This is a genomic window from Methylobacterium isbiliense (assembly GCF_022179325.1).
Taxonomy (GTDB): Bacteria; Pseudomonadota; Alphaproteobacteria; order Rhizobiales; family Beijerinckiaceae; genus Methylobacterium; species Methylobacterium isbiliense.
The window spans coordinates 109,791-164,086 of sequence record NZ_BPQQ01000022.1; the positions used below are offsets into that span (position 1 = coordinate 109,791).

Annotated in this window: 55 protein-coding genes (1 of these 55 only partly in view); 21 read left to right on the forward strand and 34 right to left on the reverse strand. The window is 72.9% G+C overall.

What is annotated here, in order from left to right; all coding sequences use genetic code 11:
- Positions 1–115: 115 nt before the first annotated feature.
- Complete coding sequence (locus tag MFF61_RS10060; protein ID WP_238234967.1) at positions 116–1,408, forward strand: pilus assembly protein TadG-related protein; 1,293 nt, start codon at positions 116–118, stop codon at positions 1,406–1,408.
- Positions 1,409–1,429: 21 nt separating this feature from the next.
- On the opposite strand, the gene MFF61_RS10065 is transcribed toward MFF61_RS10060, so the two are convergent.
- From MFF61_RS10065 to MFF61_RS10085, 5 genes are all read right to left on the reverse strand, one after another.
- Positions 1,430–2,194, reverse strand: coding sequence for an SDR family NAD(P)-dependent oxidoreductase (locus MFF61_RS10065; RefSeq protein WP_238234968.1), 765 nt, complete (start codon positions 2,192–2,194; stop codon positions 1,430–1,432).
- 167 nt (positions 2,195–2,361) lie between these two features.
- Entirely contained in the window at positions 2,362–2,811 is a 450-nt protein-coding gene (locus MFF61_RS10070) for a Crp/Fnr family transcriptional regulator (protein WP_238234969.1), read from the reverse strand.
- A gap of 83 nt (positions 2,812–2,894) precedes the next feature.
- Positions 2,895–3,920: a DUF6662 family protein gene (locus tag MFF61_RS10075; RefSeq protein ID WP_238234970.1), complete on the reverse strand. Its 1,026-nt coding sequence runs from the start codon at positions 3,918–3,920 to the stop codon at positions 2,895–2,897.
- 80 nt (positions 3,921–4,000) lie between these two features.
- Complete coding sequence (locus tag MFF61_RS10080) at positions 4,001–6,865, reverse strand: ABC transporter transmembrane domain-containing protein (protein WP_238234971.1); 2,865 nt, start codon at positions 6,863–6,865, stop codon at positions 4,001–4,003.
- A 76-nt stretch (positions 6,866–6,941) separates the two neighbouring features.
- Positions 6,942–7,145, reverse strand: a complete 204-nt coding sequence (locus MFF61_RS10085) for a hypothetical protein (RefSeq protein WP_238234972.1) — start codon at positions 7,143–7,145, stop codon at positions 6,942–6,944.
- 195 nt (positions 7,146–7,340) lie between these two features.
- Between MFF61_RS10085 and MFF61_RS10090 the strand changes: the two genes are divergently transcribed.
- Positions 7,341–7,535, forward strand: coding sequence for a con-10 family general stress protein (locus MFF61_RS10090; protein ID WP_238234973.1), 195 nt, complete (start codon positions 7,341–7,343; stop codon positions 7,533–7,535).
- Positions 7,536–7,781: 246 nt separating this feature from the next.
- Here MFF61_RS10090 and MFF61_RS10095 read toward each other — a convergent pair whose 3' ends face one another.
- The 3 genes from MFF61_RS10095 to MFF61_RS10105 all read right to left on the reverse strand — a co-directional run bounded on the left by MFF61_RS10095 (position 7,782) and on the right by MFF61_RS10105 (position 9,704).
- Positions 7,782–7,982, reverse strand: coding sequence for a hypothetical protein (locus MFF61_RS10095; RefSeq protein ID WP_238234974.1), 201 nt, complete (start codon positions 7,980–7,982; stop codon positions 7,782–7,784).
- A 28-nt stretch (positions 7,983–8,010) separates the two neighbouring features.
- Positions 8,011–8,532, reverse strand: coding sequence for a hypothetical protein (locus tag MFF61_RS10100; protein WP_238234975.1), 522 nt, complete (start codon positions 8,530–8,532; stop codon positions 8,011–8,013).
- 368 nt (positions 8,533–8,900) lie between these two features.
- Positions 8,901–9,704, reverse strand: coding sequence for a response regulator (locus tag MFF61_RS10105; protein WP_238234976.1), 804 nt, complete (start codon positions 9,702–9,704; stop codon positions 8,901–8,903).
- Positions 9,705–9,908: 204 nt separating this feature from the next.
- Between MFF61_RS10105 and MFF61_RS10110 the strand changes: the two genes are divergently transcribed.
- Positions 9,909–10,130 carry a NepR family anti-sigma factor gene (locus MFF61_RS10110; RefSeq protein ID WP_238234977.1) on the forward strand — a complete coding sequence of 74 codons (222 nt, stop codon included), beginning with the start codon at positions 9,909–9,911 and terminating at the stop codon, positions 10,128–10,130.
- 135 nt (positions 10,131–10,265) lie between these two features.
- Here MFF61_RS10110 and MFF61_RS10115 read toward each other — a convergent pair whose 3' ends face one another.
- Positions 10,266–10,442 carry a DUF1328 domain-containing protein gene (locus tag MFF61_RS10115; RefSeq protein WP_238234978.1) on the reverse strand — a complete coding sequence of 59 codons (177 nt, stop codon included), beginning with the start codon at positions 10,440–10,442 and terminating at the stop codon, positions 10,266–10,268.
- A 199-nt stretch (positions 10,443–10,641) separates the two neighbouring features.
- On the opposite strand from MFF61_RS10115, the gene MFF61_RS10120 reads away from it, so the two are divergent.
- Together MFF61_RS10120 and MFF61_RS10125 are read left to right on the forward strand one after the other, a co-directional pair.
- Positions 10,642–10,836: a hypothetical protein gene (locus MFF61_RS10120; RefSeq protein ID WP_238234979.1), complete on the forward strand. Its 195-nt coding sequence runs from the start codon at positions 10,642–10,644 to the stop codon at positions 10,834–10,836.
- Between the two features lie 187 nt (positions 10,837–11,023).
- Positions 11,024–11,992 carry a DUF2865 domain-containing protein gene (locus MFF61_RS10125; RefSeq protein ID WP_238234980.1) on the forward strand — a complete coding sequence of 323 codons (969 nt, stop codon included), beginning with the start codon at positions 11,024–11,026 and terminating at the stop codon, positions 11,990–11,992.
- A gap of 26 nt (positions 11,993–12,018) precedes the next feature.
- On the opposite strand, the gene MFF61_RS10130 is transcribed toward MFF61_RS10125, so the two are convergent.
- Positions 12,019–12,444: a DUF4332 domain-containing protein gene (locus tag MFF61_RS10130; protein ID WP_238234981.1), complete on the reverse strand. Its 426-nt coding sequence runs from the start codon at positions 12,442–12,444 to the stop codon at positions 12,019–12,021.
- Between the two features lie 172 nt (positions 12,445–12,616).
- Here MFF61_RS10130 and MFF61_RS10135 point away from each other — a divergent pair, with 172 nt between their 5' ends.
- Positions 12,617–13,540: an MBL fold metallo-hydrolase gene (locus MFF61_RS10135; RefSeq protein ID WP_238234982.1), complete on the forward strand. Its 924-nt coding sequence runs from the start codon at positions 12,617–12,619 to the stop codon at positions 13,538–13,540.
- Positions 13,541–13,587: 47 nt separating this feature from the next.
- Here the strand turns inward: MFF61_RS10135 and MFF61_RS10140 are convergent, their stop codons facing one another.
- The 5 genes from MFF61_RS10140 to MFF61_RS10160 form a co-directional block, all read right to left on the reverse strand.
- Positions 13,588–14,841, reverse strand: a complete 1,254-nt coding sequence (locus MFF61_RS10140) for a molybdopterin molybdotransferase MoeA (protein WP_238234983.1) — start codon at positions 14,839–14,841, stop codon at positions 13,588–13,590.
- Positions 14,825–15,364: a molybdopterin-guanine dinucleotide biosynthesis protein B gene (gene mobB / locus MFF61_RS10145; protein ID WP_238234984.1), complete on the reverse strand. Its 540-nt coding sequence runs from the start codon at positions 15,362–15,364 to the stop codon at positions 14,825–14,827. Before mobB ends, MFF61_RS10140 begins: the two co-directional genes overlap by 17 nt.
- Position 15,365: 1 nt before the next feature.
- Entirely contained in the window at positions 15,366–17,345 is a 1,980-nt protein-coding gene (locus tag MFF61_RS10150; RefSeq protein WP_238234985.1) for a molybdopterin biosynthesis protein, read from the reverse strand.
- A complete protein-coding gene (locus MFF61_RS10155) occupies positions 17,342–18,436 on the reverse strand; it encodes a molybdopterin-binding protein (RefSeq protein ID WP_238235173.1) in 1,095 nt (364 codons plus the stop codon). Before MFF61_RS10155 ends, MFF61_RS10150 begins: the two co-directional genes overlap by 4 nt.
- 111 nt (positions 18,437–18,547) lie before the next feature.
- Positions 18,548–19,462 carry a manganese catalase family protein gene (locus MFF61_RS10160; RefSeq protein WP_238234986.1) on the reverse strand — a complete coding sequence of 305 codons (915 nt, stop codon included), beginning with the start codon at positions 19,460–19,462 and terminating at the stop codon, positions 18,548–18,550.
- Positions 19,463–19,729: 267 nt separating this feature from the next.
- Between MFF61_RS10160 and MFF61_RS10165 the strand changes: the two genes are divergently transcribed.
- The gene (locus MFF61_RS10165; RefSeq protein WP_238234987.1) at positions 19,730–21,022 is read left to right on the forward strand and encodes a c-type cytochrome; all 1,293 of its coding nucleotides are present in this window, start codon (positions 19,730–19,732) and stop codon (positions 21,020–21,022) included.
- The gene (locus tag MFF61_RS10170) at positions 21,019–21,639 is read left to right on the forward strand and encodes an alpha/beta hydrolase (protein ID WP_238234988.1); all 621 of its coding nucleotides are present in this window, start codon (positions 21,019–21,021) and stop codon (positions 21,637–21,639) included. Before MFF61_RS10165 ends, MFF61_RS10170 begins: the two co-directional genes overlap by 4 nt.
- On the opposite strand, the gene MFF61_RS10175 is transcribed toward MFF61_RS10170, so the two are convergent.
- Positions 21,627–22,505, reverse strand: coding sequence for a glycine betaine ABC transporter substrate-binding protein (locus MFF61_RS10175; RefSeq protein ID WP_238235174.1), 879 nt, complete (start codon positions 22,503–22,505; stop codon positions 21,627–21,629). The genes MFF61_RS10170 and MFF61_RS10175 overlap by 13 nt on opposite strands.
- A gap of 423 nt (positions 22,506–22,928) precedes the next feature.
- Between MFF61_RS10175 and MFF61_RS10180 the strand changes: the two genes are divergently transcribed.
- Complete coding sequence (locus MFF61_RS10180; protein ID WP_373324669.1) at positions 22,929–23,246, forward strand: response regulator; 318 nt, start codon at positions 22,929–22,931, stop codon at positions 23,244–23,246.
- A gap of 47 nt (positions 23,247–23,293) precedes the next feature.
- Here the strand turns inward: MFF61_RS10180 and MFF61_RS10185 are convergent, their stop codons facing one another.
- From MFF61_RS10185 to MFF61_RS10200, 4 genes are all read right to left on the reverse strand, one after another.
- The gene (locus MFF61_RS10185; RefSeq protein ID WP_238234992.1) at positions 23,294–23,521 is read right to left on the reverse strand and encodes a hypothetical protein; all 228 of its coding nucleotides are present in this window, start codon (positions 23,519–23,521) and stop codon (positions 23,294–23,296) included.
- A 103-nt stretch (positions 23,522–23,624) separates the two neighbouring features.
- On the reverse strand, positions 23,625–24,014 hold the full coding sequence (locus tag MFF61_RS10190; protein WP_238234993.1) for a YraN family protein: 390 nt from the start codon (positions 24,012–24,014) through the stop codon (positions 23,625–23,627).
- The gene (gene rsmI, locus MFF61_RS10195; RefSeq protein ID WP_238234994.1) at positions 24,011–24,964 is read right to left on the reverse strand and encodes a 16S rRNA (cytidine(1402)-2'-O)-methyltransferase; all 954 of its coding nucleotides are present in this window, start codon (positions 24,962–24,964) and stop codon (positions 24,011–24,013) included. The genes MFF61_RS10190 and rsmI overlap by 4 nt, the downstream gene beginning before the upstream one ends.
- A 75-nt stretch (positions 24,965–25,039) precedes the next feature.
- Positions 25,040–26,026: a catalase family peroxidase gene (locus tag MFF61_RS10200; protein WP_238234995.1), complete on the reverse strand. Its 987-nt coding sequence runs from the start codon at positions 26,024–26,026 to the stop codon at positions 25,040–25,042.
- A 294-nt stretch (positions 26,027–26,320) separates the two neighbouring features.
- Here MFF61_RS10200 and MFF61_RS10205 point away from each other — a divergent pair, with 294 nt between their 5' ends.
- Complete coding sequence (locus MFF61_RS10205; RefSeq protein WP_238234998.1) at positions 26,321–27,556, forward strand: penicillin-binding protein activator; 1,236 nt, start codon at positions 26,321–26,323, stop codon at positions 27,554–27,556.
- A gap of 36 nt (positions 27,557–27,592) precedes the next feature.
- Here the strand turns inward: MFF61_RS10205 and hemW are convergent, their stop codons facing one another.
- The 4 genes from hemW to MFF61_RS10225 form a co-directional block, all read right to left on the reverse strand.
- A complete protein-coding gene (gene hemW, locus MFF61_RS10210) occupies positions 27,593–28,756 on the reverse strand; it encodes a radical SAM family heme chaperone HemW (RefSeq protein ID WP_238234999.1) in 1,164 nt (387 codons plus the stop codon).
- 39 nt (positions 28,757–28,795) lie between these two features.
- Positions 28,796–29,104: a YkgJ family cysteine cluster protein gene (locus MFF61_RS10215; RefSeq protein ID WP_238235000.1), complete on the reverse strand. Its 309-nt coding sequence runs from the start codon at positions 29,102–29,104 to the stop codon at positions 28,796–28,798.
- A complete protein-coding gene (locus MFF61_RS10220; RefSeq protein ID WP_238235002.1) occupies positions 29,101–29,364 on the reverse strand; it encodes a hypothetical protein in 264 nt (87 codons plus the stop codon). Before MFF61_RS10220 ends, MFF61_RS10215 begins: the two co-directional genes overlap by 4 nt.
- A 75-nt stretch (positions 29,365–29,439) precedes the next feature.
- Positions 29,440–29,859: an acyl-CoA thioesterase gene (locus MFF61_RS10225; protein ID WP_238235003.1), complete on the reverse strand. Its 420-nt coding sequence runs from the start codon at positions 29,857–29,859 to the stop codon at positions 29,440–29,442.
- A gap of 165 nt (positions 29,860–30,024) precedes the next feature.
- On the opposite strand from MFF61_RS10225, the gene MFF61_RS10230 reads away from it, so the two are divergent.
- Both MFF61_RS10230 and MFF61_RS10235 read left to right on the forward strand, forming a co-directional pair.
- On the forward strand, positions 30,025–31,206 hold the full coding sequence (locus tag MFF61_RS10230; protein WP_238235004.1) for a caspase family protein: 1,182 nt from the start codon (positions 30,025–30,027) through the stop codon (positions 31,204–31,206).
- A 279-nt stretch (positions 31,207–31,485) separates the two neighbouring features.
- Positions 31,486–34,509 carry an ATP-binding protein gene (locus tag MFF61_RS10235; RefSeq protein WP_238235006.1) on the forward strand — a complete coding sequence of 1,008 codons (3,024 nt, stop codon included), beginning with the start codon at positions 31,486–31,488 and terminating at the stop codon, positions 34,507–34,509.
- A 297-nt stretch (positions 34,510–34,806) separates the two neighbouring features.
- Here the strand turns inward: MFF61_RS10235 and MFF61_RS10240 are convergent, their stop codons facing one another.
- A complete protein-coding gene (locus tag MFF61_RS10240; protein ID WP_238235007.1) occupies positions 34,807–35,784 on the reverse strand; it encodes a Bug family tripartite tricarboxylate transporter substrate binding protein in 978 nt (325 codons plus the stop codon).
- Between the two features lie 119 nt (positions 35,785–35,903).
- On the opposite strand from MFF61_RS10240, the gene MFF61_RS10245 reads away from it, so the two are divergent.
- Complete coding sequence (locus MFF61_RS10245; RefSeq protein WP_238235008.1) at positions 35,904–36,830, forward strand: LysR family transcriptional regulator; 927 nt, start codon at positions 35,904–35,906, stop codon at positions 36,828–36,830.
- An 86-nt stretch (positions 36,831–36,916) separates the two neighbouring features.
- Here MFF61_RS10245 and MFF61_RS10250 read toward each other — a convergent pair whose 3' ends face one another.
- Positions 36,917–37,060, reverse strand: coding sequence for a hypothetical protein (locus MFF61_RS10250; protein ID WP_238235010.1), 144 nt, complete (start codon positions 37,058–37,060; stop codon positions 36,917–36,919).
- A gap of 155 nt (positions 37,061–37,215) precedes the next feature.
- On the opposite strand from MFF61_RS10250, the gene rpoZ reads away from it, so the two are divergent.
- From rpoZ to MFF61_RS10270, 4 genes are all read left to right on the forward strand, one after another.
- The gene (gene rpoZ / locus MFF61_RS10255; RefSeq protein ID WP_238235011.1) at positions 37,216–37,629 is read left to right on the forward strand and encodes a DNA-directed RNA polymerase subunit omega; all 414 of its coding nucleotides are present in this window, start codon (positions 37,216–37,218) and stop codon (positions 37,627–37,629) included.
- Positions 37,630–37,914: 285 nt separating this feature from the next.
- Positions 37,915–40,167, forward strand: coding sequence for a RelA/SpoT family protein (locus MFF61_RS10260; protein WP_238235012.1), 2,253 nt, complete (start codon positions 37,915–37,917; stop codon positions 40,165–40,167).
- Between the two features lie 78 nt (positions 40,168–40,245).
- Entirely contained in the window at positions 40,246–40,836 is a 591-nt protein-coding gene (pyrE, locus tag MFF61_RS10265; protein WP_238235014.1) for an orotate phosphoribosyltransferase, read from the forward strand.
- A gap of 195 nt (positions 40,837–41,031) precedes the next feature.
- Complete coding sequence (locus MFF61_RS10270; RefSeq protein WP_238235015.1) at positions 41,032–41,682, forward strand: LabA-like NYN domain-containing protein; 651 nt, start codon at positions 41,032–41,034, stop codon at positions 41,680–41,682.
- On the opposite strand, the gene MFF61_RS10275 is transcribed toward MFF61_RS10270, so the two are convergent.
- From MFF61_RS10275 to MFF61_RS10290, 4 genes are all read right to left on the reverse strand, one after another.
- Positions 41,658–42,614 (reverse strand): NAD-dependent epimerase/dehydratase family protein, encoded by a 957-nt coding sequence (locus MFF61_RS10275; RefSeq protein ID WP_238235016.1) that lies wholly within the window; start codon positions 42,612–42,614, stop codon positions 41,658–41,660. The two genes, MFF61_RS10270 and MFF61_RS10275, sit on opposite strands and share 25 nt — an antisense overlap.
- Positions 42,611–43,615, reverse strand: coding sequence for an MraY family glycosyltransferase (locus tag MFF61_RS10280; protein WP_238235017.1), 1,005 nt, complete (start codon positions 43,613–43,615; stop codon positions 42,611–42,613). The genes MFF61_RS10275 and MFF61_RS10280 overlap by 4 nt, the downstream gene beginning before the upstream one ends.
- Positions 43,616–43,829: 214 nt before the next feature.
- Complete coding sequence (locus MFF61_RS10285) at positions 43,830–44,351, reverse strand: DinB family protein (RefSeq protein WP_238235018.1); 522 nt, start codon at positions 44,349–44,351, stop codon at positions 43,830–43,832.
- 101 nt (positions 44,352–44,452) lie between these two features.
- Positions 44,453–46,495: an ethylmalonyl-CoA mutase gene (locus MFF61_RS10290; RefSeq protein WP_238235175.1), complete on the reverse strand. Its 2,043-nt coding sequence runs from the start codon at positions 46,493–46,495 to the stop codon at positions 44,453–44,455.
- Positions 46,496–46,741: 246 nt separating this feature from the next.
- Between MFF61_RS10290 and ccrA the strand changes: the two genes are divergently transcribed.
- The 4 genes from ccrA to MFF61_RS10310 all read left to right on the forward strand — a co-directional run bounded on the left by ccrA (position 46,742) and on the right by MFF61_RS10310 (position 50,670).
- Positions 46,742–48,037, forward strand: coding sequence for a crotonyl-CoA carboxylase/reductase (ccrA, locus tag MFF61_RS10295; RefSeq protein WP_238235019.1), 1,296 nt, complete (start codon positions 46,742–46,744; stop codon positions 48,035–48,037).
- 148 nt (positions 48,038–48,185) lie between these two features.
- Positions 48,186–48,599: a DoxX family protein gene (locus tag MFF61_RS10300; RefSeq protein ID WP_238235020.1), complete on the forward strand. Its 414-nt coding sequence runs from the start codon at positions 48,186–48,188 to the stop codon at positions 48,597–48,599.
- A 139-nt stretch (positions 48,600–48,738) separates the two neighbouring features.
- Complete coding sequence (gene leuD / locus MFF61_RS10305; RefSeq protein ID WP_238235021.1) at positions 48,739–49,341, forward strand: 3-isopropylmalate dehydratase small subunit; 603 nt, start codon at positions 48,739–48,741, stop codon at positions 49,339–49,341.
- 132 nt (positions 49,342–49,473) lie between these two features.
- Complete coding sequence (locus tag MFF61_RS10310) at positions 49,474–50,670, forward strand: lytic murein transglycosylase (protein WP_238235022.1); 1,197 nt, start codon at positions 49,474–49,476, stop codon at positions 50,668–50,670.
- A gap of 23 nt (positions 50,671–50,693) precedes the next feature.
- Here the strand turns inward: MFF61_RS10310 and MFF61_RS10315 are convergent, their stop codons facing one another.
- The 4 genes from MFF61_RS10315 to flhA form a co-directional block, all read right to left on the reverse strand.
- On the reverse strand, positions 50,694–51,959 hold the full coding sequence (locus MFF61_RS10315) for an MFS transporter (protein ID WP_306423388.1): 1,266 nt from the start codon (positions 51,957–51,959) through the stop codon (positions 50,694–50,696).
- A 160-nt stretch (positions 51,960–52,119) separates the two neighbouring features.
- Positions 52,120–52,623, reverse strand: a complete 504-nt coding sequence (locus MFF61_RS10320) for a hypothetical protein (protein ID WP_238235023.1) — start codon at positions 52,621–52,623, stop codon at positions 52,120–52,122.
- Between the two features lie 174 nt (positions 52,624–52,797).
- The gene (locus tag MFF61_RS10325) at positions 52,798–53,226 is read right to left on the reverse strand and encodes a group III truncated hemoglobin (protein ID WP_238235024.1); all 429 of its coding nucleotides are present in this window, start codon (positions 53,224–53,226) and stop codon (positions 52,798–52,800) included.
- A gap of 132 nt (positions 53,227–53,358) precedes the next feature.
- On the reverse strand, positions 53,359–54,296 hold the 3' end of the coding sequence (flhA, locus tag MFF61_RS10330) for a flagellar biosynthesis protein FlhA (RefSeq protein WP_238235025.1). Its footprint extends 1,189 nt past the window's final position; the window shows 938 of its 2,127 coding nt (coding positions 1,190–2,127); its start codon lies off the right edge, out of view; it ends in the stop codon at positions 53,359–53,361.

Below are 54,296 nucleotides of genomic sequence, written 5' to 3' on the forward strand. Positions count from 1 at the left end.
GCAGGCTTTCCCGGATCAGTTTAAGCCTTCTGCAATGCAGCCGCGCGCAAAACTGTCCGACCGCGGCGTGAAGCGCCGGCGGTGGAAGGCATGACGGCAGGACGAGATCAGGGTCATGGATCTGCGCATTCTTCGGGCCGGCGCGCAGCGCCTGTGCGGCCGCGCGGCATCGTTGGGGCACGATGCGTCCGGCGCCGTCGCCATCATGATGGGCCTCTTCCTCCTGCCGCTGCTCCTCGTGATCTGCATGGGGATCGATTACAGCGCCTCGACCAAGGCGAATGCCGAACTCAATGCGGCGGCCGATGCGGCCGTCCTGTCCGTCGTCACGCGCAGCGGCTTGACGCTCAACACCGAGGAGGCCCGCGCCGCCGCCGAACGCTACTTTCTCGCCGCGGCCGGCAGCGCCCACGCCGCCCACAGCGTCGGCGTCAAGGCCGACGTCAAGGACAAGGACGGCGTGCGCTCCGCGGAGATCCGCTTCACGGCCGTGACGCCGACCTCGCTCATGAGCCTCCTCGGCTTCAGGGCGCTGTCGCTGGAGGGGGTCGCGAAGGCGCAGTCGCCGGCGCCGGTCTACCGGGACTTCTACCTGCTGCTCGACAACTCGCCGTCGATGGGCCTCGCGGCGACCCAGGCCGACATCACCAAGATGGAGAACGCCACCGGCTGCGCCTTCGCCTGCCACGACCTGTCGAGCAACGGCAACGACCTCTACGGCAAGGCCAAGTCGCTCGGCGTGCAGATGCGCATCGACTTCGTCCGCAATGCGGCGATGAGCCTGATGGACCGCATGGACGAGAAGTCCATGGTGAAGAAGCAGTTCCGCTCGGCGATCTACACGCCCGGTGTCGACTGCACCAAGCTCGGCCTGACCGAGATCGCCGGCCTCAGCGGCGATCACTCCGCCAACAAGAAAAAGGCCAAGAACATCGACCTGATGACGATTCCGTATCAGGGCTATTACGACGATCAGTGCACCGATTTCGACGGCAGCTTCGCCAAGCTGTCCGACAAGATCCAGAACCCGGGCGACGGCTCGACCGAGAACAGCCCGCTGAAGGTGGTCTTCTTCGTCTCGGACGGCGTCGCGGACGCCAACACCCCCTACACCTGCTCGAAGAAGCTATCGGGCAAGACACGCTGCCAGGAGCCGATCAAGGAATCGACCTGCAAGCTGCTCAGGGACCGCGGCATCAAGGTGGCGGTGCTCTACACGACCTACCGGCCGATCAACAACGACTGGTACCGGAAGTGGATCTCCCCGTTCCAGCCGACGATCGGCACCCGCATGGCGGCCTGCGCCTCGCCCGACCTCTACACCGAGGTGCAGGTCGGCGGCGATATCACCACGGCGCTCAACAAGCTGTTCGACAAGGCCCTGGCCCAGACCCGCCTGACGCAGTGAGGGCGGTGCGCCGCCCTCTCCTCACAGCCCCGAGACGAGGTGTCCGCCGTCCACCGGGATCGTCGCCCCGGTCATCCAGCCCGAGGCGTCGCCCGCGAGCAGCAGGAAGGCGCCGTCGAGATCCTCCGGCCGGCCGAGGCGGCGCATCGGGATGCGCTTGATCATCGCCTGCCCCGGCGGGCTCTCGAAGAAGTCGCGGTTGATGTCGGTGCCGACGTAGCCCGGGGCGAGCGCGTTGACGCGGATGCCGTGGCGCGCCCATTCCAGGCCGAGCGCCTGCGTCATCTGCACGACCCCGGCCTTCGAGACCGTGTAGGGGCCGACCCCACCGGTCACCCGCAGGCCGAGGATCGAGGCCACGTTGACGATGGTGCCGCCGCGCCCGGCCGCCCGCCACGCCCGGGCGGCCGCCGTCGACATCGCCCAGACGCCGCGCAGGTTGGTGGCGATCACCCGGTCGAAGGTGTCGAGGTCGGTGTCGAGGGCCGCGCCCCCCTCGGCGATGCCGGCATTGTTCACCACCACGTCCGGCAGCGCGCCGGCGAGGTCCGCGAAGGCGCCCGCCACCGAGTCCGCGTCCGCCACGTCGAGGGCGAGCGCGCGGGCCTCGGGCGCACCCGCCTCGCGCAGGGCCGCCACCAGGGCGTCGAGCCGCTCCTTGCGCCGGGCCGCAACCGTGACGGCGGCGCCGCAGCGGGCGCACAGGCGCGCGAAATGATCGCCCAGGCCGCTCGACGCCCCGGTCACGAGGACGTGGCGGCCCCTCAGGCCGGCTGCGAGATCCATGGCGTACCCCCCGGTTATGTCCGTGACGCCCACATATCAGATGCGCCGGCCGGATCCGTCGATCCCTTCGGGACGGCGGATCCGGGCTTTCCTCACGCGTGCGCCGCCGGGGCTTCGCCGCGCGGGCTCGCCGATACGCCATCCGCCGCGATCGGGCGGATGACGGATCAGACCGCGCGCCGCTGCGCGAGCTGCTGGTTCGTCATCTCGAGGCGGTGGGCGAGTTCGCGCATCACCGCGATGGCGATCTGCGGGAATTGGGTGAGGAGTTCGAGGAAGACCCGGCGGTCGATGCGCAAGGCCGTGGTCGCCTGCACCGCCGTCACGGTGGCGGAGCGGGGCTGGTCGGCGAGGATGCCCATCTCGCCGACGAGGGCGTTGGCGCCGAGCAGCGCGAGGCGGATCGTCGCCCCGCCCGGCCCCTCGATCGTCACCGCCGCCTCGCCGTCGAGGATCAGGTAGGCTGCGTCCGCCGCATCGCCCTGGTCGAAGAACTTCTGGTCGGGCGCGAAATGGACGCGCTCGCTCGTGAAGGCGAGCAGTTTCAGCCGGGGCGGGTCGATCTCCCGGAACATCGGCACCTGCCGCAGCGACTGCACCTCGGTCTCGAGCGTCATGCCTCACATCCCGGCCGCGATCCGGCTCCGCGAGAGACTGCCGCAGGCCCGCGCCCGGCGCCAGCCCCGTCCGGGCCGGTGCGTCAGAACTCCACGCCGACCTTCACCCGCAGGGCGTGGCGCTCGAACTGCGAGAGGCCGAGGGCGCGCCGGGCGTAGGCCCGGTCCGTGTCCCGGCCCCAGACCTGCCCCGCATAGGCCAGCGTCAGCCATGTCTTCTCGGTGAAGCGGTGGTGGAGCGCCGGGCCGAGGGTGAGCGCCACACTCTCCAGTTGGTTGAGGAAGGTGCCGTCATAGCCGCGCAGGTAGCGAATCTCGGGCCCCAGGAAGGTGTTCTCGGCGATGCGCCCGACGAGGGATTGGGAGACCAGGAAGGTCGAGGACCTGAATCCCGCCCCGCCCGATCCGCGCCGCCGCCCGGCCGCCGGCTCGAAGCTGACATTCGCGCCGTACCAGAGCCGGCCGGGCACCACCTGGACGTCGAGCTGGAGCACGCTCTCCATGTCGAACACGTTCGCGCCGTTGCCCTCGACCGGCAGCACCCGGGCGAAGCGGGGGCGCAGCTCCAGCGCGAGGCCGACCGGCTGCTCCGCCGAAGCGTGCAGGAACTGGTACTTCAGCTCCACCGAGACGCCGTCGAAGGTGCCGAACGCCTTGTCGTCGAGATCGGCGATGGTGCGCACCCGGCGCAGGTCGCCGAAGGCGCCGAGTTCGATGCTGAAGCCGTCCGTGGGATCGAACTGATAGCCGAGCTTGGTGTCGAGCACCCGGTAGGTCGACGGGCCGGGCCCGGCGCGCCGCTTGCCGATCCGCGTCACCGTGTCGAGCACCACCTCCTGCTCGCCCTTCTGCCCCGTCTCGGCGCCCTCCGAGAAGCCGAACAGGTGCTCGGTGTCGACCTGCTCCTGCTGGTTCTTCTGTCCGTTCTGTTGGCCGTTCCCTTCACCGCTCTGTTGGCCGCTCTGTCGGCCGTTCCCTTGCCCGCCCGCTGGCCCGCCTCCCGGCGCGGCCCGGGTTGGCGTTGCCGCGACGGCGCTGGCGAACAGCATCAGCGCGGCGGCCCGGGCGAGGCGGGAAGCCGGCCCGGAGACTGGTCTTGATCGGGGCATGATTGGCGAGAACGCTCCGGATACGCGCGGATGATCTGGTTGAGCTCCGCACAACCGTCATAGCGCGTGCCGCCGCAGGCTCAACGGTCGAGGTGAGCCTCGTCCCCTGCCGGCGCGACTTGCCGGGCCGGTGTGGCGTTCGCGTCCCCCGCCGCGGGCTGCGCGAAGCTCGTGCCCTTCGCCTCCAGCACGCTGTCGAACAGGTGCGCCACCCGCTCGTTCGGCAGCACGACCACGAGACTCGCCGTCCGGCCGAACCGGTCGAGCAGGAGATCGAGCACGGCCCGCGCCCGGGTCTCGCCCATCGGCGAGAGGGCGCCGTCGAGGACGAGGAGGTCGGGCTGCCGCACCAGGGCGCGCACGAGGCTGACGCTGGCCCGCTGCCCGCCCGACAGGAAGCGCCCGGAGGGGCCGACCTGATGGTCGAGGCCGACGCGCGCCACCGCGTCGGTCAGGTCCATCGCCGCGATGGTGGCGGTGATCGCCGCGGTCACGAGGCGCGCGGCATCGGCCGAGGAGTGGTTGATGCGGCCGAACAGCAGGTTGTCGCGCAGCGGCGCCGCGAGGCAGACCGAGTCGGGCTCGTAGAAGTCGACGCCTCCCTCGCCCGCCGCGTCGAGGGCCTCGTGCAGGGCCGCGCGGGCCGCCACGATCGCCTCGCGCAGATCGTCGTTGAGGAGGCCGAGGCGGTGGCGGGGCTCGATATAGGCGAGCGGCAGCGCGATCAGGCGCGCCGCGTCCGCCCGGCTGTAGCGTTCGAGCCCGAGCCAGCGGCGGCGGGTGCGGGTGAGCCAGGAATGGTGGTGCGCTTCCGCGGAGGCGACGGTGGCGCTGCGCCGCGCGAGGATCGCCTCGTATTCCGGCAGCTCGTCCGCCGAGAGGAACGAGAACTGCTCGAACAGCGGGTGGCCCATCGGCAGGCCCTGGAAGATCTCCAGCATGGTCTCGGCGATGCGCTCGCCCATGGTGACGAGCGCGGGGGTGAGGCCGCGGCGGTCGAGCACGCGGCGCACCACCGGGTGCTCGGCCAGCGCCCGCCCGATCAGGCTCGGCGTGGTCGGCACGCCGAACAGGAGGTTCTCGCCCACCGTCGCCTGGCGGTTGTAGCGGGTCTTGTCGAAGGGCTCGACGAGATGCGCCATGCCGTCCGCTTCGAGCCGCGCGCGCAGCGCCGCCCGCGCCTCGATCAGCCGCCCGGCGAGGTCGGGGTGGCGGGCCGGATCCACCAGCCCCAGGAGGCCGAAGCGGTAGACCTCCTCGCCCATGCCGATCCGGCGCAGCCAGTCGAGGATCAGGCCGTCGAGGGCGATCGCGTCCGCGACGCCCGCCTGCCGGTAGTCGATCCAGTCGCCGCCGAGGCTCTGGAGCGGGTTGCCGGTGCGCCGGGCCTCGGCGAGGCGCCGCCGCTCCTCGGGCGAGGACGGGACGGCCTCCGGGTCCGGCGGGCGCAGGAGCCCGTAGACGATGTTGTCGCGCAGCGAGCCGGGGAACAGCACGGGCTCGACGCTCGCGTAGGCGATCCGGCGCGCCAGCGCCGGCGGCGCCCATTCGCCGAGGTCGTGCCCCCCGACGGTCACGCGCCCGCGGGCCGGCACGATCCGGTGCGCCAGCACGCGCGCGAGCGCGCTCGCCGAGGGGCTGCCGTCGCTCACGATGCCGAGCCGGACCGGCAGGGGCAGCGACAGATTCGCGCCCTCGATCAGGGGGCCGTGGGCCTCGCGCACCCAGACGTCCTCCACCGCGAGCGTGCCCGCCAGAGGCTCGTCCCGGCCGCTCGCATCCACGGCGAGCAGGCGCTCGGGCAGGAATTGCTGCACCACCTGCTCGTACTTGACCTGCACGTCGAGCCGCTGCTGGTCCCAGTCGATCAGCTCCTTCAGGGGCGGGGGCAGGTCGCGATAGGCCGCGATCACCGCCACCAGCTGGCCGATGCTGAGCTGGCCCTTGAGCGCGAAATAGCCGCCGATGCAGTAGAACAGGAACGGCGTCATCTGCGCGAGCAGGTTGTTCAGGAACTTGACCATGAACTTGCGCCGGTAGATGCGCAGGCGCAGGTCGAACAGGCCGTAGAGGCGCTGGCCGATCTCGGCCCGCTCCCACGGTTCGGCGCCGTTGGCGTGCACCGCCTCGATCCCGTCCACCACCTCGCCGACCCGTCCGGCGAGGCGGCGCGAGGCGAGCTGGCGCTTGCGGCCGAGCCGCAGCAGCTCGCGGCGCAGGCGCGGGATGACGACGATCTGCACCCCGACCACGCCCGCCGCCATCAGCCCGAGCCAGACGTTCTGGATCAGGATGAAGGCCATTGCGGTGGCGGCCTGCGAGCCCAGGAAGGCCGGCAGGATGTAGGCGTCGCCGATGAAGCCGCCGACCGGCTCCACCTCGTCGCGGATGATGGTGGCGAGTTCGGACGCCTTCGACTGGCGTACCGATTCCGGCGAGAAGCGCAGGATCAGGGCGAACAGCTGGAAGCGCAGGCGCCGCAGCATGCGCTCGCCGAGCGCCCCCTTGGCCACGTTGATCCAATACTTGAAGGCGCCGTTGATCAGCACCAGGGCCAGGAACATCGACGAGAGGCCGAACAGGAGTTCGAACCGGTCGACGTCGAAGCCGTCGAAGAGCGGCCACTCGCCGCCGAACCAGTCGGGTGTCTGCAGGCGCAGGACGAGGAACTTGGCGGTGGGGTTGCCGTGCTCGAAGGCATGGCCCTGGATCGCCTCGTTGACGATGCGCCGCGGCAGGTCGAGGGAGGCGAAGTAGAGCGGCAGCGAGGCCAGGACCACCCCGCAGATCAGGATCTGGTCGCGCTTGGAATGCCGCCAGATGTAGCGGAAGAGGCTGCGGTCGAGGCCGCCCGCGGCATCCGCCGCCTCCGGGTCGCTGGCCGCGAGATCGGCAGCACCCTGCCGCGCTGTCGCGTCGCCTGCTGCCGCTCTCGCCCCCGCCATCGCCCGCGCCCGTTCGTTCAGCTCCTGTCTAGAGCGCGGCGGCGGGCCTGGAAACCGGTCCGAGGGCGTTCGGCCGCTAATCCTTACGCGTGGTCAGGCCGCCGGCCCGCTGCGTGACGAAGGGCGGCTGGGGATGCGGCGAATCCTCGGGCTCCTGCGCGGCGATCGGCCGGGGGCTGTCCTCGGGGGCGGGCACCGGCGGCGAAGCGTCGCAGTTCGGGGCCGGTGCGGTGCCGGGCCGGGCGGCGGCTTCCGGCTTGATCATGTCCCGGTTGGTCATCGGCGGCGGCTCCGGTTCGGCCCGATCCGGATCTTCGCGGACGGGCGGGACGGCTCTGGGACCGGCCGCTCTCCGGGCCGGCTTCGACCGAACGTCACCCGGCCCGCCCGGTTCCGGCCCCGGCGCCCCATCCCCAGGAACCATCAATAGCGCTGAAGGTTGAGAGCACAGAGGACACCGGCCAAGGAGACGATCATGGCAACCGGAAATTCGACCTCGAAGCGAGGCTTCGCCTCGATGGACTTGGAGCGGCAGCGCGAGATCGCCAGCAAGGGCGGTCGCAGCGTGCCGGCCGAGAAGCGCTCCTTCTCGCAGGACCGCGAACTGGCCTCGTCCGCCGGCCGTAAGGGCGGCCAGGCGTCGGGCTCTGGCCGCTCAAGCGAGGAATGATCGCAGCCGCGGCGCCGCGACCCGGCTCCGGGTCGCGGCGTCGAGGCGCGTCCGCTCGGGCTCGTCTCTTCGGCAGCGCGCCCGCTGGACGCTCGTTCACTTGGCCGTGATTTCGCGTTCGCTCAGCCGTGACTGAGCTCGCTCGGCTCAGGCGCACCGCTGCTCGTCATCGTCAGATCTGCCGCACAAAACGGAACGGGCGCCGCGAGGCGCCCGTCTTCGCATGAGCACAGGGTCTCGCGCGGTTCAGGCCGCGCGGGCGGTCATGATGAGCTGGCGCTTCACGAGCGCACTGCAGATCGCATCGTCCGAGGGGCGCGTCACCGTCAAGCCTGCCAGCAGCCGCTCCAGTCGCTCGTTCTCCGACAGGGAGGTGGCGACCTCGTGACGGATCCGCTCGGGAGCGGGCGGCGGCGTCGGGTCCTCGTGCTCACGATATCCCAGCATCATCGTCCTCCGGAATCATGAGGCGTCCTCAGCCCGCGGTGGGTGCCGGCACGACGGGCGCGGCTTCGGCGAGACAGCGGCTGGGCCGCAGCCGCCTGGCCTCCTGGCCGGCCAGTCCGCTGATCGATCCCTCGCAGCCCTCGGGCATGCGCTGGCGGGTCCCGATCTCGGTCGCGGGCGGCTGAGGGGGCGTCGGCTTGCGCTCGACCACCGGCGCGCCGTCGCGCGCGCGCAGCGTGACGTGCGGCACCGCGGTGTCGCGCGCCACCCAGGTCGTGTTGGTGGTCGAATCGGCCTGGTAGACGATGTCGCCCGCGGCATTGCGCAGGGTCACCTTCGCGGCGTCGAGACCGGTGATCTCGACGGCCACCGGCGTCACCGGCGCCCTGGCGGGCAGGCGCGCCGCGAGCCGGTCGCCCTTGACAAGTTGAGCGCTGCTCTGGGCGGGCCGCGCCATCGCCTCGATCGAATGCTCGACCAGGGGCTGGGCGATCAACGCAAGCAACGCGGACGGTACGGTGATGCCGAAGAAGAGCTGAGCGCGAAGCATACGCGTGGTCCCCGCTGCGAAGCTTGACACGTCGATCTATCAACGCCGGGAAGGGCCAAGTCGTTCCGTGCCGCCGTGCGAGAACGGCACAGTTTCGGGCGACGTTTCGAGTGGTCGCGGTAACGCTTCGTTGACCCGTGCGGGGTGCGCTGGCGCACGCCCCGTGCGGCGGCCGCGCAACAGGTGTCGGAAAAAACGCGTCGGCTGGAACCGTTTCGGGCAGGGGGACGTTGAGTGAATAACCCGGCCACCTGGTCCTCCCCGCATTCCCCTTGTGCATTGGCCGGAAACTTAAAACGGGCCGGATTCGCATCCGGCCCGTTTCTTCGTGACTGATGGTGTTGGCGGAGAGCCCCGACGGCTGAACGTTAGGCGGGCGCCTTCGCCTCGCGGCGGCGCGCGCTCTGCTGGAAGAACAGCGCCTGGCTGATCACCGCAGAGACGTTGGCGGGCTGGAACGGCTTGGCGATCAGGAAGGCCGGCTCCGGGCGCTCGCCAGTGAGGAAGCGTTCCGGATAGGCGGTGATGAAGATCACCGGCACCTCGAAGGTCTTGAGCAGGTCGTTGACCGCATCGAGGCCCGAGCTGCCGTCCGCGAGCTGGATGTCCGCCAGGATGAGGCCCGGCCGCTTGGTCTCGGCGAGCTTGATCGCCTCCGTGCGGGTGCGCGCCACGCCGGTGACGTTGTGGCCCAGGCCCTCCACCAGGGCTTCGAGGTCCATCGCGATCAGCGGCTCGTCCTCGATGATCAGGATCTCGGTCGCCATGTCGGCGGCGAGTTCGCGGCCGGCCTCGTCCACGAGGGCGCGCACCTCCGACACGTCGACGCCGAGGATCGAGGCGGCGTCCTCCTCCGAAAAGCCTTCGAGGCAGGAGAGCAGGAAGGCCTGACGCGGCAGCGGCGTGATCTGGCCGAGGCGCACCTCAGCGGGCAGATCGTGCTGGACTTGGTCGCTCTGGCCGTTCACCGAGAGGGAATTCCAGATCCGGGTGAAGACCCTGAACAGATCCGCCTTGACGTTGGCGCTGCGGCCGAGGGTCTCGGGCTCGTTGACCAGCGTCTCGAGCGTCGCGGCCACGTAGGCATCGCCGGCCACCTGGCTACCGGTGAGCGCACGCGCGTAGCGGCGCAGGTACGGCAGGTGCTGCACGACGAGTTGTGCTGTCGACATTCAGTTCCCCTTGCAGTTCCCCTGGCGCGCGTTGTCGCGCGGGCGAAGGTCTTGGTCCCTCAACGCTGCGCCTGTCCGTTCGTTCCGGGCGCGCGTGGAACCGACCCCGCGCCAACGCGTTGTCGGCCCAAGCGCGCGACCCGGCCAACGGGCGCATTGGCATCGCCTTGCCTGCTTGTCGAGGACAGGGCGAAGGGGAATTGCATGATCGACTGCAAGGGGAGTCAGGGCACGCCGACGCCCGTGGACCGCGGGCCGGCCGGCGGACCCGATCAGCCCGGCCTCGACCGTACCACCCAGGGTCGCATCGGCTCCCATCTGCGGGCGCTCTACGACGAATTGATGCAGCAGCCGATCCCGGAGCGCTTCGTCGACCTGATCGCCAATCTCGACCGCGCCACCAAGGCGCCGCCCGCCGATTCCTGACCGGCGGGGAGGCCGCATCGCGCGGCCCGATCGGCCTCGGGCGGTCCTCCGGCGGCGGAATGCCCTCCGGCGCAAGGGCGGCGCAGGGGCCGCAGAACGCCCCTTGAGCCGCCCGCGCCGCGGGAGAGACCCCGGTCAGAGCGTGGGCGAGCGCCCGCGCAGCAGGCCGACGATGGCCGAGATCGCGAACAGGACCACGGCGACGAAGAAGATGATCTTCGCGGCTTCCACGGCCGTTCCGGCAATGCCGCCGAAACCGAACAGCGCGGCCACCAGGGCCACGACGAGGAAAGTAACGGCCCAACCGAGCATGGCGCGAACCTCTCTGTGATCAAGTCATCGGCCCGCGGCCGATCTTGACCGGTAAAACGTCAAGCCTGCGGTCCGGTTCCGCTTTGTCGCAGCGACGAACGGCGGGACAATCCCCATCTGTCGGAGAGGGACGCGGCGACGCGCCGGAACCGGTGTTTCGCGACGCACGTTGCTCCCGTGCATGGATGGAGGCTTTTCGATGAACCGATCCGTTGTGCTGCTGGCCGCCCTCGCTCTCATGGCCGGGCTCCTGATGGCCGGGCTCCTCGCGGTCGGATCCTCGACCTTCGCGCTCATCCCGCTGGCGATTGCTCTGGCGGCGGCGGGCCTGTCCCTGCGTCCGGCGCCCAGGCCGGTGCCGATCCCCGTGCGGGCGCGCCGCGGCCGACGCTGATCACCGGCCCGCGACGGCGGGCAGGGTCCCGCGACGGAGGGCAGGACCACGAGCGAAGACGAGCGGTGAAGGGCGGCCGGGCGCCGCCCTTTTTCGTTGTGCGGCACAGGCGGGCCTGCGTGATCCGCCGCGATTGATCCGCACCCGCCCGGGGGCGTAGCTGGGAGCCGTCCCCAGCGGAGCCGCCATGACGAGCCAACCCACACCCGTCCGGGCCTTGCTGCGCACCGTGCTGCTCGGCATCGCCATCGGTCTCGGCGGCGTCGTGGGCGGGACCGGCCTCGTGCGGGCCGCCGACGATGCCGGCGTCCTCGACGTGCTGTTCTCCGGCATGGCGCGCGCGCTGGGCTTGGCGCAGCCCGCGCCGCGTGCCGAGGTCGCGCCGCGTGTCGGAGCCAAACGGACGAGGCCGCCCCAGGCGGCGACGGTCGCGCGCGCCGGCCCCCGCCCTGCCGCGCTGCGCGGGCCGCAGACTCCGCGGCGCACGGTGGCGCAGGTGCGGGCGGCACGGGTCCAGACCGCCGCGCTCCAAGTCGGCGACCGCACGATCTGCGTGCGCACCTGCGACGGCTACCTGTTTCCGCTCGCGAACCGCGACGGGCAGCACAGGGCGTCGCAGGACGCGCGGCAGGAGGTGCAGCACCACGAGGCGGCCTGTGCCGCGGCCTGTCCGGGTGCACCGACGGCCCTGCTCACCCTGCGGGCGGGCCAGGAACTCGACCGGGCCGTGAGCCTGTCCGGCATCCCCTACGACCGCCTGCCGGGCGCCTACCTGTACCGCACCCGGACCGTCGCGGGCTGCTCCTGCCGGCCCGGCGGCGCCCTGGTGGCCGCTGCCCTGCCGATCAGCCAGGATCGGACCCTGCGGGTGGGCGATGCCGTGGCCACCCGCCGCAGCGCCGCGGTGTTCACCGGTCCGGCCTTCATGGATTTCCGCCGCGCCCCCAACCTGTCGGCGGAGGCCCGCCGCGACCTCGACCGGGTCCTCGACGTCAGCCGGCGCGAGCGGGTTCTCGCGGTGTTTCGCCAGACTCTGCGCACCGCGCGGGCCGAGCAGCGGCCGATCCGCGTCGCCGCGCATAGCGGGTTTGCCGTGCTGGCGACAGATGCCTCGTTCCCGCCCGTGCGCGTGGTCGTCCCCTCGCCGTTCCGCTGAGCCTCGCGCGCCGACGGTGGCACGCTTCAGGCCTCGACCGGCTCCGGGCCGCAGCGCACGCGAGGGGCGAGAAGGCCGGCCTGGGTGATCCAGTCGGCGACGGTGCGCAGCCCGGGCGTCACCGCGCAGTAGGCGCCGCCGCCGTTGATCTCCGCGAGGCGCGCGGCGAGCCGGTCGGGCGTCCAGGCCGCGAGATCCGCCACCGTGCGCAGGCCGGCCGCCTCCAGCAGTTCCGCCCGTGCCCGCCCCAGCCCGTGGATGCGGAACAGGTCGCACCGCCCGGCCCAGGCCAGCAGCACCGCCGGGTCGATGCGGACCGCCGCCGCGAGGCCCCGCCGCGCCGCGGCGTCTCCGGCCCGGTCGAGGAACTCGTCCGTGGTGGTGATGCCCGCATCGCGCAGCCGGTCCGCCAGAACCGGGCCGATGCCGATGGAGTCGATCGGGTAGGCCATGACCCGTCCTCTGCGGAACCATGCCGACGTGCAGCAGCCTAGCTTGGCCCGCGCCGACGGTCCAGTTCGGAAGGACGGTGGCGGAAGCTGCTTCCCCTGCGGGGGAAACCGCACTAACCCGAAGGCGCCGCCAGCCCAGAGAAGCCGCCGCCAGCCCAGAGGAGCCCATCGGTTGAGCCAGCCCGACGCCGCGGAGGCGCCCGCCTTCACCCGCGACGCGCCGCCGAGCGGCCGTGCGGACACCGTCTCCCCCCTGGTCCGCCGCCTCGTCTGCCCCAATCCCGGGCCGTTCACGCAGAGCGGCACCTGCACGTACATCGTCGGCCGTGGCCGGGTGGCGGTGATCGATCCGGGGCCGGACCTGCCCGCCCATGCGGAGGCGTTGCGCGCCGCCCTCGACGGCGAGACCGTGGCGGCGATCCTCGTCACCCACACCCATCGCGACCATTCCCCGGGGGCCCGCAGCCTGCAGGCCGCCACGGGGGCGCCGATCCTGGGCTGCGGCCCCCACCGCGCCGCCCGCGCCCTGCACAGCGGCGAGCAGAACCGCCTCGACGCCGCGGGCGACCGGGACCACCGGCCCGACCGGGAGATGCGCGAGGGCGACACCGTGGACGGTCCGGGCTGGACCCTGACCGCCCTGGAGACGCCGGGCCACACAATGAACCACCTCGCCTTCGCGCTCGCCCAGGAGCAGGCGCTCTTTTCGGGCGACCACGTCATGGCGTGGTCCACCAGCATCGTGGCGCCGCCGGACGGGGCGATGGGACCCTACATGGCCTCGCTCGACCGGCTGAAGGGCCGGGCCGAAACCGTCTACTGGCCCGGCCACGGCGGCCCCGTGCGCGACCCGCAGCGCTTCGTGCGGGCGCTCGCCCATCATCGCCGCGCCCGCGAGGCGGCGATCCTCGACCGGCTCGGCGCGGGCGAGCGCACCATCCCGGCGCTGGTGGCGGCGATCTACCGCGGCCTCGACCCGGCCCTGACGGGGGCGGCCGGCCTCTCGGTCTACGCCCATCTCGAGGACCTCGTGGCGCGCGGCCGGGCGACGACGGACGGGGAGCCCTCGCTGGAGGGCGAGTATCGGCCGGTCTGAGCGGGAGAGGCGATCCCGGGACGTCGGGAACCGGCGTCGCTACCGCCTCACCACAGCAGCGGGTGCAGGAAGACCGCGACCGTCTGCCCCTCCTCGACGCCGGTCGCGTCCTCCGGCAGTTCGGCGAGGCCGTCGCTGCCGGTGAGCGAGGTCAGGACACCGGCTCCGTCGCGGGGAAACTTCACGGCCTCGACCGTGCCGTCCGGTGCACGGCGCAAGGACACCCGGACGTATTCGCGCCGGCCCGTCTTCTTGCGGTAGCGGAAGGCGGCGCGGGCCGGCTGCGGCAGCGGCGGGCTGAACGCCTCGCCCGCGAGGCGCGCGAGCAGCGGGCGCACCACGACGAGCAGCGTGACGTAGACGGCGACCGGGTTGCCCGGCAGGCCCACCACCGGCGTCGATCCGATCAGCCCCATCGCCACCGGCCGGCCGGGCTTGATCGCGAGGCGCCAGAGCACGAGGCGCCCCACCGCCTCGACCGCCGCCTTGACGTGGTCCTCCTCGCCCGTCGAGACGCCGCCCGAGGTCAGGATCAGGTCGTGCGCCCGCGCCGCCTCGCTCAGCCGGCCGCGCAACGCCGCGGGGTCGTCCCGCAGGATGCCGAGATCCGCCACCTCCGCGCCGAGCCGCGCGAGCAGGGTCGCGAGGAGCACGCGGTTCGAATCGTGGATCGCGCCCGGCCCGAGGGGGGCGCCCGGCTCGGCGAGTTCGTCGCCGGTCGAGAACACCGCGACCCGCAGGCGGCGCCGCACCGCGATCCCGGCATGCCCGGTCGCGGCCGCGAGCGCGAGATCGGGGGGGGTGAGGCGCCGGCCCGCTTCGATCACCACGGCGCCCTGCGCGATGTCCTCGCCCGCCGGGCGGCTGTTGGCGCCGCGCTTCAGGCCGGCGGGCAGGCCGACGCGGTCGCCCTCGATCCGCACGTCCTCCTGCATGAACACCGTATCGGCCTCGGCCGGCATCGGCGCACCGGTGAAGATCCGCACGGCCGCGCCCACCGCGGAGAGGCCCGCGGGCGAGCCCCCGGCGGCCAGGCGCCCGCGCACCGGCAGCAGCGTCTCGCCCGCGGCGGAGAGGTCCGCGAAGCGCACCGCGTAGCCGTCCACCGCGGAATTGGCGAAGGGCGGCAGATCGCGCCGCGCGTGCACCGTCTCGGCGGCGATGCGCCCATCGGCCCGCCACAGCGGCACCGTCTCGCTGCCGGCGATCACCGGCACCCGCTCGGCGATCAGGGAGGCGGCCGCCTCCACCGAGAGGAGCGGCCCGCCGAAGGCGAAGCAATCGTCAGAGAGTTGCGCCATGACCTTCGAGCCTGTCGATCACCGTGCGCAGCGGCTCCGCCCGTGCCCGCACCGCCGCGGCGATCGCCGCCACGTCGTCGAGGGGCAGAACCGGCACCCGGGCCTCGGGAAAGGGCCGGTCGCTCGCCACCGCGACGATGCGGGGATCCTCCGGGTGGAGCGGCGGGCGGCCGTTGGCGGCGCGGAAGACTTCGAGCTTGGGATGCGCCTCGCGCTTGAAGCCCTCGACTAGCACGAGGTCGCACGGCGTGAGCCGCGCCAGCAGTTCGGGCAGCGTCGCCTCCGCCCCCTCCCCGACCTCGTGGATCTGCACCCAGCGGCGGCTCGACGAGACGATCACCTCGCTCGCCCCCGCCTCCCGGTGGCGGTAGGAATCCTTGCCCGGCTGGTCGACGTCGAAGGCGTGGTGGGCGTGCTTGAGCGTCGCGACCCGCAGGCCCTGGCCGGTGAGCGCCGGGATCAGGCGTCCCAGCAGGGTCGTCTTGCCGGCGCCGCTCCAGCCGGCGAGGCCGATCACGCGCATCTCATCCCCTCGCGGCCGGCGCGAAGCCGAGATCGTGCAGGTCGGCGGCCGTCTCGGGGGCGGCCAGCAGCGCCAGGAAGGCAGCGAGCGCCGGCCGGTCCCGGTTCTCCGCCGCGTAGGCGAAGTCGTAATGCTCCTCCGAGAGCGGCAGGAAGCCGAGCCCGTAGGCGCGGGCCACCGTCGCGATGGCCACGCCCCAGTCGGCCCGTCCCTGCGCCACCGCCGCCGCCACGGCGTTGTGCGAGCGCGGCTGGTTCCAGTAGCCGGGAGGCTTGGCGCCGCCGAGCAGTTCCTCGATCAGCGCCCGGGTGCCGGCGCCGGTGTTGCGGTTGACCATCACGGTCTGCGGGTCGGCGAGCGCGCGCCGCACCGCCTCCTCGGCCCGCCCGCCCGCGAAGCGCGGATCGCCCTCGCGGAAGACCACGCCCTGCAGGCGGCGCCAGCCGGGCGCCAGCGCGAGCCCGGGCGTGAGGTAGGGCTCGTTGTAGCGCCCGGTCCTGGGGTCGAGCAGGTGCAGGCTCGCCACGTCGCACTCGCCCCGCTTGAGCGCCGCGAGGCCGCCCGCCGAGCCGACCCAGATGGTGCGCGCCCGCACCCCCCGCTCGGCGAGCCGCCCCACCAGCCGGTCGAGGCCGAGGCAGTGGCTCCCCACCAGCGTGAGGTCCGGTGGACGGACGCCGGCGCCGAGCCGCGTCACCGCCACGCTCTCGCCGGCCTCGATCCCGGCCCGCGCTGCCGGCACCGCGAAGAAGCCGTCCGCCTGCGAGAAGGCCGTGACGCTGCCCGAGCCCTTGGGCAGCGGCAGCGCCACGAGGCCCCGGCGGCTCTCGGCCAGGGAGGCCATCACGAACTCGGTGCGGCCGAGTTCGGAGGCGAGGCGCTGGGGCAGGAGCGCCTCGACCCGGCTCTCCTCGCGCGGCGGCAGCCCGGCCAGGGCGCGGATCAGCGGCACCACCGCGTCGTGGAAGGTGAACATCGCCGAGGTCGGGAAGCCCGGCAGCACCACCACGGCCTTCGTCCCCACGGCGGCGAGGCAGAGCGGCTTGCCGGGCTTGAGCGCCACCCCGTGCACGAGGATGCCGGGCGGTCCCAGCCGCGACAGGATGCGGTGCGAGACGTCGCCGGCCCCCTTCGAGGTGCCCCCCGACAGCACCACCACGTCGCTCTCCGCGAGCGCCGCCCGCAGCGCGGCATCGAGCGCCGCCTCGTCGTCCCGCACGATGCCGCGGGGCAGCGCCACGCCGCCGTTCTCGGCGACGGCAGCAGCCACGATCGCCCCGTTGGAATCGTAGATCGCGGCCGGCGGGAGCGGCGCGCCGGGGGCGGCGAGTTCGTCCCCCGTCGAGAGCACGGCGACCCGCGGCCGGCGCACCACGGCGATCCTCGCCAGGCCGCAGGCGGCAAGCATGCCGATCTCGCGCGCCGTGACCAGGGTGCCGCGGCGCAGCACCGTCTCGCCGCGGGCCATGTCGGCCCCCGCATAGCCGACGAACTGGCCCGGGCCGGCGGCCCGGGCGACCTCGACGGCGGGCTGCGTGCCCTCCACGAACTCGGTCGCCTCGACCATCACCACCGCGTCGGCCCCGCGGGGCATCACGCCCCCGGTGGCGATCGGCGTCGCGCTGCCGGGCGCCACCGCGAGACGGGGGGCGACGCCGCAGGCCAGGATCTCCCGGTTGAGCGCGAGCCGGCGCGGCGCGGCGTCGCTCGCCCCCTCGGTGTCGGCGGCGCGCACCGCGAACCCGTCCACCAGGGCACGGTCGAAGGGCGGCACGTCGATCGGCGAGACGACGTCGGCGGCGAGCACCCGGCCGAGCGCTTCGGCCAGCGCCACCTCCTCCGCCTCCAGGGCCGCGTGCGGCACCGCCGCCCGGAAGCGCGCCAGCGCCTCCTCCCGCGAGGCCACGCTCAGGAACTGCTCCTGGCGCGCGGCCCGGGCGAGGCGGGCGGCGAAATCGTCGGCGGGCGGAGCGTCGCTCACAACGGCAGCATCTCGATCATCGTGCCCCCGGCATACCCCTCAATGTCGGGCGGCACCAGCACGGCGCCGTCCGCCCGCAGCAGGCTGTGGAGCGGGATCTCGGCCCCGCCGAGCGGCAGGACGCCCTGGTCCTGGCGGCGCAGGAAGACGATCTCGGACAGCCCGATCACCGAGGAGAGCTTGCGCAGAAGCGGCAGCCGCACGGTGCCGGCTTCCGCCCGCCGCCCGGCCAGCGCCGCCGCCAGCGGCCGTGCGAGCGCCAGGGTCGCGGCCAGCATGGCGTCCGGCCGGCCGGGCAGCAGCAGCACCGGCCGGCCGCCGGCCTCGCCGAACCCGGCGGTCTCGCCCGGCCGCAGGCCGATGCCGTGGGCCGCGAGCGAGCCCGCCCGGGCGAGGCCTTCCGCGCTGCGGTCGCCCCGCCCGAAGCCGGTTCCGCCCAGCACCAGCACGGCATCCGCCTGCGCGGCGGCGATCCCGGCCGCGATCGCCGCCGGGTCGTCCGGAACCGGGATCGTGGCGCAGACCCGCGCGCCCTCGCGGGCGAGGAGCGCGGCGACGAGGGGCGAGAGCGCGTCGGGCGCCGTCTCGCCCGTGACGAGAAGGGCGAGGCGGGGGGAGCGCACCGCCAGCGTGGCCACCCCCGCCAGAGCGAGGCCGGCGGCGTGCAGGGCCGAGACCCGTTCGCCCGCCGCAACAAGCGCCCCCGCCGCAACATCGGCCCCCGCCGCGCGGGTGCCCTCCCCGGCCGGCGCATCCGCCACCGCCTCGTCCCCGGCCAGGGCCTCCGGCGGCAGCACGGTGTCGGTGCCCGGCGGCAGGGCCGCTCCGGCCTCGACCCAGTCCGGGGGAGCCGGGAGCGGCACCGGCGCGTAGGGCGAGGCGCCGGTCACGTCGGCGGCACGCACGGCGAAGCCGTCGCGCAGGGCCGTGCGCCCGCGCGGCAGGGGATGTGGCGCCAGAACGTCCGCGGCCGCGACCGCCCCGACCGCCTCCGCGACGGGAACGGCGCGCGCCGGGACCGGCGGCCATGCGAGGCGCGCCAGCGCGTCGGCGAGCGGCATCAGCGTCGCGGAGGCGAGGCGAGGCGTCATCGAGGGCGGGCGGGACTGGTCATGGGGCACCGGCGCGCCCCGGATGCGGCATCGCCGGCCGGCGATCAAGCCCGGGCGGCCGGGAGTTATCCCGGCCGCGGGCGCACCGCCTCAGCGGCTCTTCTTGTAGAGCTTGCTCGCGATCTCGAAGATCTCCTCGGGCGCGTAGTTCGGCGCGAAGGCGCCGTAATTGCCGTCGAGTTCCGGGATCTTGCCACCCTCGGGCAGGCCGTCCACCACTTCGAGGCTGCCCGGCGGATCGCCCGGCAGCGCCACCTCGTCGTTGGACCAGACGCCGGCCGACTCGGCGTAATCCTGCGGGCTGAAGCGGTAGAGCCGGCGGTGGCTGCCCTCGTCGAGGTACTTCTGGCACTCGGGGATGCGGCTGAGATCGATGTTGGGCGTCGGTAGCATCTTCTCGATCTCGACGCCGGTGATCTTCTTGAGCGCAAGCGCGTAGGCGTGGGCGTGCACCGAGCCGCGCACCAGGAGATAGCCGCACACCTCGCGGCCGGTCGGCGCCGTCAGCGATTCGTAGACCCGCAGCTTGTGCAGCCGCGCGCCGCATTCGAGGTGGAAGTTGTGCAGCAGGTCGATGATGATGTTCCCGGTCGTCGTGACCATGTCCATGTTCCACGACGCCGCGTTGGAGTTCATCGGCATCGCGCCGCCGCCGTTGCTGAAGAAGCTGCCGGCGAGTCGGATGTCCTTCATGTCCTCGAACGGCGCCTTCGACACGTCGACGTCCGGCGTCGGGTCGCCCGGGCCGTTGTTCAGCAGCGCCACGCCGGTCGAGACGAGTTCGACGTGGCCGAGTTCCTCGGCGAAGATGCTCGACACGAGGCTGTAGAAGGGCCGCAGCTTCGACTTGTTGCGGAAATTGAAGCTCTGGAACATGTAGTTTCCGAGCGTCGACATCTCGCCGTACTTGCCGCCGAGCAATTCCTGCAGGGCGGCGGCCGCGTTGGGGTCCGGCTTCTTGGGCTCGGGCAAGGCGGCCTGGAGGCGGTCGATGCGCATGAACATGAGCGGATCTCCGAGGGAGCAAGCTGCTCCCCCGGGGCTACGAATGTCGGCGCGCCCGGTTCCCTCGCGGCTGAGTCTCGGGGCCGCGACCCTCTCGCGCGCGACGAGGTCGCGCGGGCGTCCCCGTTTGACACGCGCGGGAACGTCCGTAAGCCTGGGACGCGGCTCCGGTCCCCGTCGCACGGCTGAGGCGTCGGGAACCCCTCCCCGCTCGGGAGAGGGCGTCCGGCGTCCCCTCTCCGTCGTCGCGCAGCCGCCCGGTTCCCGATGCTCCGTCCTCTCCTCCTCACCTGCGCGGCCCTCCTCGCCCTCGCCCCGGCCGCACGGTCCGAGGCGCCGATGCGCGGGCATGGCGGCCCCGTGCGGGCGCTGGCGGTCGCCCCGGACGGGCGGCTCGCAATCTCCGGCAGCTTCGACCAGTCGGCGATCCTGTGGGGCATCGACGAGGGTGCGGCGCTCGCGGTGCTGCGCTTCCACGACGGGGCGGTGAACGCGGTGGCGGCGCTGCCCGACGGGCGCATGGCCACCGGGGGCGAGGACGGGCGCATCGCCCTCTGGCGGCTCGGCCGCCCCGAGCCGCTGGAGGTCTTCGCCGATCATGCCGGGCCGGTCGCGGGCCTCGCGGTGTCGCCGGACGGGCTGCTGCTCGCCTCGGCCTCCTGGGACGGCACCGCCCGGGTGCGGCCGCTCGCGGGCGGGCCGGTGCGGGAGCTCTCCGGGCACAGGGGCAATGTCAACGGAGTCGCGTTCCTGCCCGACGGCCGGCTGGCCACGGCGGGCTACGACGCGACCCTGCGCCTGTGGCCGGCCGGGGACGGGCCGGATCTCGCGGTGGCGCTGCCGACCCCGCTCAACGCGGTGGCGGCCGCCCCGGACGGGGAGATCGCGGCGGCGGGGGCGGACGGCAGCGTGCGGCTGCTCGCCCCCGACGGGCGCGAGCGCGCAGCCGTCGCGCTCGGGCCGCGGCCGGTGATCGCGCTCGTCCTGTCGCCCGACGGCACCCGCATCGCGGCCGCGACGGTCGGGGGATCGGTGGCGGTGATCGACCGCAAGGCGGCCGTCCTGCGCTTCACCCTCGTCGGCCCCGGCCTGCCGGTCTGGTCCGTGGCCTTCCGGCCCGACGGCGAGCTGCTCACCGGCGGCTCGGACCGCCTCGTGCGGCGCTGGGACATGACGAGCGGCGAGCCGATCGGCCCGCTGGCGCTGACCCGCCCGCCCGACGTCTTCGCCGGCCTCGACGGAGAGCGCGGGGCCGAGGTCTTCAAGGCCTGCGTCGCCTGCCACACGCTCACGCCGGACGGCGGCAACCGCGCCGGGCCGACCCTGCACGGGGTCTTCGGCCGCCGGATCGCGACGGCCCCCGGCTATCCCTATTCGCCCGCGCTCAAGCACCTCGACATCGTCTGGTCCGCCGAGACCATCGCCCGGCTGTTCGAGGTCGGACCGGCGCGCTACACCCCCGGCACCAAGATGCCCGAGCAGACGATCGGCGATCCGGGCGACCGGGAGGCCCTGGTGCGCTTCCTGGAGAAGGCGACCAAGGAGAAGGCGACGCCGTGAGCATCCAGTCCTTCGTCCATCGCTTCGAGCCCGCCGGCGCGCCGGACCGGCCGCCGCTCCTGCTGCTGCACGGCACCGGCGGCGACGAGACCGACCTCATGCCCCTCGGCCGGATGCTCGCCCCCGGCGCCGCGCTGCTCTCGCCCCGCGGGCCGGTGCTGGAGAACGGCATGCCGCGCTTCTTCCGCCGGCTGGCCGAGGGCGTGTTCGACGAGGCGGATCTGCGCCGCCGGGCGGCGGACCTTGCGGCCTTCGTGGGCGCGGCGCGGGAGACCTACGGCCTGCCGGCGCCGCTCGCGGTCGGCTTCTCGAACGGCGCCAACATCGCGGCGGCGATGCTCCTCCTGCATCCCGAGGTGCTGGCCGGCGCGCTCCTGATCCGCGCGATGGTGCCCCTCGCCGAGCCGCCCGCGGCCGACCTCGCCGGGCGGCCGGTGCTGATCCTCTCCGGCAGCCTGGATCCCATCGTCCCGGCGCAGAACGCCGCCCGGCTCGCCGCGCAGCTCGGCGCGGCGGGCGCGGCGGTGACGCACGAGGTGCTGCCGGCCGGGCACGGCCTGACCCAGGCGGATCTCGCCCGGGCGCAGGCGTGGCTGGCGGGGGTTCAGCCGAGATAGGCCCGCGCCACCGCGTCCGGGGTCTCGCCCTCCACGGCGATGCGGGCGTTGAGCCGGCGCAGGGTCGGCAGGTCGAGGCCGGAGAAGATCCGGTCGAGCGCCGGCGCGATGGCGGGGTGGCGGGCCAGCACCGCCTGCCGGAAGACCGGAGCGGGCTCGTAGACGATCTGCGCGCCCTGCGGATCGGCCATCACCACCACGTCGAGGGCGTCGATCGCCCCGTCGGTGCCGTAGACCATGCCGGCATTGACGCCGCTGATGCCCTGCGCGGCGGCCCGCAGGGTCACGGCGGTGTCGCCGCCCGGCAGGGTGACGATGCCTTCGCGCGGCAGGTGGAAGCCGTAGGCAGCCTCGTAGGCGGCGAGCGCCGCCGGGCTCTCGACGAATTCCGCCGAGGCCGCGAGCCTGATGAGCCCGGCCCGCGCCGCTCGGGCGAAATCCGCCATCGTGGCGAGGCCCTGCGCCCGCGCGAGGCTGCCCCTGACGGCAATCTGCCAGGAATTGTTCGCGCGCGCGCGCGCGAGCCAGACGAGGCCGTGCGGGGCGTCGAAGCGCCGCGCGGCCTCGTAGCCGGCCTGCGCGCTCTTCCAGAGCGGATCCGTCTCGGTGCCGGAGAAGAACGCGACGTTGCCGGTGTATTCCGGGTAGGCGTCGATCTCGCCCGCCAGAAGGGCCGCGCGCACGATCCGGGTCGGGCCGAGCTGGAGCCGGTCGCGGGTCGGGAGGCCGAGGCGCTGAAGGGTCTGGAGGATCATCTGGCCCAGCAGCGTGCCTTCCGCGTCGCCCTTCGAGGCCACCGTGACGGGTGTGGCGTCGCCTCCAGGATCCTGGCTTCCAGAATCCTGGCCGCGCGCCGGTCGCACCATCAGCCCGAGCCCGCCGAGGACCAGCCCGCGCCGGCTCACCCGGGGCGAAACGTCGCCCCCGGCCGCGCGCCGGGCATCCCGTCGGAAGAACCATCGCGAGGACACGGAGTTCATCGTTTGTCCCCTGGCAACCCTGTGCTCCGGCCGGGCCGGAGAACCGCTCCTGCCACGCTTGACATGACTGCCTTTCCAGGCGAGGCCTCGTTCGCCTTCCCGACCCGGGACGGCACGGTTCGACTGCGGGCGCGGGCGAGCGGGTTCGCCGCGCCGCCGGCCATCGGCGATCCCGACATCGACAGGGTAACGGCGTTGGCCTCGGTGCGAGGCGTTGAGGAAAGAGCCTCCGGCGTGAGCACGGACACAAGCGACCAGATTCTGAACGGAGCCCGGGTGCTCGTCGTGGAAGACGAGGCGGCGATCTCGATGCTCCTGGAGGACATGCTCCTCGACTTCGGCTGCGACGTCGTGGGACCGGCCGCGCGCCTGAGCACGGCGCTGGAGATGGCCGAGAAGGAGACCTTCGCGGTCGCGATCCTCGACGTCAACGTGGCGGGCGAGCCGATCTACCCGGTGGCCGAGGCCGTGGTGCGGCGCGGGCTGCCGCTCGTCTTCTCCACGGGCTATGGCGGCGCGGGCATCCGCGAGCCGTTCCGCGACCGTCCGGTGGTGCAGAAGCCGTTCAGCCAGCAGGACCTCAAGCGCACCCTGATCGCCGCGATCCAGGGCGCCACCACCGCCTGACCCGGCCGCCAGTCCGGGCTCGGCCGGATCGACGGTCCGGCAGGGTCTCAGGGACGGAACGGCGTGTCGGCCGCGCGCTCGGCCGGGCGTACCGCGGCGGTGCTCCGCTCGCCGGCCTCCCGGGACATCTCGGCCTCGACGCGGCGCTTGAACGCCCCCCAGGCCATCAGCGTGCAGCCGCAGCCGTCGCACTGGATCGGCGCGTCCTCATGCAGGTCCAGAGGCAGCCGCACGGCCGGGCTGCCGCAGGCGTCGCAACCGAATCCACTCCGCATGATGCCTCCACGGCGCAGCAACCCCGGCCGAGGTCCTGCCGAGCTTGTGGTCTAGCCTATCGATGCTGCGATGCACAGCAGATGAACGGCACTGCGACGTCGGCTACAGAGTCTCGATCTCGAAGGCCGAGACCACGTGGCGCGGCCAGCGGCCCGGCGCCACCGCCACCGCATCCGCCCGCAGGGTCAGGGCGACCGATGCCGGGTGACGGGTGATCCAGGCGCGCACCGCCCGGGAGAAGGCCCGGCGCTTGCGCGCATCGATCGCCGCCAGCGCCTCGTCCAGGGTCGGGCGCGCCTTCACCTCCACGAAGGCGATGACGCGTCCCCGCCGCACCACGAGGTCGACCTCGCCGCCCGCCGCCGCGAAGCGCCGGGCGAGCGGGCGGTAGCCCTTCAGCATGAGGGCCAGCAGGGCGAGCCGCTCGGCGCCGAGCCCGCGCAGGTAGGTGGTGCGGCGCCGGTGCCGGCGCTCCGGCGCCTCGCGGCTCACGGGTCCTCGTCGGCGCGGCGGGCGAGCGCCAGGGCGCGGGCGTAGACGTCCCGCCGCTTCTGCCCGGTCTCGTCGGCCACGAGCGCCGCCGCGTCCTTGATCGAGTGCCGCGCGAGCGCCGCGGTGAGACGCGCGTCGAGATCGGCATCGGCCTCGGGCCCCGGGGGCGCCTCGACGGCGGCGCCGATCACCACCACCACCTCGCCCTTCGGCGGGCCGGAGGCGGCGTAGTCGGCCGCAAGCCCGGCGAGGTCGCTGCGCCGCACGGTCTCGAACAGCTTGGTGAGTTCGCGCGCCACCGCGGCGCGGCGCGCTCCGCCCAGCACCTCGGCGGCGTCGGCCAGCATCTCGGGCAGGCGGTGGGGCGCCTCGAACAGCACCAGCGTGCCGGGGACCGCCGCCAGGGCGGCGAGCCGGTTGCGGCGGGCGCCGGCCTTCTGCGGCAGGAAGCCCTCGAAGAAGAAGCGGTCGGTGGGCAGGCCCGCGGCCATCAGCGCGGTGATCGCCGCGGAGGGGCCAGGCACCGGCGTGACGGCGAGCCCCGCCTCGATCGCCGACTGGACCAGCTTGAAGCCCGGATCCGACACCAGCGGCGTGCCCGCGTCCGAGACCAGGGCCAGCGCTTCGCCCGCCTGCATGCGGGCGATCATCCGCTCGCGCACCGCCTCGCCCGAATGCTCGTGATAGGCCACGAGCGGGGTGGTGATGCCGTAATGCGCGAGCAGTGTGCGGGTGACGCGGGTGTCCTCCGCCAGCACCGCGTCGGCGGCGGCGAGCGTCGCGAGGGCGCGGAAGGTCACGTCCTTGAGGTTGCCGATCGGCGTCGCCACGACGTGCAGGCCGGGCGCCAGCGGCTCGGCCTCCGCGGCCAGGCCGAAGGCGGTGAAGACGGCCGGCCCGCGGCCGGGGGCCTCGGGTCGGCGGGAGGGGGCATCGTTGCGCTGGGTCATCTCGGCCCCGAGCCTCGCACGGAAGCATCGCCCCGGGCCAGGGGCAGCGGACCGCCGGATGCGGCTCGCGCACTCTTACTGCGAGCGGCGCGACAGGGACACCGCGTAGGCCGGCGAGCGGATGGCGAACATCGGGTCGTCGGCCGGGCCCGCGACGCCCTCCGGCACGTCCACGACGGGATCGAAGGTGGCCCCGTCGCAGGTGGCGGCGGGCTCGATCGCCGCCACCGCGACCGTCCCGAGCTTCACGGTCTTGCGGCTGTCCTCCGGCCAGGAGGCGGTGGCGTCGTTGGTGGGGTCGCCCGGCTCGGCCAGGATGCCGACGAGGTCGAAGGTCGCCGGCCCCTTGGCGAGGCGCTCCGTCAGCTCGTCCGCGTAGAAGCTGTCGGGCTTGGCCTTCAGCTCGTCGTCCGAGAGGCCGAGCTGGCCCGCCGCCGCCGCGGTCTTGAGCTTCATCACGGTGGCTTTGCCCTTGGCGTCGGTGAGCGTGTAGGCGTGCACGCCCCAGTAATCGACGCCCGCGAAGCTCGCCGGCACCGGGCGGGCATTGAGCCATGCGGCCTGCCGCGTGGTCTCGGGGTTCGCCGCCACGAAGGCCTTGACCTTCTCGGCATCCGGCTTTCCGTCCGGGCCCGGCAGCCGCACCGTGAGGGCGTCGAGGAGCTGCTGGGGCGTCCTCGTGCCGAAGACCGGCGCCGAGATGAACACCAGCACGAAGTCGCCGCTCGTGTCCTTGAAGCGCATGGAGAAGCCGCGGGTCACCGCCTTGGTCTTGTCCGAGATCTTCGGGTTGCTGCCGCCCATCGAGAAGCGCGCCGTCATGGGCGTCGGCTTGGCGAAGTGCGGCGCCTTCGAGAGGCCGGCGGCCTCCGGGGTCGGCGTGAAGGTGCCGCTGACGCAGGTGCCCTTGGCGCCGCTGGCGCGCACGCCCGGATGGTTGCCGCCGATCGCGAACTGCCCGGCGACGATCGCCTGCGGGTCGGCGTCCTGCGCCAACGCGGCCGGTGCGGCGAGGGCGGCGGCCAGCGCGGCGCCGGCGCGCAGCATGCGTGTCGTTCTCATGGCAACGTCCCCTCGTGTCGGCCGCAGCCGGCCCCAGCGGACGGCTACACGACCGTCACGGCACCCACCAATAACAACTTCGTAGAACTGTTCTCAACCGCCCGCCCATGCGTCCCGCTGCCGGGAGCCGCAGGCGCAGGCGGGCGAGGGTCGGCAGCGGGCGGCGGCGCGGGCCTGTGACGCGCAGGCCGCACTCGTGCCGGAAACGCCGCCTCCCCTCGCGCCCGGCCAGCCCGTGGTCTACCCTTTTGCGCGGCGGCGAAGGGCGGCGGGGCCGCAGCGGGGGGCGGGGCGATGGCAGGATTGCGCTCGGGCGGCGTCACGGCCGCCCTGCGGGGCGGCGTGCGGCGGCTTGCGCCGGTCCTGGTGCCGGTCTTGGCGCTGGCGTTCGGCCTGGGCGCCTGCGGCGGCATGGAGAGCCCCGTGATGGCGACCCGCCCGGTGGCCGAGGCGCCCCCCGCGCCGGGCCTCGCGGACGGCACGGGGATCGGCGCGGGCAGCGTGAAGGTCGCGCTGATCCTGCCTCTCACCGGGCCGGGGGCCGCGGCCGGGGCCGCGATGCGCAACGCCGCGCAGCTCGCCGTGCAGGAATTCCAGAACCCCGACCTCCGGCTCGTCGTCAAGGACGACCGCGGCTCGCCCGAGGGCGCGCGCGAGGCGGCGGCGGCGGCGCTGGCGGAGGGGGCCGAACTCGTCATCGGCCCGCTCTTCGCCGGCAGCGTCCAGGCCGCTGCGGCGACCCTGCGACCGGCCGGCAAGCCGGTGATCGCCTTCTCCACCGACGCGAGCGTGGCGGCCCGGGGCGTCTATCTCCTGAGCTTCCTGCCGCAGCCGGAGGTCGACCGCGTGGTCGACGAGGTGACGAGTGCCGGGCGGCGCTCCTTCGCGGCGCTGATCCCCGACACCACCTACGGCAACGCCGTCGAGGCGCAGTTCCGCGAGGCGGTGGCCCGCCGCGGCGGGCGGCTCGTGGCGCTCGAACGCTATCCGGCCGGCAATCCGGGGCCGGCGGTGGCGCGGCTCGGCCCGCTGATCGCCGGGCCGGGCGCGCAGGCCGACGTGCTCTTCCTGCCCGACACGCCCGAGGGCCTGGGCGCGGCGGCGGGCGCGCTGACCCGCGCGGGCTTCAACCCGGCCCGGGTCAAGCCGGTCGGTACCGCGCTCTGGAACGACCCGCGGGTCTTCGCCCTGCCGGCCCTCCAGGGCGGCTGGTTCGCGGCGGTCGATCCGGCCGGCTACGCCAGCTTCGCCCAGCGCTACCGCGCCCGCTTCGGCAGCGATCCGGTGCGCGTCGCCTCGCTCGCCTACGACGCCGTGTCGCTCGCCGCGGCGCTCAACCGGCAGTACGGGTCGCAGCGCTTCGCAGAGACCACCCTGACGAATCCCTCGGGCTTCGCGGGCATCGACGGCACCTTCCGGTTCCGGCCCGAGGGCCTGAGCGACCGGGCGCTGGCGGTGTTCGAGATCCGCGGCACCGCGGCCGCGGTGGTGAGCCCGGCCCCGCGGGCGCTGGGCCCGTCCGGGACCTGAGCGGCGCCGGTCGGCGCGGCGCCGACCGGCGCGGCGTCACGCCGCCAGCTCCGCCACGACGGCGTTCAGCACCGGCGCGCCCCTGGCGGTGGCGGCAATCCGGCCCGAGCGCGTGCGCCGCACCAGCCCCTCCGCCATCAGGCCGCCGAGACGGTCCGGATCGATCGCGCGGCCGGAGAGCGCCGCGTAGCGCGCCGGATCGATGCCCTCCCGCAGCCGCAGCCCCATCAGCAGGAACTCGTCGCCCTCCTCGGCGGGCGACAGCATCTCGGTCGCCGTGAGGCCGTGGCCGTCGCGGGCGACGCGGTCGAGCCACGCCTCCGGGCGGCGCTCGGTGACGGTGCCGATGCGGCCCTCCGGCCGCACGAGGCGGCCATGCGCCCCCGGCCCGAGGCCGGCATACTCGCCGTAGCGCCAGTAGAGCAGGTTGTGGCGCGATTCCGCGCCGGGCCGGGCGTGGTTCGAGATCTCGTAGGCCGGCAGGCCCGCCGCCGCGCAGACCTCCTGCGTGACGTCGAACAGGGCACGGGCGGTCTCCTCCTCCGGCACCACCAGCCGGCCCGCCGCCGCGAGGCCGTGGAAGGGCGTGCCCTCCTCGATGGTGAGCTGGTAGAGCGACAGGTGCTCGGCCGCCCGCGCGATCGCCGCGCGCAGCTCCGCCGCCCAGGCGGCCGGCGTCTGGCCGGGGCGGGCGTAGATCAGGTCGAAGGAATAGCGCGCGAAGTGCCGGGCGGCGGTCTCGACCGCCCGCATCGCCTCCTCGGCGCTGTGCAGCCGGCCGAGCGCCTTGAGGGAGGCATCGTCGAGGGCCTGCACGCCGAGCGACACCCGGTTGACCCCGGCGGCGCGATAGCCGCGGAAGCGCTCCGCCTCGACGCTGGTCGGGTTCGCCTCCAGCGTCACCTCGGCGTCCGGGGCGAGGCTCCAGGCGCCCGCCACCGCATCGAGCAGCGCCCCGACGGTGGCGGGCTGCATCAGCGAGGGCGTGCCGCCGCCGAGGAAGATGCTGGTGACCGTGCGGCCCGGCGTGAGCGCGGCCACGTGCGCGATCTCGCGCGCGAAGGCCGCGCGCCACGCCGCCTCGTCCGGCGGGGCGTGCCGGACATGGCTGTTGAAGTCGCAGTACGGGCACTTCGCCGCGCAGAACGGCCAGTGCAGGTAGACCCCGAAACCGACGTCTCGGGTGGGATGATCGATCATGCGCCCGATGTGCCGCCGCCCGGGCGCCCGCACAAGGGTTCAGGGCGCCGCGCCGAGGGGCAGGCCGAAGCGGCGGCGGGCGATCAGGCATTCGGGGTCGCCCGGCTCGCAGGTGTGGCAGACCTCGGGGCGCACCGCATAGACCCGGCAGGCGACCTCCACCCCGATGCGGCCCGCCAGCGCCGAGCAGCGATCGCCCTCGCAGCGCATCCGCCCGGCGGCCTCGTCCACGAAGCCGGCCGGAATGGCCGCCAGCGCCGCGTCGTCCTCGGTGGAGAAGCGCGGCCATTCGGCCGAATAGGCGCAGCAGGCCCCGCAGGTCCGGCAGTCGAACGCCGCCGCGGTCACGCGGCGTCGGGACCCGGCCCGGCGAGGCGCAGGGCATTGGCCGCCACGTGCTCGCGGTAGCGCGCGACCACCGCCACCGCGCCGCCGCCGCCCATCAGGGTGCCGCAGGCCTCGCAGAGCGCCCCGACCTTCTCGCTCACCATCCTGTGCGCCTCCACGGTGGCTGCCGCGTCGCCGACGGCGAGCAGGGCGAGACGCTGCGCGATGACGCCCTGCGCCTCGACGGTGAGCAGGACGGATTGAACCCACAACTCGAACATGCCGGACTCCGGGGCCGCGCGACGCGGCGGGGGACTCCGACAATGCAGCGCAGCCGTGAAAGGTCCCCTTCCGCCTCAGTCGCGATCCGGCACCGGCGGGGGCGGCACCGGGCGCGGGCGGCCCTCGTCGTCGATCGCCACGAAGGTGAAGGTCGCCTCCGTCACCTTTTCGCGGTGCTGCGTGCGGAAGCGCCGCGCCCAGGCCTCGATCTGGATCTTCATCGAGGTGCGCCCGACATGGCCGACCCGGGTGTAGACGCACAGGACATCCCCCACCCGCACCGGGCGGATGAAGCTCATCGCCTCCACCGCCACCGTCACGACGCGCCCCTGCGCGCGCTCCACCCCGGCGATGCCGCCGGCTTGGTCCATCTGCGACATCACCCAGCCGCCGAAGATGTCGCCGTTGGCGTTGGTGTCGGCGGGCATCGCGATGGTGCGGACGGTGAGGTCGCCGCTCGGGCGGGACTCGGTCGGATCAGCGGTGGCGGTCATGGTCGGTGCGGCACCCCCTGGTGAGGAGGCGAGCATAGGCGGTTTCCCCGCCCGCGCCACGGGCTCCTCGCGCCGCACGCCGGGCTCCTCGCGTTGGACGCGGGGTTTGCTCGCGTTGCACGCGGCTTGGGGCCGTGCTTATCGTGGCCGCGACGGAGGGTGGGCGTGCGGCGGCTGATCTGTCTGGGGCTGGTGCTTCTCGTCTGCGTGGCCGGCGGTGTGGCCCGGGCGGCCGGCCGCCATGCCTTCGTGGTCGGGGTCGACGCCTATCCGAATCTCGGGGCCGGTGCGCGGCTGGAGCGCCCGGTGGCGGATGCGCGAGCGGTGGGGGCGGCCCTCGACGCCCTCGGCTACCGGGTCACGCTGCTCACCGCCGAGGTGACCCAGGAAGCCTTCCTGCGCCGCTTCGGCCGCTTCGCCGATCAGGTCCAGCCCGGCGACACGGCTTTGTTCTACTTCGCGGGCCACGGCATCGCGCTGCAGGGCACGAACTACCTGCTGCCGGCCGACATCCCGGCGATCGAGCCCGGCCAGGAGCTGCTCGCCCGCACCCGGGCGCTCGCCGAGGCGGACCTGAGCGCGGCCCTGCGCGAGCGCGGCGCGCGGGTGGTCGTGATGGTGATCGATGCCTGCCGCGACAACCCGTTCCCGCGCACCGGCACCCGCAGCCTCGGGCTCGCCCGCGGGCTGGCGCGCAGCGAGCCCGCCGAGGGCGTCTTCTCGCTCTACGCGGCGGGAGCCGGCCAGCAGGCCCTCGACCGCCTGCCGGGCCGGGATGCCAGCCCGAACTCGGTGTTCACCCGCGTCTTCGTCGAGCAGCTGAAGCGCCCCGGGCTCAACCTGATCGATCTCGGCGAGACGGTCCGCGACGAGGTGGTGAAGCTCGCCGAGACGGTGCCGCACAAGCAGGTGCCGGCCTATTACAACGAGGTGCGCGGCGCCCGCTTCATCAGCCTCGCGGGCGAGGCGCCGCCCGCCACCGCGATGCCGGCTGCGGCACCGCCGGCCCCCTTCCCGCAGCCGGCGGAGCGCCCGGCCCCGGCCCCTCCCGCAGCCGTCGCGGCCGCATCCCCGCCTCCCGCCGGGCCGCCGGCCTCCCGCGACGCGCGGTCCGGCCTCTTCAACCACCCGATCATGCTCGATCCGCGGGGCGACAACTGGCTCGCGCTGCGCAGCCGGCCGAGCGCGCGGGAGGGCGAGCGCCTGCGCAAGCTCGGGCCGGAGGCGCTGTTCACCGTGGAGGGCAGCCAGGGCATCTGGCTCAAGGTGCGCCTGCGTTCGGGAGAGACCGGCTGGGTGCACGGCGACTATGTCGGCTGCTGCCGCCGCGCCCCGCTGGCGGAGTGAGCGCACGCGTGCCCGCACGGGTCCGGTCGGGACGCGGGCGTCCCCCGCTTCCTCCCGTGATCGGCAGCGCCCGGTCTGCCAGTCCCGGGCGCGACGCGGGCGAGCAGCTGCTGCGGCGCAGTCATCACCCGGCCTAGGCCGAACGAAAGCTCTCGGCTACGCCGAATGGCGTAGAACTCATCCCCGGTGATTGCTGTACAAGACTTGTAAACCCGATCAGGGCTCTTGTGCAGATACGCGGTGCGCGCGGACGATGGTCGATTGTCGGAACGGATTGCAATGATCACGCCGCGCGGGCGACCGCTGTCGCGCTACATCTCGGGCGTCGTCGGTGCGGTCCTGTTTCCCTGTCTCCTGATCATCGGTCTGCTCGGGCACCAGTGGGTGACCGAGGCGCAGGGGCGCCTGGAAGATCGCACTGCGGCCTTTGCGGCCCGGGTGCTCGCCGACGTCGATACGTTCCTGACGAGTCAGATCGCGATGCTGCAGGCCCTGGCCACCTCGCCGGCCCTCGATGCCGGCGATGTCAGGCAATTCGATCGACAGGCCCGTCATCTCGCGGCCCTGCAGAACATCGACGTCATCCTGCGTGACCGAAACGACCAACAGGTCGTCAACACCCGTCTCCCGTTCGGCACCCCCTTGTCCCGGAACAGCCTGCCGACGGATGCGGTTGTCCTGAAGACGCGGCTGCCGGCGGTTTCGGATTTCGTCCGAGGTCCGCTGACGGGCAATCCGCTCGTGGTCGTATCGGTGCCGGTCCTCCGCAACGGCGAGGTCGTCTACTTTCTGAACGCAAGCATCCCGGTGGATGTCATCGGTGATCTGCTGAAGAAGGCCGGCATCGTCGCGCCATACTCGGGTTCCGTGACCGACCGGCGCGGCATCATCATCGCCCGGTCGCTCAACACGGAGACGACGGCGGGGAAACCTCTTCCGGGCTTCGGCGACGTCACCGGCTCCGAAGGGACGTGGTCCGGTCGCAACCCTCTCGGCGTCGCCGTCTTCGCCACGTTCAAGCGCTCGACGCTGTCGGGCTGGCTGATCAGCATCGGGATCGAGAGCGCGGCCCTCCAGGAGCCGCTGAACGCCTCGTTGCGGGTGATCATCCCGATCATCCTCGCCCTCGTCTACGTCGCCCTGGCGCTGGCGGCCATCGTCAGGCGGCAGATCCTCGAGGCGCATCGCAGCCTCGTCGCCGCCGCCCGGGCCGTCGGCGACGGGCGCGAGACCGCGGGGGTGACCACGGCCGTCCGGGAGGTCACCGAGATCGGGGCCACGCTCGCCGCCGCCTCGGTGAAGCTGCGGCAACAGGCCGACGATCTCCAGGCCGCCAACCGGGATCTCGAAAGCCGCGTGGCCGCCCGCACCCGCGAGCTGGCCGAACAGCAGGCGCTGCTGAGCGCCACGCTCGACAACATGGACCAGGGCCTGATCCTGGTGGACCGGGACCGCCGGGCCAAGGTGGTCAGCCAACGCGCCGTCGCGCTGCTCGACCTCGACCCGGACATGGTCCGGGATCAGCCGACCAGCGACGAGATCATCGCCTACCAGATCCGCAAGGGCGAGTTCGCGCTGGCCAGCGACGCCATGCGGGCGGTCATCTCCGCGGAGGGGATCGACGGGCGGCGCACGCATGTCTACGAGCGCACGCGCCCGAACGGCAGGGTGCTGGAGATCCGCACCGTGCCGTTGCCCGACGGCAGCGCGGTGCGCACCTACACCGACATCACCGCGCGCAAGGAGATCGAGCAGGCGCTCGAAGAGAGCCGGCAGCGGGCGGAGCGTGCCCTGGCCCAGGCGGAGGCGGCCAGCCTGGCCAAGGGCGAGTTCCTGGCCACCATGAGTCACGAGATCCGCACGCCCCTTCACGGCGCGCTGGGCCATGCCGACCTGCTGCTCCGGGAGGGCGGCCTCAGCGAACGCCAGCGCCACCACGCCGAACGCATACAGTGCGCCGGGCAGGCGCTGCTGACGGTCGTCAACGACGTTCTGGACTTCTCGAAGATCGAGGCGGGCCAGATCGACCTCGATCCCCAGCCCTTCGCCCCCGAGGCGCTGATCGAGGAGGCCGTGGGGATCGTGCGATCGGCGGCCGACGCCAAGCACCTCAGCCTCGCGGTCCGGATCGATCCCACCGGCCCGGGCCGCGTCGTGGGCGACCCGGACCGCCTGCGGCAGGTGCTGCTCAACCTGCTCAACAACGCCATCAAGTTCACGGCCGCCGGTGGCGTGACGCTCACGCTCTCGGCCGAGCCCCGGCCGGCCCGGGCCTGCCGGATCCGGGTCTGCGTGAGCGACACCGGGATCGGCATCGCACCAGAGAAGCGTGCGCGCCTGTTCCAGCGCTTCAGCCAGGTCGACGGCTCGATCCGGCGCGAATACGGCGGCACGGGGCTCGGGCTGGCCATCAGCCGGCGGCTGATCGAGGCGATGGGCGGCCAGATCGGCGTCGAGAGCCTCCCGGGCGAGGGATCGACCTTCTGGTTCGAGGTCGTGCTGCCGCGTGCCGTGGGCGGGCGCGAGGATCCGGCCGGGGCCGACGGGGGGCAGGCCGCTCCCTTGCGCCCCGCCCGCGTTCTCCTGGCCGACGACAATGCAATCAACCAGGACATCGCGCGCGCGATGCTGGAGGCGGCGGGACACGCCGTCGACGTCGTCGGCGACGGTGAGGAGGCCATCCAGGCGGTGCGGGCCGGCCGCTACGATCTCGTGCTGATGGACGTGCAGATGGCGGGCGTGGACGGGCTCACGGCCACGCGGCGCATTCGGGCGCTTGACCACCCGGCCGCGCGCCTGCCGATCATCGCCATGACGGCCAACGTGCTGCCGCAGCAGGTGGCGCAGTTCCTCACGGCGGGCATGGACGGCCATCTCGGCAAGCCGTTCCGCCGCCAGGATCTGCTCGCCGTCGTGGCCCACTGGTCGCGGGCCGGGCGGCCGGAGGTGCCGGGGGCGTTCCCGGTCGCTGACCCGTGGAACGGGCCGGTGCTGGATCGGACCGTCTACGAGGAGATGCTCGGCGCGGCCGGTCGCGAGGCGATGCTCGGGCTGCTGGTGAGGCTGGCGGCCGACCTGCGCTCGCGCTTCGGGCCGTCGAACGGGCGGGAGCGTCTGGCAGCGGACGCGCACGCGACCGCGTCGGCGGCGGGTCAGCTCGGGTTCACGCGCCTGTCCGATCTCTGCCGCGACCTGGAGCAGGCCTGTGCCACGCAGCGGGATCTCGCCGTCCTTCTCACCAGGGTGTCCGCGCTCCGCGACGAGGTTCTGACCGAGATCGCGCAGCTGAGCGCCGCGGCCTGATCCGGCGCCCCGCCGCAGCGGGGCCGGCACTGCCCTTCGCGGAGGATCCGCGACCGCGGCCGGAGGGCACACCCGATGCCCCGCCCGCCTCACGTCGCCCATGTCCTGATCAGCCGGCCCGCCTCCGCCGCCTCCGGCTGCGACAGCGAGACCGGACGAGGCCCGCCGGCGGAGTGAGCGCGCCCGACCAACCGATCTGGCGCAGGATGCCGAGGCGCGCGGCGCGTGCCGGACGGATGTCGTCGCGCGGATCCCGCCGCCGGACGAGCACTCTCCCGCCCGCAGGGACCGGCATCGCTATCGGTCGGCCAACTTGGCCTCCCTGACCACACGGGCATATCTCTGCGTCTCGGCCGCCAGGAAGGCCGCGAACGCCGCTGCACTGCCCGGCAGGACGATTCCGCCGCGCTCCTCGATCCGCGTGCGCAGCTCCGCATCGTCCAAGCCCGCGTTGACGGCCGCGTTGAGGGCCTCGACGATGGCCGCGTCGATCCCCGACGGCGCGACGAGACCGAACCAGGATCCCGCCTCGTAGCCCGGCAGAACCTCCGCCACCGACGGCACGCCCGGCAGCGCCCGCGAGCGCTCGGGCGTGGTCACCGCGAGCGGGACCAGCCGCCCGCCTCTGATGTGCTCGATCGAGGACGGCATCGGGTCGAACATCAGGTCCACCCGTTCGGCAAGCAGGTCGGCCAAGGCCGGTGCCGAGCCGGCATACGGCACGAGCGTGAGGTCGACGCCCGCCATCATCCGGAACAACTCGATCCCAACGTGCTGCGGGGTGCCCCTGCCGGCATAGCCTACCCTGAGCCGGCCGGGCGCGGCCCGAGCGCGCTCCACCAATTCGGAAACGGTTCTGATCCCCAGCGACGGGTGAGCCTCCACGATGAGAGGCACACGGTAGAGACCGGCGATCGGCGTGATCTCGCGCCCGAAGTCGAAGTCCAGATCGCGGAAGAGCATGGTGTTGATGACGTTCACCGGTCCGCAGACCAAGAGGGTGTGGCCGTCCGGCGCTGACCGAAGAACCTGCCGAGTGGCGCGGTTGCCGCTCTCGCCGGGTTCGTTTCCGACCGTGAAGGGCTGCCCGAGTCTGCGCGACAGGAAGGCCGCGATGGAGCGTCCGGCGATGTCGACGGGACCGCCGGTCGGGAAGCCGACCACGAGCCTAACGGGTCCTTGCGGGTAGGCCCCGGCCCAGCCGAGCGACGATGTGAGCGAGGCGGCAAAGGCGGCTCCCCCGCCCGCCAGCAACTGGCGACGGCTGATGATCATGGCGCTGACTTTCGGGTTGTCGATATGAATCAAGTCTAGCCAGCCGCTGAACCGCGAGCCATACTATGGAAGAGGCGCGATCGATACTTGCAGGATATGCCGCCGTGGAGCTTCGGCACTTGCGCTACCTGCTCGCTGTCGCCGAGGAGGGGCACATCACTCGGGCGGCCGAGCGGCTCGGCATGCAGCAGCCGCCGCTCAGCCAGCAGATCCGCAAGCTCGAAAGCGAACTCGGCGTACAGCTGCTTCGGCGATTGTCGCGCGGCGTCGAACTGACCGAAGCGGGCGCGGTGTTCGTGCAGGATGCGCGCAGCCTCCTCGCGCAACTCGACCGGACCCGCGAGCGGGTCCGCCGCACGGCGCGCGGCGAGGAAGGGCGGCTCTGCGTGGGCGTGGCGCCCACCGCGCCTTTCCATCCGCTGGTGCCGCGCATCATCCGGGCCTACCGGGAAGCCTACCCCTTGGTCGCCGTCACCCTTGAGGAGGGCCTGAGCCACGAGGTGACAGTGCGCCTCATGGACGACCAGATGGATGTCGCCTTCGTCCGCGCCTCCCGCCCGCACGCCGACGGGCTCGTCGTCACGCCGCTCCTCGAGGAGGGCATGCTCGCGGCGCTCCCGGTCGGGCACCCCCTGGCCGAGGAAGGGCGGCACCTCGGTCTGGACCTCGCGCGGCTGGCCGACGACCCGTTCATCCTGTTCGGTCCGCCCGGGACCGGACTGCACGACGAGACGGTGGCTGCCTGCCGCGCGTGCGGTTTCAGTCCGCGCATCGGCCAGCCGGCCCCACGCATCACGACGACGCTGGGCCTTGTCGCCGCTGGTCTGGGGGTCGCACTCGTGCCGGCGTCCTTGCGCAATCTGCGCATGGACGGCCTGACCTTCTGCAGCCTGCTCGGCTCGGCGCAGCCGAAGGCGTTCCTGGGGCTGGCGCACCGCAAGGGTGACCCGGCACCGTCCCTCCTGCATTTCCGCCGTTTGGCGGAGCAGTCGTCGGCGGCCTTCCGGGATGCCTCTCTGCCTGACGCCTTCGATGGCTCGCTGTGAGCATCGCGCGACGTGCGAAGCCGGACACCGGGGCGATGAAGCGCCGCCCTACCGGGCGGTCATCCGGCTCCCGACGCCCACCCGCCTCACGCCGCCCATTTCCGGATCAGCCGGCCCGCCTCCGCCGCCTCCGGCTGCGACACCGAGACCGGGCGCGGCCCGCGGCCGTGGACCGTGATCGCGTCGAGCACGCACAGGAGAGCGAAGACGCAGCGGAGACGGCGGGGCATGATCCGACCTTGAGAACGGTCGGATCCTGCCGCGTCCGCGGCCCCGCCGCGGTGAGGCCGCGCACAGGGCGACGGCCGGTGCTTGTTGCGAAAAGTCGTCTCGTGTAGACAGGCACGATCCCGACACGCCGTCCGTACGAAGGAAGGAGCCGCGCATGGCTCGCGTCACCGTTGAAGACTGCATCGACAAGGTCGAGAACAGGTTCGAACTCGTCCTGCTCGCCGGCCACCGCGCCCGGCTGCTGTCGTCCGGCGCGCCCCTCACCGTGGACCGCGATCGCGACAAGAACCCGGTCGTGGCCCTGCGCGAGATCGCCGAGACGACGATCACCCCGGACGACCTCAAGGAGCAGCTGATCCACTCGCTGCAGAAATACGTCGAGGTCGACGAGCCGGAGGCCGAGGCCGTGCCGCTGCTGTCGAGTTCGCCCGCCGCCGCCGCGGTGGCGCCCCAGGCCGCCGGCGGCGACGACGGCGACATCCAGTTCGACCGCATGAGCGAGGAGGACCTGCTGCGGGGCCTCGAGAACCTCGCGCCGCCGACCGAGACGGACGACGAGGGCGACTGAAGCCCCGGCGATCCCGCGACCTCTCCCGAGAACCCGGCCCCCGCGCCGGGTTCTTGCGTTTCGGGTTCTTGCGTTTCGGGTTCTTGCCTTTCGGGCTCTTGCGTTTCCGGCGGGGCTGATGTGCGGCGCTTGCGACGACAAGGGTCTGGCGCGGCGGCGCGATCCGCCCGATAGTCGGACCTCCCCTCCACCGCCGCGGTGCTGCTGCTGCTGCTGCGCGAGCCCGCGCAACTCCGCACGGCGCGTCCGACGACGGCGCGAGGGCGTCCAGGAGACCACCGGCGGATGATGCGCCAGTACGAACTCGTCGAGCGGGTGAAGGCCTACAACCCCGCGGCCGACGAGGCGATGCTCAACCGGGCCTACGTGTACGCCATGCGGGCGCACGGAACCCAGAAGCGCGCCTCCGGCGACCTGTTCTTCGCCCACCCGCTCGAAGTCGCCGCCATCCTCACCGACCTGCGGGTCGACGACGCCACCATCGTGGCCGCGGTGCTGCACGACACCGTCGAGGACACGGCCGCCACCCTGGACGAGATCAACCGCACCTTCTCGCCCGAGATCGGCACGCTCGTCGACGGCCTGACCAAGATCAAGCGCCTCGACCTCGTCTCGAAGCAGGCGGCGCAGGGCGAGAACTTCCGCAAGCTCCTGCTCGCGATCGCGGCGGACGTGCGGGTGCTGCTCGTCAAGCTGGCCGACCGGCTGCACAACATGCGCACCCTGCAGCACATGCCGCCGGAGAAGCGCGCCCGCATCGCCCAGGAGACCCTCGACATCTACGCGCCGCTGGCGAGCCGCATGGGCATGCAGGAGCTGCGCGAGGAGCTGGAGGACCTCTCCTTCCGCAACCTCAAGCCCGACGTCTACGCGACGATCAGCAAGCGGCTCTCCGACCTCTCGGCCAAGAACGAGCGCCTCGTGGAGAGCATCGAGCGCGACCTCGTGCAGCGGCTGGCCGCCAAGGGCATCACGGCCGGCGTCACCGGGCGCCAGAAGCGGCCCTACTCCATCTGGAGCAAGATGGAGCGCAAGTCGGTCGCCTTCGAGCAGCTCTCCGACATCTTCGGCTTCCGGGTCGTGGTCGATTCCGTCGACACCTGCTACCGGACGCTCGGGGTCGTGCACACGACCTGGCCGATGGTGCCGGGGCGCTACAAGGACTACATCTCGACCCCGAAGCAGAACGACTACCGCTCGATCCACACCACGGTGATCGGGCCGAAGAGCCAGCGCGTCGAACTCCAGATCCGCACCCGCGAGATGGAGGACGTGGCCGAGTACGGCATCGCCGCCCACGCCCTCTACAAGGACGGCTCGCCCCACCTCGCCACCGAGAGCGGCGCCTACCAGTGGCTGCGGCGCACCATCGAGCTCCTGGCCGAGGGCGACAGCCCCGAGGAGTTCCTGGAGCACACCAAGCTCGAACTCTTCCAGGACCAGGTCTTCTGCTTCACCCCGAAGGGCCGGCTGATCGCCCTGCCGCGGGGCGCCACGCCGATCGACTTCGCCTATGCGGTCCACACCGAACTCGGCAACGCGGCGGTCGGCGCCAAGATCAACGGGCGCATCGCCCCGCTGCTGACCGAGCTGCAGAACGGCGACGAGGTCGAGATCGCGCGCGCCGACGGGCAGACCCCGCCCGCGGCCTGGGAATCCCTCGTCGTCACCGGCAAGGCGCGTGCCGCCATCCGGCGCGCCACCCGCTCGGCGGTGCGGCGGCAATATGCGGGGCTCGGGCGCCAGATCCTCGACCGCGCCTTCGAGCGCGCCGGCAAGAATTTTTCCGACGAGAAGCTGCGCGGCGCCCTGCCCCGCCTCGCCCGCACCTCCACCGAGGACGTCTTCGCGGCGGTCGGCCGGGGCGAGATGTTCTCGGGCGACGTCGTGAAGGCGGTCTATCCCGACTACAAGGACGAGCGCCGCAGCCAGCCCGCCGCGACCGGGCCGCGGCCCCACGTCAACGGCGCGGGCCGGCTCTCCCTCGACAAGGACCAGACCGTGCGCCTCACCTGGCCGGGCAAGAGGCCGGACAAGGGGCCGGACAAGGGGTCGAAAGAGTCCGGCGAGGAGCGCGAGGGGGCCGAGGCGATCCCGATCCGCGGTCTCGACAGCGACCTGCCGGTGCGCTTCGCCCCCAACGGCGGCGCCGTGCCGGGCGACCGCATCGTCGGCATCCTCACCCCCGGCGAGGGCGTCACCATCTATCCGATCCAGTCCCCCGCGCTCGCGGCCTTCGACAACGAGCCCGACCGCTGGCTCGACGTGCGCTGGGACGTGGACGGCGCCCCCCATCAGCGCTTCCCGGCCCGGCTGGCGCTCCAGTCGATCAACGAGCCCGGCAGCTTCGCCCAGATCGCCCAGGTGATCGCCGACCACGACGGCAACATCGACAACATCTCGATGAAGCGCCGCAGCCAGGACTTCACGGACGTGCTGATCGATCTCTCGGTCTGGGACCTGAAGCACCTCAACGCCATCGTGTCGGAACTGCGGGCCAAGCGCGTGGTGAGCCGCGTCGATCGGGTCAACGGGTGAGGAGCCCTGCCGCCGGTTGCGCCCGGGGCCGCCCGCTGCCACAAGCCCCGAACCCGTGAGCCGAGGATCCCCGCCCCGATGACGCCCGACGACCTCCTCGCTGAATTCCGCGCCGCGGGCGCCCTGCTCGAAGGCCACTTCATCCTCTCGTCGGGCCTGCACAGCGCGGTCTTCCTGCAGAAGATGGCGATCTTCAGCGATCCGGTGCGCACCGCCCGGGTCTGCGCCGGCCTCGCCGCGCTCATCCGCGACCGCTACGGCGCGGTCGACATCGTGGTCTCCCCGGCGATCGGCGGCATCGTGCCGGGCTACGAGACCGCCCGGGCGCTCGGCGCGAAGGCGATCTTCGTCGAGCGCGAGCCCGGCGGGCCGTTCGCCCTGCGGCGCGGGTTCGAGATCCCGGCCGGCAGCCGGGCCGTGATGGTGGAGGACATCGTCACCACCGGCCTCTCCTCGCGCGAGTGCCTCGCGGCGCTCAAGGACCAGCCCGGCGAGGTGGTGGGGGCCGCCTGCCTGATCGACCGCTCGGGCGGGCGGGCCGATCTCGGGGCGCCGCTCGTCGCCCTCGCCACCCTCGACATTCCGAACTACCCCGCCGACCAGCTGCCGCCGGACCTCGCCGCGATCCCGGCCGTGAAGCCCGGAAGCCGCGCCCGCCCTGAGGCCTGACGCGGGTCGCGACGCCGCAATCCGTTCTTGACTCCGCGCAGGTGCGGTCCTTAGCTGTCGGGCATTGCAAGAATGACGGCCGATGCACCCGGAGCGGTGGACGTTTCAACGATCATCTGACTTGTTGCGGACGCGGACATTCGAGGAATTGCGAAGCACTTTCACGCACGACCATCGTGCGGTCAGGATTAACAAATGACACATTCGCGCAGCGCCCTCTTCATCGATGGCGCTAACGTTTACGCGACCACCAAGGCGCTCGGGTTCGATATAGACTATCGGAAACTTCTGGCGGATTTCAAGGCCCGTGAGAACCTGATCCGGGCCTTCTACTATACGGCGCTAGTCGAGGATCAGGAATATTCTTCGATCAGGCCCCTGATCGATTGGCTCGATTACAACGGCTATCGGGTCGTGACCAAGCCCGTCAAGGAGTTCACGGATTCCAGCGGCCGGCGGAAGGTCAAGGGCAACATGGACATCGAGTTGACGATCGATGCCCTCGAACTCAGCCCCTACATCGACCACATGGTTCTGTTCTCGGGCGACGGCGATTTTCGTCCGCTCGTCGCCGCCATGCAGCGCCGCGGCGTGCGGGTGACGGTGGTCTCGACGATCCAGACCCAGCCCGCGATGGTCGCCGACGAGCTGCGGCGGCAGGCCGACGACTTCGTCGACATCGTGAGCCTCATCCCGCGCATCGGCCGCGACCAGGGCGAGCGCCCGACGCGCCCGCTGCGGCCCTCCGCGGACGCCCCGCGGGATGCCGGCGAGCGGGGGCCCGCGCGCAGCGCCAGCCTGGAGCAGCGCTACGGGATCCGTCAGGACGACGCCGACGAGGAGTGAGCGCCCGCCCCGGCCGTGGCCCGGGCGAGCGCGGTGAGGCCGTCGCGGCTGCGCAGCGGCGCCGCCCAGCCGAGGCCCGCCAGCGCGTCCGCGCGGGCCACCAGGGAGCCCGACAGGCGTTCGCCGATCGCGCCGCGGCCGGCGAGACGCAGGGCCGCGGCCAGCACGCCCGCCGGCACCGGCACCAGGCCCGGGCCGCGGCCGAGCCCGGCGCGCAGCGCGGCGATCATCTCCGGCACCGTCAGCGGCTCGGCTTCGGTGACGATGAAGGGCCGACGCAACGCGCCCTCCGCCCCCAGCACGGCCGCCACCGCATCGGCGAGCGATTCCACCGAGACGATCGAGCGCCGCCCCTTGAGCCCGCCGAAGGGCAGCGGGACGGGCGAGGCCGCCAGATCCAGGAGGGAGGCCATGTTGCCCTTCACTCCGGGACCGTAGACGAGGACCGGGCGCAGGGCCGCGTAGTCGAGGTCGACCTCGGCCAGCGCCTCCTCGGCGGCGAGCTTCGAGCGGCCGTAGGCGTCGGTGGGTGTGGGCGTGTCCGCCTCCGTGAGCACGGCGGGGGCGGACGGGCCGCACTGGGCGCGGATCGAGGACAGGAAGACGAAGCGGCGCACCCGCGCCTTCGCGGCGGCCTGGGCGAGCCCGCGCGTCGCCTCGGTGTTGAAGGTGCGGTAATCGTCCTCCGGTGCCCCCGACATCGCATGGGCGAGGCCCGCCGAGTGCACCACCGCGTGCACGCCCGAGAGGGCGGCCGCCATGTTCTGCGGCCGGGCGAGGTCGCCGACCACGGCGCCGCTTGCGCCCGGGGGCAGCTCCACCGGCCGGCGCAGCAGCACCCGCACGCGGTAGCCGCGCGCGGTGAGGTCCCGCAGCAGGTGTCGGCCGATGAAGCCGGTGGCCCCGGTGAGGGCGATCAGGGGCGCGGTCATGCGGGCACCGCGACGGCCTTGCGGGCCGCGAAGTGGCGCAGCACTCCGGCGACGAGGCCGCAGCCGAGGACGAGCGCCGCGGCGGCGACGGGCCAGGAGGGCCAGGCGAGCGTGACGGCGGCGAGCAGCGCCAGGGCGGCGTTGAGCGCGAACACCGTGCCGACCACCTCCGGGACGGAGCGGCCGTTGGCGGTGGCCTGCTGGTAGAAATGCGTCCGGTGCGCCTGCCAGACCGGCTCCCCCCGCAGCGCCCGGCGCGCCAGCGTCAGGGTGGCGTCGGCCAGGTAGTAGAGCGGCAGCAGGATCGCGGCGGCGAGCGCGCCCTCCCCGGCCAGCCGATAGAGCAGCCACGCCAGGAGGAGGCCGAGCGGCAGCGAGCCGACATCGCCGAGGAAGAGCCGCGCCACCGGCCGGTTGAACGGCGCGAAGCCCAGCAACCCGCCGAGCAGGGCGGCTGCCGCCAGCGTGGGCCCGGGCGCCAGATGGCCGGCGAGGCCGAACAGCGTGAGCGCGCCCGCGAGCGGCACGCCCTCCGCCACCGTCATCCAGTCGAGCCCGTCCATGAAGTTGACGAGGTTGACGAACCACACGCCGGCCAGCACCGCGAGGCCCCATTCGAGCCCGCCCGGCAGGGCCGGGAGCAGGCGCAGGCCGCTCGCCGTGACGACGGCGCCCACCGCCAGCGCCTGGAGCGCGAGGCGCGGCAGCGCCGACAGGGGCCGGATGTCGTCCACGGCCCCGACCAGGGCGAGCGCCAGGACCGCGAGCACGAGCGTGACCGCCTCGGCGCCCGGGGCCTGCGGCCACAGCGCGCCCGCGACCGCGAGGACCGCCCCGATCACCGCGATGCCGCCGCCCTGCGGGGTCGGCACCCGGTGGCTCGACCGGGCGTTCGGCCGTGCGAGCGCGTAGCGCAGCAGCAGCGGTCGCAGGGCCACGATCAGCCCCGCCGCCGCGAGGGCGGCCAGCGGGATGGCGGCGAGGAGGGAAGCGGGCGGCATGCGGATGATCTACGCCGTTGGCGGCGCGGCGGAAAGGCGGTTCGTGCGCCGGGTCGCCGGCCTCGGGCGACGGCAGAGGCCGTCGTCGATCCACGGATCAGGCCGCATGGCGAGGCCGCTCGTGACGGACGGCAACCGCACCCGATGCAGGCGCGCCCGCACGCCCGCCTCCGGCCCATCGCGCCGCCCCTCCGTGCCGTTCCGTTGGGCGCAGCTAGAGAGGCGCGCGACGCACACGCTCCTGCTGAATGGCCATCAGGTCGAGCGCGGGCGGCTCGGCCATGCCGAGCCGCGTCAGGATCGCGTGCGCCTGGCCCCGGTGATGGGTCTGGTGGTTGAAGAGATGCGTCAGCACGTCGGAGCGCGTGCTGCGCTGAGCCACGCCACTCGTCGTCGTGTAGCCGAAACCGTCGTCCAACAGGGCGGGGCGCAGATCGGCGACATAGGCCTCCAGGCGCACGTCTTCCGCCTCGCGCGCCTGCCGCAACGCGTCCAGCTCCTCGAACAGGATCTCGTTCAGCCGGCTCGGTGCGGCGCCCTCGCCGGTCAGGCGGCGCAGCCACAGCCGGTCGACGACGAGGAGATGGTTCAGCGTGCCGTGCAGGCTGCCGAAATACGCGCCGGCCGCTTGCCGGTAGGCGGCATCCGGCAGGGTGGCCGCGGCCGCATAGAGCCGCCGATTGGCCCAGGCGTTGTAGGCAGCCAGGGTCCGCAGGTGAGCGGGAAGATCGGCCACGGGGATGTCTCCCGACCATGCAGAACGGCGGACGGCAAAGGCACGTCCCGCGCCGGGTTGGCACGGGCCGGCGGAGCGGCGGCGAGAGCCGCCCGTCCCGGTCAGAAAACCTCTTCCCGCCGCACCGGCTCGCCCTCGGCCTCGCGCTTGGCGAGCGCCCGCTCCACCACCTTGGCGAGGCCCACCATGATGGTGTCGATGGCGAAGTCCTTCGGGGTGTAGACGGCGGCCACGCCCATGTTCTTGAGCACAAGCTCGTCCTCGGGCGAGATGATGCCGCCGACGACGACCGGCACATGGTCGAGCCCCTCGCGGCGCAGCCGCGCCTTCACCTCGCGCACCAGCGGCACGTGGGAGCCCGAGAGGATCGACAGGCCGATCACGTGGGCGCCGCGCTCGCGCGCCTTGGCCACGATCTCGTCCGGCGTCTGGCGGATGCCCTCGTAGGTCACGTCGAAGCCGACGTCCCGGGCGCGCAGCGCGATCTGCTCGGCCCCGTTCGAATGCCCGTCGAGGCCCGGCTTGCCGACCACGAGCTTCGGGGGCTCGCCGAGCCGCGCGCCAAGATCCGCGATGAGCAGCCGCGCTTCCTCGGCAGCTCCGGAGGTGACGGTCTCCGGGGTGACGCCGGTGGGGGCGCGGTACTCGCCGAAGACCTCGCGCAGGCGCGCGCCCCACTCGCCCGTGGTGACGCCCGCCTTCGCGCAGGCGATCGAGACCGGCATGATGTTGGCGCCCGAGCGCGCCGCCGCCTCCAGGTCGTCCAGGGCCTTGGCCGCCGCCGCCGCGTCGCGCTCGGCACGCCACGCGCGGATGCGCTGCTCGGCCTCCATCTCCACCGTCTCGGAGACCGTGAAGATCGCCCCCTCGCCCGCCGTCAGCGGCGAGGGCTCCCCGCTCTCGAAGCGGTTGACGCCGACCACCACCTGCTCGCCGCGCTCGATCGCCGCGATGCGCCGGGCGTTCGATTCCACCAGGGCGCGCTTGAGGGCGCCCGTCTCCACCGCCGCCACCGCGCCGCCGAGCGCGCCGATCCGCTCCAGCTCGGCGCGGGTCTCGGCCTTGAGCGCCTCGACCTTGGCGTCGATGACCTTGGAGCCGTCGAAGATGTCGTCGAATTCGAGCAGGTCGGTCTCGTAGGCGAGGATCTGCTGCATGCGCATCGACCATTGCTGGTCCCAGGGGCGCGGCAGGCCGAGCGCCTCGTTCCAGGCCGGAAGCTGCACGGCGCGGGCGCGGGCGCGCTTCGAGAGCGTCACCGCCAGCATCTCGATCAGGATGCGGTGGACGTTGTTCTCGGGCTGCTGCTCGGTCAGCCCGAGGGAGTTGACCTGCACTCCGTAGCGGAAGATGCGCTTCTTGGGGTCCTTGATGCCGTAGCGGTCGCGGGTGATCTCGTCCCAGAGATCGCAGAACGCCCGCATCTTGCAGATCTCGGTGATGAAGCGCAGGCCCGCATTGACGAAGAACGAGATGCGCCCGACCACCTCCTCGAAGCTGCCCTCGTCGAAGTCCGGATCGGCCCGCACGGTGTCGAGGACCGCGATGGCGATGGCGAGCGCGTAGGAGAGTTCCTGGACCGGCGTCGCCCCCGCCTCCTGCAGGTGGTAGGAGCAGACGTTCATCGGGTTCCACTTCGGCACCTCCTTGGTCGTGAACAGGATCACGTCCTTGGTGAGCCGCAGCGAGGGCGCGGGCGGAAACACGTAGGTGCCGCGCGACAGGTACTCCTTGATGATGTCGTTCTGCGTCGTGCCCTGCAGCGCGGCGATCGGCGCTCCCTGCTCCTCGGCCACCGCGAGGTAGAGCGACAGCAGCCAGGGCGCGGTCGCGTTGATGGTCATCGAGGTGTTCATCTGGGCGAGCGGAATGTCCCGGAACAGGGTCCGCATGTCGCCCAGATGCGCGATCGAGACCCCGACCTTGCCGACCTCGCCGCGGGCGAGTTCGTGGTCGGGGTCGTAGCCGGTCTGGGTCGGCAGGTCGAAGGCCACCGAGAGGCCGGTCTGGCCCTTGGCGAGGTTCTTCCGGTAGAGCGCGTTCGATTCCGCCGCGGTGGAATGGCCCGCATAGGTGCGGATGATCCACGGCTTGTCGCGCTGCGCCGTAGCGGTCGCCTGCTGGCCCGTTGCGTGCTGGCCCATGCCGCCCTCGCCTTTCGTCACCGTCCGATCCTGTCGCAGGGCACCATCGTAGCCGCGCGGCGGAACGGCGTCATCCTTGACCTAAGCAGCCCCCGGCCGGCCGTGAGACGGTGGTGCAACGTGACGCAGCGGCAACAGTCCGGCTGCCCAGGATCTCACCGGTGTCTGCCCTGCTTTTGGTCTATTTGACGCCCTCGGGTTCGCGGCTAGGATCGATGCAGTGCAACAAAGCAGGGAGGGTCCGCCATGGGTGCGGGCGCTGCGGTGCAGACGAGCGCAGGACGCGCGGCTCACCTGAAGGATCTCTACGAGATCGGCGAGATCCCGCCGCTCGGCCACGTGCCGGCCAAGATGTACGCCTGGGCGATCCGCCGCGAGCGGCACGGGCCTCCCGAGGACTCGATGCAGATCGAGGTCGTGCCGACGTGGTCGATCGGCGACGACGAGGTGCTCGTCCTCGTGATGGCCGCGGGCGTCAACTACAACGGCATCTGGGCCGGCCTCGGCGAGCCGGTCTCGCCGTTCGACGTGCACAAGGCCGAGTATCACATCGCCGGCTCGGACGCGTCCGGGATCGTCTGGGCCGTCGGCGCCAAGGTCAAGCGCTGGAAGGTCGGCGACGAGGTGATCGTCCACTGCAACCGGGACGACGGGGACGACGAGGAGTGCAACGGCGGCGACCCGATGTTCTCGCCCTCGCAGCGGATCTGGGGCTACGAGACGCCGGATGGCTCCTTCGCGCAGTTCTGCCGGGTGCAGTCGCGCCAGCTCATGGTGCGCCCGAAGCACCTGACCTGGGAGGAAGGCGCCTGTTACACGCTGACGCTCGCCACCGCCTACCGGATGCTGTTCGGGCACGCGCCGCACACGATCAAGCCCGGCCAGAACGTGCTGATCTGGGGCGCGTCGGGCGGTCTCGGCGTCTTCGGCGTGCAGCTCTGCGCGGCCTCGGGCGCCAACGCCATCGCGGTGATCTCGGACGAGTCGAAGCGCGACTACGTCATGAGCCTGGGCGCCAAGGGCGTGATCAACCGCAAGGACTTCAACTGCTGGGGCCAGCTGCCGAAGGTGAACTCGCCCGAGTTCCATGCCTGGACCAAGGAGGCGCGGAAGTTCGGCAAGGCGATCTGGGACATCACCGGCAAGGGCAACGACGTCGACATCGTCTTCGAGCACCCGGGCGAGGCGACCTTCCCGGTCTCGGCCCTGGTGGTGAAGCGCGGCGGCATGGTGGTGTTCTGCGCCGGCACGACCGGCTTCAACATCACCTTCGATGCCCGCTACGTCTGGATGCGGCAGAAGCGGATCCAGGGCTCGCACTTCGCCCACCTCAAGCAGGCCTCCGCCGCCAACCAGTTCGTGCTCGATCGCCGCATCGATCCCTGCATGAGCGAGGTGTTCTCCTGGGACAAGATCCCGCACGCCCACACCAAGATGTGGAAGAACCAGCACGCGCCGGGCAACATGGCGGTGCTGGTCAACGCCCAGAAGGCGGGCCTGCGCACCTTCGAGGACGTGCTGGAACTCTCCGGATCACGCTGACGACCGGGCGGTGCCGGGGCCGGGACAGGGGCGGCGCGGGGACGATCGTCGTCCGCTGCCCTTGAGCCCGGCCGCACGCCGGCCGATACGGGGCAGGACGACGAGTCATCCGCCCGGCCTGCCCCGGGCGCGCCGCGCCGGAGCCCCGATGTCCCCGACACTCTACGCCGCCGCCGACCGCTATGCGCCGCGCGTGCTCAGCGTCGTGCGCATCGTCGCGGCGCTGATCTTCATGGCCCACGGCACGCAGAAGATCCTGGGCGTCCCGGCCCACCCGAACCCGCCGGCGCTGATGTCGCTGTCGGGCATCGCCGGCCTCATGGAACTGGTGGGCGGCGCGCTCCTGGCGCTCGGGCTGTACAGCCGGCCGGTCGCCTTCCTGCTCTCGGGCGAGATGGCCTTCGCGTACTTCATCGCCCACGCGCCGCGGAATGTCTTCCCGGTCCTCAACGGCGGCGACGCGGCGATCCTCTACTGCTTCGTCTTCCTCTACATCGCCTTCGCGGGGCCGGGGCCGCTCAGCCTCGACGCCATGCGGGCGCGGCGCCCCTCGCGCTTCTGACCCCAAGCCCGGAGCGGGCGGGGCGCGACGGGTCCGCCCGGGGGTTGCGCCCTCCCCTCGCCTTGCTAGAACCCTCGGAGCGCCATCCCGCGCCGGGCCTCGCCGTCCGGGGGCGGGGGGTCCGGGGAAGCGTCAGGTCATGGACAAGTTCACCGTTCTCGAAGGCGTCGCGGCGCCGCTGCGGATCGTCAACATCGACACCGACCGCATCATCCCCAAGCAGTACCTCAAGACCATCGCGCGCACCGGGCTTGGCAAGGGCCTGTTCTCCGAGATGCGCTACCGCGACGACGGCACGGAGAATCCGGACTTCGTCCTCAACCAGCCGGCCTACCGCAACGCCAAGATCCTGGTGGTGGGCGACAATTTCGGCTGCGGCTCCTCGCGCGAGCACGCCCCCTGGGCGCTCGCCGATTTCGGCATCCGCTGCATCATCTCGACGAGCTTCGCCGACATCTTCTTCAACAACAGCGCCAAGAACGGCATCCTGCTGATCACCGTGGCGCCCGAGGATCTGGAAAAGCTGTTCGACGACGCCTCGCGCGGCGCGAACGCGACGCTCACCGTCGACCTGGAGCGGCAGGAGATCCGCGGGCCGGACGGCGGCGTGCTGCATTTTGACATCGATCCCGGCCGCAAGCACAACCTGCTCAACGGGCTCGACGACATCGGGCTCACCCTCGAGAAGGCCCCGGCCATCGACGCCTACGAGGCGAAGCTCGCCGAGCGCCCGTGGGCGTGACGCCTTGGGCGTGATCGCCCGGACCCGGGCCCCCGCGTCGCGGCCCGGCCGGCACCGGCGCGTCAGGGCTTCGTTAACCCTGATGCTGCCCTATTCGGGTGATTGGCTGACCGCACACGGAGTGCCGACCCGATGACGACCTGCGCGCGCACCACGGCCGCGACCCTGCTGTGCCTCGCCGGGCTCGCCCTGCCCGCCGCCGCGCAGGCGGATTTCCGGTCCTGCCTCGCCGGGCTCGGCCAGGAGGCCGCCCAGCAGGGCGTCTCGCCGGAGACCTTCCGGGCCGCCACCGCGGGCATCGCCTTCGACGAGAAGGTGATCGAACTCTCGCAGGCCCAGCCCGAGTTCAAGACGCCGATCTGGGACTACATCGCGGCCCTCGTGGACGAGGAGCGGGTGGAGGACGGGCGCGCGGCCATGCGCCAGCACGCGAGCGCGCTCGCGCAGGCCGAGGCGCGCTACAATGTCGACCGCTACACCATCGCGGCGGTGTGGGGCGTCGAATCGAACTTCGGCAAGAACCTCGGCAAGATGCCGCTGGTGCAGTCGCTCGCGACCCTGGCCTGCGGCGGCACGCGGCGGCGGGAGTTCTTCAAGGGCGAGCTGATGGCCACCCTGAAGATCATCCAGCGCGGCGACATCGACGCCGGCCGGCTGACCGGCTCCTGGGCCGGCGCCTTCGGGCAGACCCAGTTCATGCCCACCACCTACCAGCGCCTCGCCGTCGACCTCGACGGCGACGGGCGGCGCGACGTGGTGGATTCGGTGCCGGACGCGGTCGGCTCCACGGCCAACTTCCTGCGCGTCGCCAAGTGGCAGAACGGCCAGCCCTGGGGCTACGAGGTGCGGCTGCCGGCGCGCTTCAACCTCGCGGCGGCGGGGCGCAAGGCCAAGCGCCCGATCGGCCACTGGGCGAGCCTCGGCGTCACCCGCCTCGACGGGCGCCCCCTCACCGGCGAGGGGCCGGCCGGCATCATCGCGCCGGCGGGCGTGGACGGCCCGGCCTTCCTGGTGACGAAGAACTTCGACGCGATCTACTCCTACAACGCCGCCGAATCCTACGGGCTCGCCATCGCGGTGCTGTCGGACCGCCTGCGCGGCAAGGCCGGCATCCAGACCGCGTGGCCGACCGACGACCCGCCGCTGTCGCGCGCCGAGCGCCGGGCGCTGCAGAGCGCGCTGACCGAGCGCGGCTACGATGTGGGCGAGCCGGACGGGCGGGTCGGCGCCAAGACCCGCGAGGCGATCAAGGACGTCGAGCGCCGGCTCGGCATGCCGCAGACCGGCCGCCCCGGCGCCAAGGTGCTGGAGGCGCTGCGGCGCGGCTGAGCCCCCTCAAGGGGGCCGCCCCCTCAGGGGGCGGGCACGCCCCCACGGGGGGCCAGCACGGTGCGGTCGCGTGCGGCGAGCAGCCCGAGCGTCGCCGCCGCGACGCCGAGGCACGCGTAGAGCGCGGCGGGCAGGCCCCAGCCCCCGCTTCCGTCGTGCGCGAGCCCGATCAGGAACGGTCCCAGCGCCGCGAGGCAGTACCCGACCCCCTGCGCCATCGCCGAGAGGTCGCCCGCGGTCTGCGGATCCGGCGCGCGCAGCACGATCAGCGTGAGCGCGAGGCCGAAGCAGCCGCCGAGCCCGAGGCCGAGCGCGAGCGCGAAGGGCCAGACGAGCCCGGGCGGCCCGACGAGAAGGCCGCAGAAGCCGCCCGCCGCGAGCCCGACCACGAGGAGCACCCAGGCCCGCTGGTCGCGCCGCCGTGCGGCGAGCGTCGGCACGAGCAGCGCCAGGATCGTCTGCGCCATCGCCGACAGCGAGGCGACGAGGCCGGCCGAGACCGGGTCGGCGCCCCGGTCGATCAGGGCGGCGGGCAGCCAGCCGAAGACGATGTAGGCGAGCGAGGATTGCGCGCCCATGAAGCCGGTGACCTGCCAGGCGAGCCGGTCGCGCCACAGGCGCCCGAGGGTGCGCCGCGGCGCCGTGCCGGCCGCCGGCGGCGCGGCGCGCACGAACGGCAGCCACGCCAGCGCCGCGAGCAGCGCCGGCAGCGCCCAGATCATCATCGGCCCCTGCCAGGACGACCCGAGCGCCTGCCCGGCCGGCACGCTCAGGCCCGCCCCCGCGGCCGCCCCGAGGCACAGCACCGCCGTGTAGAGGCCCATCATCAGGCCGGGCCGGTCGGGGAAGTCGCGCTTGACGATGCCGGGCAGGATCACCCCGACGACGCCGATGCCGCCCGCGGCCAGCACCGAGCCGGCAAAAAGGGCCGGCAGGCCGCCGAGCCCGCGCAGCGCCAGTCCGGCGGCGATCAGCAGCAGGAAGACCAGCACGCCGGCATCCGGCCCGAGCCGGCGCGTCACCGGGGGGCCGAGGCGGCCGAAGACGCCGAGACACAGGACCGGCAGGGTGATCAGCGCGCCCGCGAGCGCGCCCGACAGGCCCGTATCGGCCCGGATCGGCCCCAGCAGCGGACCGACGCTGGAGAGCGCCGGGCGCAGGTTGAAGGCGATCAGCATCAGGCCGAGCGCGATCCAGAGCGGCCGGCGCAGGCCCCCCTGGCGCGCATCCGGCGCGCATCCGGTGCGCCCGTGCCGCCCCGCGCCCTCGGCCTCCCGGATGATCGCCACCGTCTCAGCCCTCCCGGGTCCGTGCCACGCGCGCCGGATGCGCGCCGGATGCGCGCCGGATGCGCGCCAAGGCGGCACTTAGACCATTTCGCAGGCAGGGACAGCCGCGCCGGGCGCCGTCCACCTCAGCCTTGAGGGCGGGGCTTGGCCTCCCGCCGCGTCAGACCAGCACGAACAGCCGCCGCCGCATGAGGCAGAACATCAGCACGAAGAGGAGGAAGGTGACGAGAGGCATCGGCGACAGGACGAGGCCGGGCCGCATCAGCAGGCTCTCGCGCGCCTGCAACTGCGTGAGCATCAGCGTCAGGATCACGGCGTTCGGCGCGGCGTAGAGGAGGCACCAGCGCGCCCGCGACAGGCCCTGGTACCACGCCCGGAACCCGGCCTGGGCCTCGGGCCGTGGCACGAAGGCGAGGCCGCGGCGCCGGGCGAGCGCGTGCACCGCCACCGCGAAGCCCGCGGCCACGAGGCCGCACCCGACGAGCAGGCCCGCGAAGAAGCGCAGGAACCCCGACGGCGGAAGATCGAAGACCGGGCCGTCGAAGGACCGCGCGAGGCCGATCGCCAATGCGGTGCAGAGGGCGGCCTGGGCGAGGTGGATCGCCAGATGGGCGGGGCCGGGGAGCAGCGGCGTGCGGTCGGGGAGCAGGCGGGACAGGAGCATCGGACGAGCCGTGACGGGGGCGGACCCCACCCTGCGGCTGCGGCCGCCCGCCGGATGTACGGCGGCGCACCGGCCGGTCCGGCGGACTGGCCGCAGGTCGGCCCGGCCTCCCGGTGCTCCGTCACGGGCCTGTCTCGCACCCCGTGAGCGCGTCGGCGCGGCACGCCGACGTGTTCAGGTCGTGCCGGTCGGTGCATCGGCTCCGCCCACGACAGGCGGCTCGACCGCCGTCTCGGGTCTGAAGAACAGGCCGGCCCGGAGGCTGTCGCCGATCCGCTCGGCTCGCGCCTGGAGGGCGACGGCATCCTCGGGATGGAAGCGCGCGGCCGCGGTGTCTCGAAACAGGTCGAGCCAGCGCGCGAAATGCTCGGGCTGCAAGACGCCGAGCGCCTGATGCTTCCCGAACGGGTTGCCCTTGTAGCGGCCCGTCTTGAAGAGGACCGAGGACCAGAACGCCTCGATCGTTGCCATGTGCTGCGGCCAGTCGGCGTCCGCGATCGCCGCCGCGAAGACCGGGCCGATGAGGGGGTCGCGGCGGACGGCCTCGTAGAAGGCCGCCAGGAAGGGAGCGAGGCTGTTCTCGTCGAGAATCGTCCGAGCCATGCCGGTCAGATGCCGATCGGTGCGGACGGCCGCAAGGGATAAGGGCCGGACGGCCACGCGATCATGCGGTCGGGACAGGGCCCCGCGAGGCGCCGTCACGAGCCTCGGCAGAAGGGCATGGGGCCTTTCCGCTCAGACCGACCCCACGGTCTTCAGCCGCGCCCGCGGGTGGATCTCCGCCTGGCTCATCACCGGGGTCTCGCGCCGGAAGCGCTCGATGATCGAGCGCACGAAGGGCCGGGCCTGCACCGAGGTGACGAGGACCGGCATCTCGCCCATCCGGGCCGCCTCCTCGAAGCGGTCGCGTACCGCGTTCACGAACTCGGACAGCCGCGAGGGCTGCATGGCGAGGTGGCGCTCGTCGCCCTGGCCGACGATCGCCTCCATGAAGGCGCCCTCCCAGGCGGGCGAGAGGGTGATGATCGGCAGGACGCCGCCCGGTCCCTGGTACTGGGCGCAGATCTGGCGCCCCAGCCGCGCGCGGACGTGCTCGACGATATCGCGCGGGTTCTTCACGTGGCCGGCCACCTCCGCGATGCCCTCCACGATGGTCCCGAGGTCGCGGATCGAGACCCGCTCGGCGAGCAGGTACTGCAGCACCCGCTGGACGCCCGTGGTGGCGATCTGGCTCGGCACCACCTCCTTGATCAGGTCGCCGTGCTCCTTGGGCAGTTCCTTCAGGAGCTTCTGCACCTCGACGTGGTTCAGCAGTTCCGAGACATGGGCCTTGATCACCTCGGTGAGGTGGGTCGAGACCACGGTGGCGGCGTCCACCACGGTGTAGCCGCGGATCTGGGCCTGGTCGCGCAGCGAGGCGTCGATCCAGGTGGCGGGCAGCCCGAAGGTCGGCTCCAGCAGGTGCTGGCCGGGGAGCTGCACCTGGCCGCCCATCGGGTCCATCGCCATGAACTGGCCGGGGAAGATCTGGCCGGTGCCCGCCTCGATCTCCTTCACGCGCACCACGTAGGTGTTGGCGTCGAGCTGCACGTTGTCGAGGATGCGCACCGAGGGCATCACGAAGCCGAGTTCGGCCGCGAGCTGCCGGCGCAGGGCCTTGATCTGCTCGGTGA

What these genes read in the sequence shown, in the direction of transcription:
- MFF61_RS10060 (WP_238234967.1), top strand. Translation starts at nt 116, where the DNA reads ATGGATCTGCGCATTCTTCGGGCCGGCGCGCAGCGCCTGTGCGGCCGC.
- MFF61_RS10065 (WP_238234968.1), bottom strand. Translation starts at nt 2,194, where the DNA reads ATGGATCTCGCAGCCGGCCTGAGGGGCCGCCACGTCCTCGTGACCGGG.
- MFF61_RS10070 (WP_238234969.1), bottom strand. Translation starts at nt 2,811, where the DNA reads ATGACGCTCGAGACCGAGGTGCAGTCGCTGCGGCAGGTGCCGATGTTC.
- MFF61_RS10075 (WP_238234970.1), bottom strand. Translation starts at nt 3,920, where the DNA reads ATGCCCCGATCAAGACCAGTCTCCGGGCCGGCTTCCCGCCTCGCCCGG.
- MFF61_RS10080 (WP_238234971.1), bottom strand. Translation starts at nt 6,865, where the DNA reads ATGGCGGGGGCGAGAGCGGCAGCAGGCGACGCGACAGCGCGGCAGGGT.
- MFF61_RS10085 (WP_238234972.1), bottom strand. Translation starts at nt 7,145, where the DNA reads ATGACCAACCGGGACATGATCAAGCCGGAAGCCGCCGCCCGGCCCGGC.
- MFF61_RS10090 (WP_238234973.1), top strand. Translation starts at nt 7,341, where the DNA reads ATGGCAACCGGAAATTCGACCTCGAAGCGAGGCTTCGCCTCGATGGAC.
- MFF61_RS10095 (WP_238234974.1), bottom strand. Translation starts at nt 7,982, where the DNA reads ATGCTGGGATATCGTGAGCACGAGGACCCGACGCCGCCGCCCGCTCCC.
- MFF61_RS10100 (WP_238234975.1), bottom strand. Translation starts at nt 8,532, where the DNA reads ATGCTTCGCGCTCAGCTCTTCTTCGGCATCACCGTACCGTCCGCGTTG.
- MFF61_RS10105 (WP_238234976.1), bottom strand. Translation starts at nt 9,704, where the DNA reads ATGTCGACAGCACAACTCGTCGTGCAGCACCTGCCGTACCTGCGCCGC.
- MFF61_RS10110 (WP_238234977.1), top strand. Translation starts at nt 9,909, where the DNA reads ATGATCGACTGCAAGGGGAGTCAGGGCACGCCGACGCCCGTGGACCGC.
- MFF61_RS10115 (WP_238234978.1), bottom strand. Translation starts at nt 10,442, where the DNA reads ATGCTCGGTTGGGCCGTTACTTTCCTCGTCGTGGCCCTGGTGGCCGCG.
- MFF61_RS10120 (WP_238234979.1), top strand. Translation starts at nt 10,642, where the DNA reads ATGAACCGATCCGTTGTGCTGCTGGCCGCCCTCGCTCTCATGGCCGGG.
- MFF61_RS10125 (WP_238234980.1), top strand. Translation starts at nt 11,024, where the DNA reads ATGACGAGCCAACCCACACCCGTCCGGGCCTTGCTGCGCACCGTGCTG.
- MFF61_RS10130 (WP_238234981.1), bottom strand. Translation starts at nt 12,444, where the DNA reads ATGGCCTACCCGATCGACTCCATCGGCATCGGCCCGGTTCTGGCGGAC.
- MFF61_RS10140 (WP_238234983.1), bottom strand. Translation starts at nt 14,841, where the DNA reads ATGGCGCAACTCTCTGACGATTGCTTCGCCTTCGGCGGGCCGCTCCTC.
- mobB (WP_238234984.1), bottom strand. Translation starts at nt 15,364, where the DNA reads ATGCGCGTGATCGGCCTCGCCGGCTGGAGCGGCGCCGGCAAGACGACC.
- MFF61_RS10155 (WP_238235173.1), bottom strand. Translation starts at nt 18,436, where the DNA reads ATGACGCCTCGCCTCGCCTCCGCGACGCTGATGCCGCTCGCCGACGCG.
- MFF61_RS10160 (WP_238234986.1), bottom strand. Translation starts at nt 19,462, where the DNA reads ATGTTCATGCGCATCGACCGCCTCCAGGCCGCCTTGCCCGAGCCCAAG.
- MFF61_RS10165 (WP_238234987.1), top strand. Translation starts at nt 19,730, where the DNA reads ATGCTCCGTCCTCTCCTCCTCACCTGCGCGGCCCTCCTCGCCCTCGCC.
- MFF61_RS10175 (WP_238235174.1), bottom strand. Translation starts at nt 22,505, where the DNA reads ATGGTGCGACCGGCGCGCGGCCAGGATTCTGGAAGCCAGGATCCTGGA.
- MFF61_RS10180 (WP_373324669.1), top strand. Translation starts at nt 22,929, where the DNA reads ATGCTCCTGGAGGACATGCTCCTCGACTTCGGCTGCGACGTCGTGGGA.
- MFF61_RS10185 (WP_238234992.1), bottom strand. Translation starts at nt 23,521, where the DNA reads ATGCGGAGTGGATTCGGTTGCGACGCCTGCGGCAGCCCGGCCGTGCGG.
- rsmI (WP_238234994.1), bottom strand. Translation starts at nt 24,964, where the DNA reads ATGACCCAGCGCAACGATGCCCCCTCCCGCCGACCCGAGGCCCCCGGC.
- MFF61_RS10200 (WP_238234995.1), bottom strand. Translation starts at nt 26,026, where the DNA reads ATGAGAACGACACGCATGCTGCGCGCCGGCGCCGCGCTGGCCGCCGCC.
- MFF61_RS10205 (WP_238234998.1), top strand. Translation starts at nt 26,321, where the DNA reads ATGGCAGGATTGCGCTCGGGCGGCGTCACGGCCGCCCTGCGGGGCGGC.
- hemW (WP_238234999.1), bottom strand. Translation starts at nt 28,756, where the DNA reads ATGATCGATCATCCCACCCGAGACGTCGGTTTCGGGGTCTACCTGCAC.
- MFF61_RS10220 (WP_238235002.1), bottom strand. Translation starts at nt 29,364, where the DNA reads ATGTTCGAGTTGTGGGTTCAATCCGTCCTGCTCACCGTCGAGGCGCAG.
- MFF61_RS10225 (WP_238235003.1), bottom strand. Translation starts at nt 29,859, where the DNA reads ATGACCGCCACCGCTGATCCGACCGAGTCCCGCCCGAGCGGCGACCTC.
- MFF61_RS10235 (WP_238235006.1), top strand. Translation starts at nt 31,486, where the DNA reads ATGATCACGCCGCGCGGGCGACCGCTGTCGCGCTACATCTCGGGCGTC.
- MFF61_RS10240 (WP_238235007.1), bottom strand. Translation starts at nt 35,784, where the DNA reads ATGATCATCAGCCGTCGCCAGTTGCTGGCGGGCGGGGGAGCCGCCTTT.
- MFF61_RS10250 (WP_238235010.1), bottom strand. Translation starts at nt 37,060, where the DNA reads ATGCCCCGCCGTCTCCGCTGCGTCTTCGCTCTCCTGTGCGTGCTCGAC.
- rpoZ (WP_238235011.1), top strand. Translation starts at nt 37,216, where the DNA reads ATGGCTCGCGTCACCGTTGAAGACTGCATCGACAAGGTCGAGAACAGG.
- MFF61_RS10260 (WP_238235012.1), top strand. Translation starts at nt 37,915, where the DNA reads ATGATGCGCCAGTACGAACTCGTCGAGCGGGTGAAGGCCTACAACCCC.
- pyrE (WP_238235014.1), top strand. Translation starts at nt 40,246, where the DNA reads ATGACGCCCGACGACCTCCTCGCTGAATTCCGCGCCGCGGGCGCCCTG.
- MFF61_RS10270 (WP_238235015.1), top strand. Translation starts at nt 41,032, where the DNA reads ATGACACATTCGCGCAGCGCCCTCTTCATCGATGGCGCTAACGTTTAC.
- MFF61_RS10275 (WP_238235016.1), bottom strand. Translation starts at nt 42,614, where the DNA reads ATGACCGCGCCCCTGATCGCCCTCACCGGGGCCACCGGCTTCATCGGC.
- MFF61_RS10280 (WP_238235017.1), bottom strand. Translation starts at nt 43,615, where the DNA reads ATGCCGCCCGCTTCCCTCCTCGCCGCCATCCCGCTGGCCGCCCTCGCG.
- MFF61_RS10290 (WP_238235175.1), bottom strand. Translation starts at nt 46,495, where the DNA reads ATGGGCCAGCACGCAACGGGCCAGCAGGCGACCGCTACGGCGCAGCGC.
- ccrA (WP_238235019.1), top strand. Translation starts at nt 46,742, where the DNA reads ATGGGTGCGGGCGCTGCGGTGCAGACGAGCGCAGGACGCGCGGCTCAC.
- MFF61_RS10300 (WP_238235020.1), top strand. Translation starts at nt 48,186, where the DNA reads ATGTCCCCGACACTCTACGCCGCCGCCGACCGCTATGCGCCGCGCGTG.
- leuD (WP_238235021.1), top strand. Translation starts at nt 48,739, where the DNA reads ATGGACAAGTTCACCGTTCTCGAAGGCGTCGCGGCGCCGCTGCGGATC.
- MFF61_RS10310 (WP_238235022.1), top strand. Translation starts at nt 49,474, where the DNA reads ATGACGACCTGCGCGCGCACCACGGCCGCGACCCTGCTGTGCCTCGCC.
- MFF61_RS10320 (WP_238235023.1), bottom strand. Translation starts at nt 52,623, where the DNA reads ATGCTCCTGTCCCGCCTGCTCCCCGACCGCACGCCGCTGCTCCCCGGC.
- MFF61_RS10325 (WP_238235024.1), bottom strand. Translation starts at nt 53,226, where the DNA reads ATGGCTCGGACGATTCTCGACGAGAACAGCCTCGCTCCCTTCCTGGCG.